The organism is Trichocoleus desertorum ATA4-8-CV12 (assembly GCA_019358975.1).
Lineage (GTDB): Bacteria > Cyanobacteriota > Cyanobacteriia > FACHB-46 > FACHB-46 > Trichocoleus > Trichocoleus desertorum_A.
This window is the reverse complement of sequence record JAHHIL010000035.1, coordinates 1-55,605: the sequence shown is the minus strand read 5'-3', so window position 1 is coordinate 55,605 and position 55,605 is coordinate 1. Positions and strand designations below refer to the sequence as shown.

The following is a 55,605-nucleotide window of genomic DNA, read 5'->3' as shown; positions in this document are numbered from 1 at the left end:
TGTTAGTCTGTGGAGCGACCATAAGACCTGAAGAGAGTAAATCTCGGAAGGCGGGTGCTATGAAGCAGAAACCTAAATCGTGAGGTTTGGGAATCCCACGCGCTTTAGCTGTGGGAGGATGTCAACTCTAACAATTGTGATTCTGTGAGCAGGGAAACTCCTAAGGTTTTGGCTTTTTCTAGTTTGGAGCCTGCATTTTCTCCCGCTACCAAATAGTTGGTTTTGGCACTGACGGAATCGGTGACTTTACCCCCTGCTTGTTGAATCAGGGCTTTGGCTTCATCGCGTTTCAGGGTGGGCAGAGTGCCTGTAATCACGAATATTTTGCCTGCTAAAGCTTGATTCTCGCGAGTGGGTTGGGTGGTGGCTGCGGCGGCAAACTGCAACCCTGCTGCTTGTAACCGCTCGATCAAGGTTTGGTTGGCGGGGATGCGGAACCATTGGTGCACGGCTTGGGCGATTTCGGAACCGATGCCGTAGACGCTGGCGATCGCACTTACCTCCGCACTCGCTAACTGTTCGACGCTGGGAAACTGAGCGGTGAGGGTTTGGGCATTGACGCTGCCGACATGACGAATTCCCAAGCCGTAGAGGACACGGGACCAAGGTTGGTCTTTGGAATGGGCGATCGCATTGACGAGTTTCTCAGCCGACTTTTGACCCATGCGCTCTAGAGTCATGAGGCGTTCTGTGGTGAGGTCGTAGAGGTCAGCAACAGACTGCACCAAGTCATGCTCGACAAATTGCTGCACCAGTTTCTCGCCTAAGCCGTTGATGTCTAAAGCGTCGCGGCTGGCCCAGTGGATCAAGGCTCCCCGAAGAATGGCGGGACAAGAGGCGTTGATGCAGCGGGTGACGGCTTCGGTTTCGGGTTTGACGACGGGTTGACCGCACTCTGGGCAGTGGGTGGGCATGGTGAAGGAGCGGGCATCAGCGGGGCGGAGTTCCTTCAGCACTCGCACCACTTCCGGGATGATTTCGCCCGCTTTACGGACGATCACGGTGTCGCCAATATGAATGTCGAGTTCGGCAATGCGATCGCGGTTGTGCAGGGTGGCGCGAGAAACGGTGGTGCCTGCGAGCTGCACAGGTTTGAGTTCGGCGACGGGGGTGATGGCTCCGGTGCGACCCACATTGACGCTAATGTTTTCTAGCAAGGTGGGGGCTTCTTCGGCGGGATACTTGAGCGCGATCGCCCAGCGGGGAAACTTTTGGGTAAAACCGAGCTGGGTTTGCAGGTCGAAGGAGTTGATTTTGATCACCACGCCGTCGGTCATGTAGGGCAACTCGACGCGCTCAGTAGACCAGCGATCGCAGTAGGCTTTGACGGCTTCTAGGTTGGGGCATCGCTCACGATTAGGGTTGACGCGGAATCCCACTTGTTGCAACCATGCCAAGGCTTCCCACTGGCTTTGAATTTGGAAGGGATGCTCGACTTCTCCTTGGGCCGAGGCATCGGGGATGTGCAAGGTGTAGGCAAAGAAGTCTAGGCGACGTTTGGCGACGATACGGGAGTCGAGCTGGCGCAGAGTTCCGGCGGCGGCGTTGCGGGGGTTGGCGAATGATGCTTCACCTGCCTGGGCGCGTTCTTGGTTGATTTGCTCGAACACGTCTAGCGGTAAAAAGGCTTCGCCTCGCACTTCTACTAAAGGCGGCGGGTTGTCGAGGTTGAGCCGGAGGGGAATGGAGCGGATGGTTTTGATGTTTTGGGTAATCTCTTCGCCAGAGATGCCATCGCCACGAGTCGCGCCTCGTACCAAAAGGCCATTTTCGTAGCTGAGGGCGATCGCGTTACCGTCGATTTTTAGTTCACACACATATTCGGCTGCACCTACATCCGGGGCAACTCTGCGCCAACGTTCCTGCCAAGTATTCAAATCGGCATTGCCAAAGGCATTTTCTAAGCTGTAGAGCGGTACGTTGTGGCGGACGGAGGTGAACTGGGAGGCAGGTCGTTCACCCACGCGCTGGGTGGGGCTGTCGGGGGTGATCAGCTCTGGATATTGGATTTCTAAGTCTTTGAGTTCCCGGTAGAGCTGGTCGTAAACCGCGTCGGGCATGGTTGGAGTATCGAGCACGTAGTACTCATAGCTAGCCTTTTGCACCAATTTCCGCAGTTCTAGCACTCGCGCTGCGATCGCAGGGGTTGGCTGTGCAGTTGGCTGTTCCACAAAGACGCTCCGTTGCCCATCAATCAACAAGTCCAGACGCTAGTTTAACGCTCTCGCTCCTCTGTGTGACGACGAAAGAAGACCAAAAGCGATCGCGGTTTAACCCACTCCTAAACTGCTATTAACTCAAAGCTGGACTCAAGCTTAATCTCAACCACGTATTTTCACTGGAGGGCCATTGATACGCTTGTATGAGGAGTGATGATATGTTTCATCTGTTCAAGTTAGGATTGCTAGCAAGTGCCGTATTAGCGGTGTTTCCCATTAATGAAGTGAAAGCTGCTACTTTAACAGGTCAACCTCCCATTGTGATTGGGCATCGAGGTGCGAGTGGTCTGCGGCCAGAGCATACCTTAGCGGCTTATGAGTTGGCGATCGCGCAGGGAGCCGATTATATTGAGCCTGACTTGGTTGCAACCAAAGATGGGGTGTTGGTGGCGCGTCACGAAAACGAGATTTCTGGCACCACGGATGTAGCTGAGCGGTCCGAATTTGCTGCCCGAAAAACCACCAAAGTCATCGATGGTACGACCTTCACCGGATGGTTCACCGAAGACTTTACTTTAGCCGAACTGAAGACGCTGCGGGCCAAGGAGCGGATTCCTGACGTACGTCCCGGAAATACGGCTTTTAATGGTCAATTTGAAATTCCGACGCTGCAAGAGGTGATTGACTTAGCGCAGCGCAAGAGTGCTGAACTAGGCCGCACCATTGGCATTTATCCCGAAACCAAGCACCCTAGCTACTTTGACTCGATTGGTCTGTCACTTGAAGAACCTTTGGTCGAAACTCTCAACCAGAATGGTTATATCGGCCTCAATGCTCCGGTATTTATTCAGTCTTTTGAAGTGGGCAACCTCCAGCAACTCAATCAACTGACGGATGTGCCTTTGGTGCAGCTATTTGGGGGTGCGACTGACCAACCCTACGACTTTGTGTTGAGCGGAGATACCCGCACCTATGGCGATTTGACCCAATCCAATGCTTTGGCTGCGATCACCTCCTACGCCAACGGCATTGGCCCTTCTAAGCGCTTGATTGTGCCTGCGACCACCGTTGACCAAAACCAAGACGGCAAGCCAGATGACTTGGATGGGGATGGAGTCATCACCGATGCCGATCGATTCTTGCGATCGCCTACTACTTTAGTGGCTGATGCTCATGCAGCTGGTCTGTTGGTGCATCCCTACACGTTCCGCAACGAAAACATCTTCTTGGCCCAAGATTACAGCGGCAATCCTGAACGTGAATACGAGCAGTTCTTCGCGCTGGGGGTAGATGGTGTTTTCAGCGATTTTCCTGGGACTGGGGTGCAAGTGAGGAATCGGGTTGCTGGTGATCCAAAGGACACCACAGAAGTCCCCGAACCTGGTGTGGCTTTAGCGCTAGGAGCGATTCCTGTCGCCGCGTTTCTCCGCCGTCGCCGTACTCAGTCCAAACTGTCTTAGGCTTTAAGGACGCGATCGCTAAGCTGCCCTTCATCGGATGGACAATTGAAGCGATCGCGCTTTTCCTTGATTAGTCTAAACTCCAGCCTTAAGCACAGCGACCCACGTTACAAAATAATTTGCCTTTATTCTCCAGTAATCGCTAAACTATCCACCCAAATTCGAGGACAGACTCCACCGGGAGTTACTTCGGCTTCTGGCTCCACGTAAACGATCGCCTTGAGTAGTGCCAAGAAATCTCCCGCGACCGTGGCCGACTCTACACTGACGCGATCGCCTTTGTTCACGACCCAACCATCGAATGGTAGTGAGAATGAGCCTTGCAAGGACTGTACTCCTGCATGGAGGGCTTGCAAATCGTCAATCAAGACCACATTTTCAGCGGTATCGAGACTGTAAGTTGTGTCTACTGCCTGACCTGGAGCAACGTGGTAGTAATGTGGCCCCACAGTAATTTTTGCGCCCATGTTGGCATTGCCTGTCGGCTGCGCGTTCATTCGCTTGGCAGTTCCCGCACTGTGGAGAAATCCGCTCAGCACACCCTCGGTAATCAATGGAGTCTTCCGAGTTGGGGTGCCTTCGCCATCAAACATTTCCGCACCGATATTACCGGGATGATGGGGGTCATCACAGACGGACAGTAGAGGCGAAGCGATCTGTGTCCCCAAGGATTCTGGAGTCGAGAGGCTTTGTCTGTCGAGGATACTTTGGGCGTTGTACAGATTGGAGAACGCTCCCAACAAGCTCAGGAAGGCTTCTGGAGAGAACACGACTAGATATTTGCCTGACTGAATTTTGTTGTAGTTCAGGTGGCTGATGGTTTTCTCCGCCGCTTCCTGGATACAAGCTTGCACGTCTAGCTCTGGAAATCCATAACCCACTCTGAACGCTCCAGCACTGCGAGGCTTTTTGCCCTCTTCTTCGGTTTTGCTATAGAGATACACCGAAGCATAGGAGCCACCTTCATACCGCTGTGCTCCTTCGCTGTTGAGATAGAAGCGATCGAAATCTCGCTGGGCCATACCGTTGTATGGAACTCCAGCGATCGCGGGATGCGCCTCTAGTAATTCTTTTTCAGCCTTTGCTAATGTCTCAATTAGTGTGGAAACTGGAGCTTGCGGAGTCTTCTCATGAGAAGTTGCGGAAATCGGAGCGGTCGCCTCTGGGCTGAAGTCAGGCACATGCTCTTTAGCGCCAAAGAAACTAGCTTCGTAAGCGGTTTTCAGCGCCAACTCCACACCCGCCGGATCAACATCCGTGGTGGAGGTAATCCCAACGCGGTGTTCTTCGTTCCACACTCGCACCGTTACACTGGAGCGATTCGACGCCTTAACCTGCTTCGGTTCTCCCTGGTCTACCTGAGCACTGGTTTCATCCACCGAGGAACCGTAAATATCAAATTTTTGGATACCCAGTTTTGTGGCGCTTGCTTGGGCGTAAGTCGCTAGTTCTTGAATATTTGGCATATTGCAGTCTTACTGGCTAACGTATGTCTTTGCAAAAATCTTGAATTAAGCCCTCAAACCTCTCCCCAAACCCCTCTCCTGCGAGGCGAGGGGCTTTGAATCTAGCTTCCCTTAGTAGAGCAGAAGCTGGGTTAGGTAGGCTTTGAATCTAACTCCCCTTCCCTAGTAGGGAAGGGGCTGGGGGTTAGGTCTCCCAAACTTAACGACCACCCACAGTGATCGAATCGACCTTGATGTGAGGCTGACCCACAGTGACGTAAATGCTGCCGCTGACCGAGCCGCAGAAACCTGCTGCCAAACCTAAATCTTGAGAGCACATGGAGATCTTGTTCATGATTTCCTTGGCTTCTCCGATTAAGGTTGCGCCTTTGAGCGGTTTGGTGACTTTGCCATTCTCAATCAAGTAGGCTTCATCCACAGCAAAGTTAAACTGTCCGGTAGGGCCAACACTGCCGCCACCCATCTTCTTGCAGTAAATACCTTTGTCGATCGAGGCAAATAGATCTTCAACGGAGTGTTCGCCGGGGGCAATGTAGGTATTTCGCATCCGGGATGCCGCCGCGTGAGTATAGCTTTGGCGACGACCACTGCCTGTGCGGGGATGTCCGGTGCGGATGGAACCCGTGCGATCGCTCAGAAAGTTCTTGAGGATGCCATTTTCAATCAACAGCGTCCGTTGAGCGGGCATGCCTTCGTCGTCCATGTCGATGGTGCCGAACTCATCGGTGGACAGACCCTCATCCCAAGCGGTTAAGCTTTCGTGGGCAATCTTTTCGCCTTTTTTGTCGATAAAGGGAGTAGTCTTGCGCTCGATTTGAGTGGTTTCGAGCAAGTGACCGCAAGCTTCGTGGAAAATTACGCCACCGAACTTGTTCGCCATGATGATCGGGTAGGTGCCCGATTCCACATAGTCGGCATAGAGCATCTTGCCTGCGGATTCGGCCACATCTGCGGCGGTAGCGGCGTAGTCCCAACCCCGGAGGAAATCAGGATTGCTCGTATCTCCAACTCGCTGGCTGATAGAAGAACGGTTAGCTCCATCAGCGCAGAGCAGGCTATAACCAACAGATTGAGTCAGGCGAATATCTCTGGCAAAAGTGCCGTCACTGGCTGCAACTAACACTTCTTGCCAATCGCGAAAATAAGCAGCCCGACGAGATTGGACGTGGGTGGCTTTGGTTTGCAGTTGAGCGTTAGCAGCTAAGAGAATGTCGCCCATTTCTCGCATGGAGCTGCAACCACTGAGCCAAGCTTCCTTACCTTTCTTGGTGGCGTAGTCGCGTAGCAGTTCCAGGTTAATTTCAGGGACAAAGGCGCTAGGGGCAGGCAGGTGCAAACCCAGAATAGATAAGCCTTTTTCCAGAGCAGCTTTCAGGCCCGAAAAGCTCAGATCGTTGGTGCTGACGTAACAGTCGGACTTACCCCGAAACACGCGCACGCCTGCACCTGTCGATAAGCGAGGCGCAATGCTGCTAATGCCATCATCTTCTGCCAGACAGCTGATGTAGTTGGTGCGCTCCAAGAAAAATTCGATAAAGTCAGCACCCGCTGCTCGTCCTAGACCTAACAGTGTGGAGAGGGGAGCTTGCCAGGTTTCATCAAAGCGATCGCGGGTGGAGTTGTATTGGAGAGTTGGTAATTCTTTAGAGAGCAACAAAGTCCTTGGAGGCATCGATAACGTCATCTGCTGGCGTCCTTACAGAAAGTTGACTGACAAAGCCTAGTACGCTCAGTCTAACAAATCGCCAAAAAGCCGATGACTGCTACCGTTTATCCCTCTTCCGCATCCCCAAAGCGGATAATGTCGTCTTCTCCCAAATATTCGCCATTCTGCACTTCAATCATCACCAGTGGAATCACTCCCGGATTCTCAACCCGGTGCGGCATACACATAGGCACATAGGTAGATTGCTTTTCGATCAGGATTTTCTCTTGACCGTCGCAAATTACCTTGGCGGTTCCAGAGACGACAATCCAGTGCTCGCTGCGGTGGTAGTGCATTTGAGTGCTGATGTGATGCCCCGGTTGCAGTTCAATGCGATTGATCCGGTAGCACTTGCCTTCTTCCAAGGCAGTCACTGTGCCCCAGTTTCGCATTCGGGTGGTGGCTGTCGTCGCCAACTGGGCGTTGGTGGGAGTTTGCTCGTTATTTTGGTTACCAATCATCGGCTGCCCTCCCTAGGTGAATAGTTGATCCGAATGGATGCCGCTGCTATTCAAAATTTACCCTACACCCTGAGCCTGTCCAACAATCTGATGAAGTACTTTATCAAACGGCTGATTTGAGCGTCATCACATTTTTATTAGATATTTATCACAGCTCCGCACGATTACGGTCACATATTTATCGAGATGTCATCACCCAGTCGCACGAAAAAATAGTCCAAAGTGAGAAAACGGTAAAAACACTGAAACTGAACGTAACCATTAGGTAGATCGACCAAGCCACGAGCTAAGGTACTGGCTTTGGCCTTGATATTGCTTTGGCCTTGATATTGCTTTGGCCTTGATATTGATGGCCTTGGTTTCAGAATTTATTGCATTTCTTCCAGGTAGCAACCAGGGCCCAGCTACCACACTTAACCCTGGCTGCTCTCCCAAGTCTGTATTCTCAGGAGTTACTTTTTATCATGACAAATAAACGGCGGGAGTTTTCAAAGGATCAGCCTTTTGTAACTCACCCTTCAGCTCCCCTTGGCACGCCGCTGACTCAAATCGTGTTGCCATGTGGCGGTGTGGTTGGTGAACCGATCGCGCCTTCTGAGTTACCGACTGCTGACAGTCCCGAAGCGGAAGACCCATTAGCAGCAGCTCAATTTGCTGCGATCGCCCGCCCAACTCTTCCTGCTACCCCGTCAGGATCTGGCCCAACCCAAACCTGTGAGCAAGCTGTGGGCTTTTGCGAAGTGGCGATCGCTTTTCTGATTTTCGGGACGATTCTAGGCTGGTTAACCACTGTCCCCCTGTGGCTCCCGCAATTTGCTCCCAAGCCCTACTCCGTGACTCCCTGGTGCGTACATTTCTACTCCAATTCTCAGCCGTTCGACCTGATTTCCTCAGCCCTCTTCAGCCCTAAAAAATCCCCTAGAACCATAGAGACGGCCTAGGGAATGGGTAGGAATAATAGAGAGCAAGGAGTCGAGTCAAGCGAGTCGGATTAAGCAGGATTAGCTTGGAGATTGCCCTGAAGCAGGCGTAGAATCGCTGCTTTTTCCAACAGACCTACAAGAACACCATTAGGCCGAACCACTGGTAACGCTGACAGTTGTTGTTGCTCTAGTAGACTCACCACTTCAATCAGGGGTTGGTCTGCTTGAATCGTTGTGTCGGGATTAATGGGTTGCATCACATCCCAGACTTGCGTTGTAGCCCAGCGCTCTACGGGTAGTTGCTGTAGGTCAGCCACCGCGATCGCCCCCATCAACTGTCCTGTAGTATCTGTGACCAAAAAGCGTTGCCAAGACATCTGGTGGAATAGTGACCAGTCGGCAAATTCTCGCAGCGTCCAGTCAGCTTGTACGACTGGGCCATTCGGTGTAACAGCATCAGATGCCGTAAATCCAGACAGTTTGGATTGCACCGTGGCGTACTGAGCAGATTGACCTGCATTTTTCAGCAAGAACCAGCCAATTAGTAGGTTCCAAAGGTTTGCAGCGCTGCCGAATACTAACAGAGGAATGAGACCAGAGGCGATCGCCACCCAACCAATCACCTGCCCGACGCGGCTGGCAAAGGCAACCCCTTTATAGGGATTTCCGGTAATTTTCCAAACCAAGGCCTTAAGGACGTTGCCACCATCCAAGGGCAAGCCAGGAATTAAGTTGAATAGGGCTAAGGCTAAGTTAATAGAAGCCACCAGTCCTAAGACTGCGGATACTGGACCCGAAATAGGACTGACGATCTGAACTAGGCTTAGCAAACCAAAGATAGCGAGACTGACAGCGGGACCCGCGATCGCTACCCAAAAAGCCTCGGTGGGGGTCTCGGATTCTTTTTCTAATTGTGCGAGACCGCCAAACAAAAATAGGGAGATTGACTTCACCCCAATACCTTGGCGGAGAGCAACAAAGCTATGGCCTAGTTCGTGAGCCAAAACCGAGGCAAACAGCAACAGCGCTGCAAATAAACCCAACAGTAAAGGGAATAAACCAACCAAACCAGGAAACTGAGCGGCCAAGCCACTGCCATAGCTCCAAGTGACAAGTCCTAAGACCAGAAACCAAGATGGATGGAGATAAAACGGAATGCCAAACAGGTTACCAACACGCAAAGTGCCGTTCATACGGGGCACCTCTAAAAATTGTTTACTTTCACTGTAAATAAATGTAAACAATTCTCTCAGCTTTCACTAGGGCGGAAGCCGCACTTTAGCGTTCGGTTATGAGAACCTTTACCCCAACTCCCCACTACGCTTGTAACGAATTTTGAGGCCCAAAATGATTGAGGACAGAATTAGGGTCACCACATTGGCGCAAATGACTGGAATATCGTGGACATAACTGCCGTAAACCAGCCACAGTACAATCCCGACGCAAAGCGTGATCAGCATGCTCCAAGAAAGGTCATCGGCTGACTTAGATTTCCAAGTTTTGATTAGTTGGGGCAAGTAGGCGATCGTGGTTAAACTGCCTGCAATTAGTCCTAGTGTGGTGGTAAATTCCATGCAACTCTACTCCAGCGAATTGAATTTCAGCGTCAACGGATTGAGCCGCGATCGCGCTCTAGCTTCTTGGTTGTAACTGGGAATCTTCAGAGATGCGATCGCAGGTTCACCCAGACTGCTAGAAATACCTACTGGCCTCTGCGTGGAATTTCGGATTTAGATTATTGAGATTTCGCTAGAAAGAGCAAATCTGCTGTTCACTTTAGAAATAAGTCGCGAATTCCCGAACTACTAATTTCGATCGCCAGCGCCGCTAATAGGAACCCTAAAAGTTGCGTGATGATGATCGCGCCTTCTGCCCCTAACCAGTGATCAATCCGGGAAGACTGCCGCACAATAAACCAAGTAACGAACATCGCACCAACAATACCGAGCGCGACGCTGAGATGACCGATCGCAGTGTCTGAATTAGACATCAACAGCATCACACTGGTTAACGTGCCAGGGCCAGCTAACAGCGGAAACGCTAACGGAGTAATCGCCACATCTCGCCCTTGCTCCACCAGCGGTGCTTCTATATGTCCTTCCAGCATTTTTAAGGCGATCATCAGCAACAATAAGCCGCCTGCGATCTCTAAAGAACCCATGCTGATGTGCAAGTAATCTAGAACGGTTTGCCCACCAAAGGCAAAAGCCAGGATCACTGCTGTTCCAGTCAAGCTGGCGCGATCGACCACACTATTTTTTTGCTCTATCTCCATGCCCTTGGTCAACACCAGGAAAATTGGGGCATTCCCTAAAGCATCAGCCAAGACAAAGACCGCCACAAACGTTTTGACGAGAACCGGAACATCGATAAATGTTTTGACCAGGCTGAGAATTTCCATGCCAGAAGGTAAAAGAATTTTTTCTCAACAGTAGCGCGATCGCCTGTAGCCTTACATTCTCTCCTTGATGGATTTATCGGTTCATTAGGGATATATAAATGCCCAATGACCTGATGAGCCTAACGAGTAGAACTCGCGGCTACAAGAGCGAAGCCTGCCTACGCAGGCTAAAATCTCTTCTTTCAGGCTGCGTAGGTAGCCTTTGTATCGATAGCCGCACCCTTTAGGGTGGCGGGCCATCACTGGAGGGGCCTTGAAATCAATCCTAATTTGCGCCGATTCAGTTAACCTCCCAGTTTGCGATAGTTGATTTCTGCTGGTGGTGGATAGCTTGATTCTTAATATAATTAGCGACTTGAGGCAGATCCTGGCGATTTACAGTAAACGCTCCATAGCCACCTTGCCATTTGAAAAAGCGATCGCAGGCAATCTCATGAGTGACAAGGTGAGAAGAGCTACCTTTTGCCTGACCGATCAGTGTTGCCACACTCAAAGTCGGAGGAAACACAGTCAGCAAATGGATATGATCTGCAATACCGCCTACTGCTAAAACTTTGCAGTTTAATTGCTGGCATTGCCTAGCGATCGCAGCCCACACAGCAGATTCAATATCAGGTGTTACCAAAGGCAACCGATCCCAAGTTCCCCAGACACAATGTAAATATAACTGCGTAAAATTCTGATGCATTTTTTTAGCCTACCTACGCAGGCTTTGTTCTTGTAGTCACAAGTTCACTCGTTCTCTTCAGTTAAAATGCCCAACGTTCATCGTCCGATTTATCTGGATTGTCAGGCCACTACTCCGGTAGACCCAAGGGTACTGGAGGCAATGCTGCCGTACTTTACAGAGTATTTTGGTAATCCAGCGAGTGTGTCTCATGTGTATGGTTGGGAGGCAGAAGCGGCTGTGAAGAAAGCGCGGGAGATTTTAGCCGCTGCGATCAACTGTGGCCCAGAGGAGATCGTCTTTACCAGTGGCGCTACAGAAGCGAATAATTTGGCGATCAAAGGAGTGGCGGAAGCCTATATCAGCAGGGGACGACACATTATCACGGTCAGTACCGAGCATAATGCTGTGCTTGATCCCTGCCGCTATTTAGAATCATTGGGCTTTGAAGTCACTTACTTATCGGTTCAATCGGATGGCTTGATCGACCTCAAAGAACTAGAGCAAGCATTTCGACCGGATACAGTTTTGGTTTCGGTGATGGCTGCGAATAATGAAATTGGAGTGTTGCAGCCAGTGGCTGCAATTGGAGCACTTTGTCACCAGCATCAAGTTCTCTTTCACACGGATGCGGCTCAAGCGATCGCCAAGATTCCTTTAGATGTGACAGCGATGCAGATTGATCTGATGTCGCTCACGGCTCACAAGGTATATGGGCCGAAGGGGATTGGCGCTTTGTATGTGCGGCGACGAAATCCTAGGGTACAGGTGGCACCTCAATCGCATGGCGGGGGGCATGAGCGAGGCATGCGATCGGGCACGCTTTACACACCGCAGATCGTCGGCTTTGCTCAAGCGGTAGAGTTGGCATTGGCAGAACAAGCAGCAGAAACTCAACGGCTCATGCAACTGCGCGATCGCCTATGGCAGCAACTCAGCACAGTCGGCAATATCTACCTGAATGGTCATCCCACGCAACGGCTTCCTGGCAATCTCAATGTCAGCGTGGCAGGGGTAGATGGACAAGCGTTGCTGTTGGGGCTGCAACCTGTGGTGGCGGTTTCTTCGGGTTCCGCTTGCACTTCAGCAGAAATCAAACCCTCTCATGTGCTAACTGCTTTAGGGCGATCGCCAGAATTGGCTTATGCTTCGCTGCGATTTGGCATTGGGCGTTTTAATACAGAAGCTGAGATCGATCGAGTGGTTCAACAGGCGATCGCGACGATTCAATCTTTGCGGGGTGCGACAGTTTCTAGTCACGCCTAGCGAGTGAAATCATTTTCTAGAGCAGTCCTAACGTTTCTAGGGCTTGTTTGGCGGCATTCTTTTCGGCATCTTGCTTTCTGCCCCCCTTGCCTTCTCCGTACTTGTGATCGGCAACTCGTACTTCAGCCGTAAACTCTCGCGCATGATCTGGGCCAGATTGAGCAATGATGGCGTACTTGGGGTTCTGACCTACTTCGGCTAAGGCCCAAGCTTGAAACCGACTTTTAAAGTTAATTTGGGTTGCGGTATCAACCAAAGTATCCGCGATCGCTTGAAACAGCGGTTTTACATAGTTTCGGACTGTCTCAATATTGGAATCTGTATCTAGGAAATAAGCCCCAATTACCGCCTCAAAGGTGCTGCTGAGTAAGTTGGGATTTTCTCGCCCACCATTAATTTCCGCCCCTCGACCCAAATGCATGAGGGAACCGAGGTTGAGGGCGATCGCAAATTTGGCGAGCTGTGACTCATCGACTAAGGCAGAGCGTAGCGGCGTTAATTCTCCTTCTGGTTTTTCAGGGTAGTGCTTGTAAAGAAATTCGCCACTGAGAAAGTTCAATATGGCATCGCCTAAAAACTCTAAGCGTTCGTTATCTTCCCCAAACGCCGGATGCTCGTTGGTGTAAGAACTGTGGGTCAGCGCTCGTTGTAACAAAGCGTTGTTTTGGAAGATGGGCAGTTTTTGCATCTCTACGTTGGTATGGCTCAAGCTCACCCACCTAGGTAAGCCAACTGGAGGGAGCAAAGAGGTCAATGATTCAGGGAATATACATATCAATAGAGCTTCTTCATGTGTTCCTTAAAGAATCGTCCTCATGAATACTGACAATAGCAGTCCTGGTTCTACGATTGGGCCAATTATTCGGCGCATTTTTACTTCTGGAAAAATTACCCAAGCGGATGAATGCGGATTTTTTATGGCGATCGCTTCAGACGCAGTGTTGAGTGCTGAGGAGTTGAGTCAAATTCGGCGGATTTCTGACCACTTGGATATGGGACTCCTGAAAGTAGTGGATTGAGTTCTAATTGCTAGAGCAGATAACCTGATCAACTGACGATCAACTTCCACAACAGCGAGCCAATGGCGAGCGTGGCTAGGTGTTGAGGGAGCAAACTGAGTAGGGGTTGGCGGGCAATTTTTTGGGTCAAAATCACACTTAACCAGACTGAAGCAATTAGCGTCACCGCTTGCAGGAATGCGATCACTGCGGGTTCAGCCACGGCGATCGGCACATTGACGCTGCTATAGCCAAAGGTTGCTAGTGTAATTGGCAGAACTCGACCTGCTTCGGTTAAGCCTAAGCGCAAGTAGTGGGCTAAGCTGCCACCCAGCACTAAAGGCAAATAGCCGTAAGCTAGTTCTAGGAAGGGGCGGGGCTTGAGGGTACGATTGATTGCCTGAATCAAGAACTGGGCCAAGAGAGCGATCGCGACGGGCAGCAATAGTGCCACCGCAGAAACGCCCGCATGCCAGCCAAAATTCTCTAGATGGAAATTCCAGCCCAACTGATTTTCAATTTCGGGAAGGCGATGCAGAAAAATGGCTCCGAACAAGAGAAACAGCAACGCAACTTCCGCGTAGGTGGGCTGATGCGTCGTCCAAAGCTCAATGCCGGGAGGTCGCAGATTCACCTCAACGGAGCGGTGGGGGCAAGCTTTGAGACAGGTCATACACAGCACGCAATCCCGATTGTCTTCCAGTTGGGCGGGGTGCGAATAGAGCGGGCAACCGAGGCTTTCTTGGCCTTCGCCTTTTTCAGGGCCGCCTTTGTAGCATTGGTAAGTGGTGCAAGTGGCAGAACAAATGCCTTGCTGCGCCCGCAATTCTGTCATAGAGAGCTTGGCAAATAAGCCATTCATCCCCCCAATCGGGCAGAGATAGCGACACCAGAAGCGACGCTCAAACAACAGCGAGAAAATGACTGCACCCGCCGTAATCAGGAGTAACAAGCAACCGGAAAGATAAGCCGTGTTTTCCAGATGCCAGAGTTCTTCCCAGAGCAAAATCAGCGTGAATAAGCCAAAGAGAAACCAACCGCCCCATTTCTCTGCTTGCTGGCGCGGCCAAGGCAATAATTCGCGAGGAAACAGCCGCAAGGAAAGCTTCTGAGCTAGCTCACCATAGATCATGAAAGGACAAACCGAGCACCACAACCGCCCGACAAACGGAAAGGCAACCAGCATCAACGGCCACCACCAAGCCCAAAATAGATTCAGGCCAATGTTGCTGTCGCGGGCTTGCGGTCCCAGCATCAGAATGCTGACGATGACGGCAAAAAAGCCCAAGGTGAAGCCAAAGTTGATGCGATCGGGCCACCAATCACTCCGCAGAAATTGTCGCAACTTGGGATAGGCATTCAGCAAGTTCACGCGGAAGCGTCTGGTTTTGTTGCTGACGGCCCAGAAGACTTCTTCGGTAAGTTCAGGTGCGCCATTTGACTGCGCGATCGCTCGTTCAATCAGTCCTTCTAGTTCAGCGAAGTTGCCCGGAAAGTCATAGCCCTGGAGACGGCGTAAAGCTTCTGGGGTGACGTGGGGGCGAGCGATATCTTTAGTTCGACAAGTCAAACTGATGTAGTACTCAGCTTGGGCAGCAATATCGGCCTTCCGCACACGCAATGGCGGCACCTTGATCACATGCTGGACGCAATGTTTTCGCTCTAGCTGCGGCAAACTTTTTTCCGACACCATCATGATCCGAGCGTGGCTTTGCTTGGGTTCTGGTGTGGGTTCCCCTTCGCGGCTAATTGGAGCATACGTTCCGGTTTCGAGTAAGAGCAGAATCTTTTCCAGCAGCGCAGGGAGCAATTCTTGAATATTGTTGAGGAGGAGCGTGCCCTGACCAATCCACTCTAGTAGCCCTGGCTTGCCTCCTACGCGACCAAACAATTCTGCACCACTGGCTTGCAGGGTATTGCAGTTGATTTTGATCATCGGTTGGTGGCGATCGCGAGAGCCAAAGTGAATCAGCGCTGCGGTATTGTCTTTGCCCAACCCTGGTTCACCGAATACCAATACCGATTTGCGATCGCTAGCCGCTTTTTTAATTTCCTGCCGTAACCGCACCGCATAGCGACTAGAGCCGACAATGCCTCGCCGCACTTTAGGGACTAAATAAGGCCGTAATGCCGTTTGACGCTCTTGCTCAAAGGCAAGTTGGGATGCTACTTGATCCAGTTGAACCGCAAGCTGTTGAGCCGACCGAAATAGATCGGCAGTCAGTTCAGCCGCTCCATTCGATTGGCTAATCGCTTGCTCCAACAGACTCTCTAGCTCTGGTAAATTTCCAGGGAAGTCATAACTGGCTAAAACTTCAGCAGCTTCCGGTGTGAGTTTGGGTCTCGAAATTCCTTCGCCACGAGCAAAACAAGTGATGTGATATTCAGCTTTGGCTTTAATATCGGCTTTGCGATCGCGCAGGGGTGGCACTTCAATCGCATGTCCCCACAAAGCTTGTCCAGGCTCAAGGCTCAGTTGCGCGTGGACTTGATCCAGCGATCGCTCTGCGGTCACGATGATGCGCGCTTGACACTGCTGTAATTCACCTATCGGCTCACCCTCTCGACTGATGGAGCGATACTCCCCGGTTTGGAGGAGCTGAATCACCTTAGCTTGCAGCTCTGGAAGGAGATCTTGCAGGTGATCCAGCACTAAAGTTCCGCTGCCTAGATAGGCCAGTAGACCCTGTTTGCCACTTGCACTTTGAGCCACCCGCCCAAACAGTTCTGCACCACTGCTAGAAAGAGTGCCACAGTTGAAACGAATTAGGGGTTCCCGTCGCGCCGCTGAGTTGAAGTGAATCAACGCCGCTAAGTTGACTTTACCAACTCCCGCTTCACCCGTCAGTAAAACGGGAGTGCGATCGCGGGCAGCATCTCGGACTTGTTTACGAAGTCTGACAGCCACTTCACTACTACCAATCACGCCTCGCCTGACTCTAGGAATCGCATAAGGCCGTAATGCTGTCTGTCGCTCTTGTTCGTAGGCGAGTTGAGAGGTTAACTGGTTTAGCTCCGCCGCAAGTTGGCGCGAGAAGGTACGGCTAATTTCTGGGTATTGCTGAGCCAAGGCCAGAAATGGCTCTTTGGCAATCTGCCATAACAAACCATCTCCCAGAGTGATCACAGTTTGCTCAGCCGCTTGGTCTAACAACAGTTCCTTGAGGTGGATGATGCTTCCTGGCAGTAGACCCACTGCTTTAGCAGGGCCATTGAGGCTGGTGTGATAACTCTCCAAGTGCCCAGCCTTGAGGATATACAGAGCTTCTGGAGGCGTTTCTTCCAAAACCAAACGGCGATTTTCTTGGAACGGCTCCTCAACAATAGCAGCGGCGATCGCCTCTAGGGTTTCATCCGAGAGCGATGCCAACTGAGTATGCTCTTTTAACCATTGAATCCGCTCAGCCCTATCCATGTGCTCGCCCCCTGAGTTTTTGGTTTGAACGCGATCTGCCTAACTTACTGTCTTAACCATCAACCTTACCAATCAACTTGCGATCGCTCTTGCACTACCCGTTTGTAAACCACTTCTGTTTGTTGGGCAATTTTGGCCCAACTGAAGCGCCGCTCTAGGTCTTCATAAGCATTGTCTGTGAGCCATTGAGCATAACCAGGGTTTTTGAGAACTTCTAAAATGCCCCAAGCTAAGGACTCGGAATTATTGGCCCAAGTCACAATGCCTGTTTTGGTATGATGTACTACTTCTGGAAAGCCACCCGTATCCGAAACCACCACGGGCACCCGCGCCGCAAAACTTTCTAAAGCCACGATACCAAAGGGTTCATAGAGGCTAGGGAAAACGGCGCAATTAGCAATCGTTTGAAACTTGTTCAAGTCTTCCTCAGACATAAACCCAGTGAAGTAGGTTTTGTGAGCGATACCGAGGTTCCAAGCCTGCTGCTTCAAGTGGTCGGTATTGCCGCCGCCGATGATCACCAGCTTGGCATAGCCACCCATCTCCCAAAGCACCTTGGGCATGGCATTGAGCAAAACCGCCACGCCTTTTTCGTGAGTCATGCGGCCCACGTAATAAACAATCTTTTCGCTATCCTCGGCAAACTGGCGGCGGAAACTGGCAAAGTCAAAATCTGGGTGCCGTTGTTTCTTTTCGGGGCGGATGCCGTTGTAGATGACATCCACTTTTGCTTCAGGACTACCCAATGCCCGCGCGGCTTCAGAACGCATGTAGTTGGTACAAACGATGACTCGCCAAGCATTGTAGGCTAAATGGGTTTCTTTGCTACTGATGTAGTGGTGGGTATCGGTATGAATGCCGTTATGGCGGCCATATTCAGTGGCGTGGATAGTCCCAATGAGCGGGGTTTTGAACGTGTGCTTGAGGGCGATCGCGGCATCTCCAACCAGCCAATCGTGGGCATGAATCAGGTCGAAGGGGCCATCCTCTAGAATCAACTTGCCACCATGACGGCCCATGCTCTCGTTCATATTCACAACCCAATGGAAAAAGTCGTGGCTATAGCCCACAGGCACCCGATGCACTTTGACCCCATCGACCACTTCATAACTTGGGGCTTGCCCAAACTCGACGGTAATTAGATGCACTTCATGGCCCAGCTTGACGAGTTCTGGGTATAGCTCGGCCACATGTCGGGCAATGCCGCCCACAATGCGAGGAGGAAATTCCCAAGCCAATACCAGAATTTTCATCAAACGCTACTCCCACACCTTCACATAAGTCCTAAGAACTTCACATATCAGTGTAGCGGCCACTGTAATTGCCGCGAAGGAATGCAGGCATGATTCCTAAATCTTCACAAAGCTTTGCTTGGCTACTCAGGCTGTCGCAGAATCGGTTCCAGCTCTTGCCGAAAGGTAGACCAAGCCGTTGCCGCAGTCGAGTCAGAGTTAGCACTACGCTGCATCAACAACACGCCATCCTGGACGCCAACTAAGCCGTAGGAGCGATCGCCCAAAAGCCGATCAACTACAGGCACCATTGTCTTCAAAAGTCTCCGGTCATCATCGAACACCACTTGGTACTGCCGTAATTGTTGGAAATCGAGAATGATATAGTCTACCGAAATCACGGCCCTGGCATCATTCCTTACCTGGAGGGCTGGAAAGCGGACAATTTCCCGCCGATTCGAGAGATGCGGCACGATATGAGTGGTCGCTGAAACGCTAGCATCCGGTGGAATTTGGCCCATCAAGCTACGAATTGCTGCCGCATGTTGCCATTGAGTTTGAGGAGCCGAGTAAACCCAAGGTTGGAAAGAATCGGGGATTAAAAAAGACAAAGCTCGATTGGGATTCGAGACAATCGTTAAAATCAGCGACACACTGAGGCAAAAAATCCAAAAGCGCCGAAACCGCCGAGTAAACGCCCCTGGATGCTTGGCCCACCAAATCACTGCCCCATAAAAGAACCCCGGAATCACTGTGAGGGCATAGCGCAGGTCAATCGAGAGCGCGGTCGGGTCTTGCCGCATAAAGTTTTGCAATAACGGAAAGCTAGCCACTAGCCAAGCCGTCGGAGCCACCGCAGGCACAAACGCCAAGGGTAGCCAATGGGCCAGTAAATAGCTGATCGTGCGATCGGCAGGTGTAACGATTTCCTGAATTAACCGCAGCGGCTGAGTGGCGATCGCCCCAATCACCTGTAATGAAGACGCTTCCCGGTTGCCCACAAAGTGCCCAAACTGCTCCACCATAAACCGCCGAGAAATATCAGGCGAGAACAGCGGCATAGCCCAGTTTGTCACCAGCAGTATGTAAACCACACTCAGCGCACACACTCCCAACCCAGCCCGGAGATGCCGCCGACTCACAGCGAGATAAAACCCCACACTAAATAAGACGACTCCCGCATCTTCTCGTACCAGCAGCGTCAGCCCTGCCAGCACCCAGAACAGCCACCACCAGCGTTTTTCCATTGCTAGCAGCAGCCCCAAGATAAACAGGGGAATCTGGCACAAATCATGGAAATTAGCTACGGTTGGCCCAATCACCGCTGCTGCCCCATAGAAACTGGCCGCAATCATCACGGCTAGCGGTGGGTTGTGATAGTGTCGCGCCAAGGCATACAGCACCAAACCAGCCGCCGTCATCAACGCCACTTGCAGTATTGACAGTAGTGCAGGCGAGGGAAACAGGGCATAGATTGGCAACCAGAGCAGCAAAGCAGGCGTGAAGTGCTGGCCCAAGCGGTGGTAAAACACTTCCGGCACTTGGCCGTCTTGAGTCACTGCTGCCGAGAGCGTGGAAGAGAGTGAGCTTTGGAAGAAACGACCGTGCAAGCCATTCCAAAACACTTGATTAAAAATGCCTTGGTCGAAGGCGACATAGGTCGGATAGAAGTTGTAATACCGATGCAGCGCGATCGCGGACAGCACGACAAAAAAAGCGATCGCCATGCCCAGCACCCACCGCAACTCCGGCTGTTTCTGCCACTGCTGCAACATTATTAGATGACTCTCTTCGCTACAGTCTTAACGTCTCATGTTGTCGGCGCTGGCTCAACCCATTCCAGCAAATTTCCGCGATCGCCTAGAGTTTCATGAATATTTCCCGCCAAGAACCCAATTTTTGTCCGTGTTTTGCCTATGTTAGGGTAAGCAATGCCCTAGAGCCAATTGCTGAGCAGGCTTCAGAGATTGAACGCATTTTAGATGTGTGTTGCAATGTAGCGTGAGGGTGCATCAATGTTCCGAATGCGGATCGGTTAAACCGAGGGATATTGCCACAGCTCAAGTCATATCTGCCCGTGGGCAACGGGTAGTTGAAACTGCCTGTGGAGCCGATGCAGCGGGGACTGGGGTCACTCAGTCTAGCTGGCTGGCTGTGAAGCAGGAAATCTGGGGCAACTCAAGGAATCTTTTTGCATACCCGTTAGGGTTGCTGGGAGAGGATGTCAAAATGTCAGTACGAAGAGGCGACCTTTATCATTGATAAGCTGTGAAGAAACGGGTAACCCTGACTTTCCCTAAACGTTCTATCCAAATGCCAGTGACGTATCGACTGGCCAAAGACTTTAATGTTGCTGCTAACATTATTCGTGCCCAAGTTGCCCCGAATCAGATTGGTACGTTGGTTGTGGAGCTTTCTGGCGATATCGATCAGCTAGACGCAGCTGTGGACTGGATGCGATCGCAAGACATCGGTGTCTCCTTGGCGAGCCGAGAACTTCTAATTGACGAAGAGGTCTGTGTCCATTGTGGCCTCTGTACTGGAGTCTGCCCGACGGAAGCCCTGACCCTAGACCCACAATCTTTTCGGCTCACCTTCACGCGATCGCGCTGTATTGTCTGCGAACAGTGCATTCCCACTTGCCCAGTTCAAGCCATCTCAACAAATCTGTAGACTGAATAAACGGCAAGTCAATTACAGGAATGTCATTTCTTAAAAAACTTCCTTGGCTATCTCTGGCCTTTCTGGTAGCTGCCTATTGTACCTTCGGCTGGTTTCTCTACGCCCCTGAGGACTCTGGGTTGAGCTTGCTATTTGCCGCCGTCTTTGCGTTGACTGTAGCAGGACTTCTTACAGCACCCGAACGCAGTTTGAGAGTGCGATTTTTCACTTGGTCTGTCTCCAGTGTGGGCAGATTTGTTTTAGTACTTTGCAGCGCTTCTCTAACCGCTATAGTTCTCTACATGGCTCATGTTTTTATTCACATTCTGGTCACAATCTCCGCATGCATGTTGGTCAGACTAGACATGCAGACAGCTGGACTGCAACAATGGCAAGCTTTTTGGGTCTTGTCAACGGTTTCGCTAATTGGTTTGGAATTAGGCTGGATTCTCAACCATTACATCTAGGGGCATCATACCTAGGAGCTTGTAAATGATAGAACCCATTGCACACGTAAGCTACAGTCTAATTTCAGTGAAGCCAGGTGAGCGCAGCAGCTCTGCCCCCACGCTCTCGGAGCCTATCCACCTAAAAAACTGCAAGAAAAAAGCAGCCTGAGAGGGCTGCTAGTGTGGTGCGTGAGGATTTGTTATCTCTAGACTAAAGCAGTTTTATAGCCATTACGATTCAGTTACAGTTTTTGATACGATCGCTCCAAGGGCACGCTGGGCAAGGTTTCTATGCTTCCTATTCTCAAAACCATCTAAAGCCACCGGATGGACACTGCAAAAAGCGTCACACGGTTGCATAAGATTGTGAGGGAATTTAAGGACACTATGAAAAGCGCTTAACTGTCCTCTTGCCCTACAGCACTACAATGCAGTGGGGCAATTTTGTTTTTTATCTTCCTCTCAGGCGATCTTTAGCCTCAGGCGATCTTCAGCGCTACAGCTAAATCAGATTGGACATGAGATAAACTCAGGGGAGTTTGGCCTGCGATCGCAGGTGACTGAGTTGACAGAGGATTGAGGTCTATGCAAAGTAGCCCAGATCAAGGTTTAGCCGCTCCCCACATCATGCGCAGCCAGATTATTCGCTGGAATACCATCAGCTTGTTAACGGCTAGTTTACTCAGCCTCCTTATTTCAGCTAGCGAAGCAGAAAAAACCTTTGCCCAAGGGCTAAGCTCAAGCTCCTCAGAAAGTACATTAATTAAAACGCCAGGTAGCCTGCTCAACCGAGCAAATTTGCGGCTGGGTAGTCGAGGCCGAGATGTTTCAGAATTGCAAGCCACTTTGAAGCTATTAGGCTTTTATGCTGGAGTGGTAGATGGCTTTTATGGCGAAAGTACTGCGATCGCCGTCTCTCAGTTTCAAACGGCGGCGGGGCTATCGGTGGATGGCATTGTAGGAACTGCTACCTGGAACCAACTTTTTCCACCCCCTGCCTCCAACGTTATTTCATCTACCACCAGACCTACAGCCCGATCCGTCGATACTGCTGCTACCACCAATAGCCCAGCTCCTGCCACTGCTCTATCCACTGCGGATACTTCTGCCGCTGCCTTCCCAGTTCCCCAAATTGCTGCAAGCAACACGAACTCTAGCCGCCCAACCGCTCTCACTGCGACTAGTGCTAGTTCAGGTTCCAATAACAACTCTGTGAAGCCCAGTGATTCTTTGAGCTCTACTGATATTGCTGCCTCTAGCGTAGAGCTACCAGTGCTGAGATTGGGCATGCAGGGTTCTGCCGTTTCCAGATTACAAGAGCGCTTGCAAGCAGCAGGATTTTTCCAAGGTGTGGTAGACGGTGCTTTTGGATCTGAAACTCAAACAGCCGTGAAAGCTGCTCAGCGTCAGTATCAATTAGAAGCAGACGGTATTGTTGGGCCTGCTACGTGGAGCGCTTTGCTGCGTTAATTCGTACTTCCTCAGGGCAAAATTTAGGTTCAAATGACATGGAGGCAACGTTTGCCTTCACTTTTTTATGACCTCAAACTATAAACAAGCAGATGTAGAAGATTAAAATTTTTCTAAGAAATAAGATCTAAAAAATAGAGTGTCTAGATCTACCCAGAGGCAGAGTAAATAATCCACTCCTCAGGTAGAACTGTTTATCTCTTTCAACCAAGTATCTTTTGTATACAGAGTTCACGTAGAGCTGGTAAAAAATTAGACTCAAAACTTCAGAAGTCACTATTTGAATCTACTGATTTTAGAGTTCATCTGTTAGTTTCTAGCGATTCCAAAATCTCTTTTTTCTTTTTCTAAAATCCTTTTGTTTTGAAAGCGTTCTGGCAATAAAAATGTACAACCGAGACGACCGTGAAACCCGCAACTCAGAAGTGAATCAAGAGACGTATCAAGACGCTCAAGGAAACACTCATACTCGCGTGACTCGCACTGCCGATACCGTTCACACTCAGAGACCGACAGTAGATGACCCTACTGCTTATCGCGATGGTTATGTGAGTGGTCAAGTTACCGAACGAGAGCTTCGCGAAGAAAATCAGATTGTTCGTGACAATGATAATGCAGCTCGTGGACTGTTGATTGGGGTCATCGCGACCTCGGTATTGGGTTTAATTCTTGGCACCCTGTTTTTTCTAAACCAGCGAGAAGACCCCGCCCCTGTAGCACCTATTATTGTTCCCAACCGCTCAGTCGCTCCTGCTGCCTCACCCTCTCCTAGCCCAACTACGAGAACGGAGACTCAAATCATTGAGCGAGAGAGATTGGTGCCCGTTCCCCAAACTCAAGCTCCAGCGCCTCAGGCACCCGCTCCTGCACCTACGGTGAATGTAGCACCTGCACCCGCTCCTGATGTCAACGTTACAGTGCCCAGCAATCCTGCGCCTACGTCTACTCAGCCTCAAACGGGGAATGACGCAACTTCTACCCAAGACACTCCAAGTACTACCACTAATACTGCACCTGCAACCAGCAATTTCAACACGGGCAACCAGTCTGGTAATGCACCTGCTACAACGGGTACCGATACCACGGGTACAGGCACAACTGGAGCAGGCACAACGGGTACTGATACTACGGGCACAGGCACAACGGGTACTGATACCACGGGTACAGGCACAACTGGAGCAGGTACAAATAACCCTTAACTCCATCGAAGCTGACATGCAACTGTTGACTTAACCCAACGCCAACTCTGTAATGCAAAGCCCTTAAACACACTACAAGTGCAAAGCATTTAGGAGCATTACAAGTGCTTTAATTTCTCGTGGGTCTAGTAATTGCAACTAGACCCATTGATGCTTTAAAGGGTGGTTGTTCAGAAGGTCATTCGGAATGAGACACCACAGCTTCAGCTTGGTAACGGATGTTAGCTTGCTTCAATCGTTGTAAAGCTTCTCCAAGGCGATCGCAGTCGGCAATCAAGCTAATGCGAACGTAGCCTTCGCCTCCTGGTCCAAAAGCATTACCTGGAGTCACAACGACACCTGTTTGTTGCAGTACCGACAGAGCAAAGTCAGTCGAGTTTTGCCCCGGCGGGCAAGGCACCCAGAGATACATAGTGGCGCGGGTTTTAGGAATGCTCCAACCCAGCTCTTCTAATCCTTGAATCAGGAAATCTCGACGGGTGCGGTAGCGAGCTTGAACTTCATGCAAATAAACATCGGGCAGTTGCAAGGCAGTTTCAGCCGCAGATTGTAAGGCCGCAAAAATCCCATAGTCCAAGTTGGTTTTTAAGGTTCGCAATCCTTGAATAATGTGACGATTGCCAACGACGAAGCCCACACGCCAACCCGCCATGTTATAGGTTTTGGACATGGTGTGAAACTCTACTCCAATGTCCTTCGCGCCTGGGATTTCTAGCAAACTTGTGGGTTGGTAGCCATCAAAGGCGAGTTCCGCGTAGCAAAGATCGTGCACCAGCAAAATTTCATGCTTGCGGGCAAAAGCCACAATATCTTCAAAAAATTCGCGTGGAGCTGTAGCTGCCGTTGGATTGCTGGGGTAGTTGAAATAGAGTATCTTGGCTTGCTTAGCCACATCATCTGGAATGGCTGCCAAGTCAATTAGCCAATCATTTTCTGGCTTCAGGATCAGGTTGTGAATTTTGCCACCTGCAATGAGTGGCCCCCGGAAATGAGCTGGGTAAGCGGGGCTGGGAACGAGAACCACATCACCGGGATTGACGTAGGCGATCGCTAAGTGAGCCAAGCCTTCTTTGGAACCCAGCAACGGCAAAGCTTCTCCGTCAGGATCAAGGCTGACCCCATAACGACGGTGATACCAACTGGTGATGGCGCGGCGGAAACTTGCAGTGCCTTCAAAAGGTGGATAACCATGATTGGCGGGGTTCTGCAAAGCCGCGATCGCTGCATCTACGACAGGCTGAGGTGTGGGGCCATCTGGGTTACCCATTCCTAGGTCAATCAAGTCTAGACCCTGGGCGCGAGCGTGAGCTTTTAACTCATCTAAGCGCGCGAATACATAGGGGGGGAGTGCCCGCAGGCGTTCGGCAGGGGTAATCCAATCCAGTTCCATTCCTTACACCTCGTTGCTGGTTGCCTGAGTCAGAGTGGTACGGCTGACTTCAACCGGAGCCGTGGTCGAAACCATAGCTGCCATGAGTTGTGAAGGCACAACTGGGAATGGCAAACGGTGAATATCGGAGCCTTTAGCGCAAGCCACTTCGCTAGCATGTTGTAAATCTGCCAGCGAAATCTGTCCTAAACCCAAATCCCCTAAGGTTTGGGGCAAGCCGATTTCCGCATAAAACCTTAGGAGCTGCTGTCGTGCTGTCGCTGCTAGTTGATTTCCTTGCAGCATTTCCTCTAGGCGCAGTTGCACCAAAATGCCATAAGCCACCTTCTCTCCGTGTAAGGCATCATGGCTCGCCAACAAGTGGGTAAGGCCATTGTGTACTGCATGGGCAGCTACAGTACGGCATTGGGCCCCGCCCAGACCACCAATCACCCCCGCCAATAACACAGCAGCATCTACCACCTCTCGCCAAGCAGCGCCTCCTGGCTCTTGCAAAGCAGCAACGGATTTTTGAAAGAGAATATCGCGCAAGACGCGGGCCTGCTGAACTGCGGCAATCAACAAAGTTTGGTCTGAGTGACCGCTGCTGACGGACGCTTCGTACCACTTGGCTAGAGCATCCCCAATCCCTGCCACCAAAGTCCGCTGCTCAGCCGTCTGAATCAGGCTGTAGTCAAGCACCAACAAATCGGGACAGCGGGGTAAACCTACGTCGTACAAAAAGGCACCTTGATCGGAATAGACGTTGGAGAGGGCAGTCCAAGCCGCACAGGTTGCCGCCGAAGTGGGCACAGTCACAATCGGTAATTGGCATTGATAGGCAATCAATTTAGCCGCATCTAGGGCTTTGCCGCCACCAACGCCAATAATGACGTCAGCTTGGTGAGTCGCGACTGCTTCTCGGAGCGCTGCCAGTCCTGACTCACTGCAATCTAAACCATAGGCAGCCTGAGCAAAGAGCAGTTTTTCTTGCTGCAAGACGGGTTGTAGCCAAGGTTGCACCGCTGCCAAGGTGCGATCGCCCCCTATAATTAAAGGCCGTTGTCCTAAGCGACCAATTGCCTCCCCCACTTGAGCCAACGCTTGCTCGCCTCGAATCACTTGAGCGGGCGCAACCATGAGCGAGAGCAGTACAGGAGCTGTTTTAGTTGGGGTTGACGATGAATCCGGTAAAGAGGAATGAGGCATAGGGCACGATCGCAGAGTCGTTGAGATTTACGTAGGGTAAGGACAACTTTACTACTATTTCTAGGTTAGTTTGCACTGAAAGCGAGGTGTAAAGATCACTCAGTTGGCAACTCACTACCTAGGTTTTACTGGGGGGTTAAGACGAGCTAGATGCTGTCTGTACCTGAGGCAAACGAGCAAAATTTTGGTCATAGATCGTCACCGCCAAATTGCTGTCGTCTCGCGATGCCAGCGATCGCTTGACCTCACCTAAATAGAGGGGTACCGATTGCCCTGGTTCTGGGTGAATAACGCTCCGAGCCCGAATCGTGAGTTTCTCGTCCGCGTCCCCTAAGCGACCAAAGGAGAACAAATCGGAAGCTGCTTGGCGCAGAGTGGCATCTAACTCAGATTGCTTGATCTTGGGTGAAACCGAAATAACAGCCTGACTGGCTCCAGAGTCATAGATGAGTGAGAAAGGAGCGGCACCCGGAATGATGGTATGGGTCAGAGGCACCAAACCAAGAGCAAAGAAGCCAACGGTTAGAACCCCCATAAAGCCTGTGACTCCTACAAATCGGAACCGCACGCCCCACTGGAGCACAAACATTAAAACTGTTAAAGCAGCACAAACTAAGGTCAGAATGCCCGACCACTTAGTAGCAATTAAAAAATCAGCAGTTGTAGGCATGACGGTGGCAAACTAAGACTAACGAGAGATCAATAAGGCTGAGGGAAAGGTGGGAATTTCCTCGGTTATTCGTTGCTCACAAAGCCCGCAGGCTGAGACGCTTCAGAGAGCTCTAAGGCTGCCTTTAAGGTATGCCAAGAAAGATTGGCACATTTAATTCGCACAGGAAACTGAGAAACCCCTTGCATTACGTTTAACTTCCGCAATTCTTGGGGGAACTCTGCGTCCCCTTTCATCATGGTTTGGAAGCGCTGCACCATTTCTAGGGCCTCGGCAACGGTGCGACCTCGTAAAGCCTCAGCCATTAGATCTGTAGAGGCGATCGCGATCGCGCAGCCTTCCCCTTCAAATTTGACATCCTCAATCCGATCGCTGCTCTCGTTGAGTTGCAAGGTCAGTTCGATCGTGTCCCCACAGGAGGGATTATGGCCTTTTTGATAGCGATGGACTGGAGAGGTTGTACCCTTGTTACGAGGTTTTTTATAACGCTCCAGAATCACTTGTTGATATAGATCACGTAAGTTGCCCAGAGTCATGATGGGTTAATGATGTGTGTCTCCGTCTATTCTCGATCCTATCAGGGTCTTCTGGCTTGATAGGATGCGATCGCATTATTACCTAGAGTTCCAGCATATCAACTGCTAGCTCGATCCGCGATCGGTTTGCCGTAGCGCTCAGACCAAAACTTCTGAATCAGTTTCCAGGTAAGACCTTGCCAGCTTTTGATGATTGGCGCTGATGCTGCGGCTGAGGACTGAGCTGGAGAGCGCGGCAATGATATTGCTGAGTTAGCAGGGTGGTGATGACAGCAGCGGACACAGGTTTAGAGAATAGGTAACCCTGCCCGTACTCACATCCCATCTGGTTTAGTTGAGTATGTTGAACTGCCGTTTCTACGCCCTCGGCAATGACTTGCATCCCCAAGTTGTGGGCTAGCGTGATGATCGTCTGGACAATTTCTGAATTCTTATTATTCGTGTCTATTGTGGTGATAAAAGAGCGATCGATTTTGAGGACATCAATCGGAAAGCGGTGCAAATAGCTCAAAGACGAATACCCAGTACCAAAATCATCCATGTATAGCTGAATGTTCATCGCTTTCAGGGCTAGTAGCATGGCGATCGCGAGTTCCGAATTTTCCATCAGCACAGTTTCAGTAATTTCCAGTTTCAGGCTCCCAGGCGCTAGCTGAGTGGTCTGCAAAATTTGACTGACTTGGGTCATCAAACTCGTCTGGGAGAACTGCCGCCCCGAAATATTGACACTGATCGTCAGGGGTTGGCAGAAAGGAAACCGTACTTGCCAGTTCGCTACCTGTTGGCAAGCTTCCTGCAACACCCAATGCCCCAGTGGCACAATCAAGCCTGTTTCTTCAGCAACGGCAATAAATTCCGTCGGAGCAACCAAGCCGCGCTGAGGATGGTGCCAACGCACTAAAGCTTCAAACCCCACAATTGCACCTGTGGCTAAGGCCACAATGGGTTGATAGCGAACCTGAAACTCTTGACGATCAATCGCTCGCCGCAGATCCGTCTCCAGTTGCAATCGCTCCACCGCATGAGCATGCATACTCAGGTTGAAGACTTCATAACGAGCTTTACCTAGGGCTTTGGCGCGATACAGGGCGATATCAGCATCTCGCAACAAATTCTCTGATTGAACGTAGCTGCGGGTATATAGCGCAATCCCAATGCTGGCAGTCGTAAAGACTTCGTAGCCGTTGAGGTTGAAGGGTAGGGTCAGAGCCTGCTTAATCCGCTCGGCAATTTGAGTGGCATAGCCTAAGTCTGGAATGTCTTCTAGTAAAACGGCAAACTCATCACCGCCTAGCCGTGCCCCTGTATCACCTAGTTGTAAGCAGGCTTCTAATCGGCGGGCGATCGCAACTAGCAGTTGATCTCCAACTAAATGCCCCAAACTGTCATTGATCAGTTTGAAGCGATCTAAATCTATGAATAAAACTGCAAATAAATGCCCTGTAGACCGCTTCGCTCGTTGCATGGCATGCTCTAAGCGGTCCATAAACAAAGCTCGATTGGGTAGATGCGTCAGCGCATCATGGAGCGCACTATGCAGCAACTGCTCTTCTGCCCACTTTCGCTCCGTTACATCCTGAGCCAACGAGGCAATACCAATCAGGTTCCCGTTTTGATCAACTAGAGGTGTGTTGTACCACTCACAGAAAATAGTTCTACCATCTTTCGTCCGGTTAGTATTGGTACTACGCGTGCCTCCCCTCTGAGCCAAGAGTTCCACCCAAACCTGCTTGACCTGATCTCTAGCAGCAACTGGCACAATCAAATCTAAAGCGTGACAGCCTAGCACCTCTTTTTGGGAATAACCAAAAATCTTTTCTGCGGCTGGGTTCCAGTCCACCACTTCAAAATCTAGGTTCCACTCAATTACGGCTAGGGGAGTTTGCTGCACATGGAGTGAGAGCTTTTGCTTGGATTGCTTCAGTTCTGCATCTAGGCGATCGCGCTCTGTTAGGTCTCGAATTGCTAAGACAGCACTGGTTCCCTGACCCTTAAATTGGATACAGGTGGCATAAATTTCTAGAACTTGCCTAGTTTCAGCCTGTTGAAATTCGTAAACGCCAGTCACATTCAGTCGTTCGTGTAACACTCGATTGACTGGGTGTTCCTCAGGCGTAAGTGGTTGATTCTGCTGCTCCAGACGCAACAAATCTAGAAGCGGCGTACCCAACACTTCAAAACGTTGCCGATTCACTAAACGGTCGAACGTAGTATTAGACCATTGAATTCTGCCATCCTCGTCCGTCCAAACAATGGAATCGACAATGGCCCCTAAAGCCACTTCCATCTTCCCTAATGTGGAGCGCAGTTGATTGAGCAGGATGGTGGGATCACCTAGCATTGGGGCTTTTGCTCCGTGAGGGGTAGTTAGGGCTCCAAAGGCCGTAAGACAGCACCAAACATCCATTGGCCAAGCTGCTGCTCTGCGGTAATAAAATGCTCGGATAGAATTTCTCTGCCATCCTGGGTGATTGCCATCAATCGCAGGGGATGGTTCATCACAGTAGGTTGCTCAGTCAGGGCAAAGCGAGCAAATCCGAGGTGATGGGCGTCATGGTAACTGGTCGGAATAACTACTGTGAGCGGTTGGCCCAGAATCTCCTCAGTCTGCCAGCCAAAAGTCGCTTGAAAAGCACTATTTACGAAGGTAATGAAGCCTTGATGATCCGTGATTAGCACAGGTACGTCAGTTTTGGACTTCAGCTCCTGGAGCGTCATCATATCGTTGGATTTCCTGTATGCGGATAGGCGATCGCAGCCATAACTAAAAGGTTGGCTTCTGCCTAGCAAAAACCAACTTTCAAAACTTCAGTAAGGTTTGAATAAGTCTAGTTTGACAGCAAAAAATGCTGCTGAAATCCGCCTGTTTAGCTAAAAAGATCCGCCACTTCGGATCAAACGGGCAAGTCAGCGCGGGGATGGAAACTTTCAATCTGACGCAGCTTTTCGTAGAGATCACGTTCTTCGGCAGTCAGGTCTCTCGGCACTGCAATCTGGATTTCCACAATCTGGTCTCCCCGCACCCCCTGATCATTGGGATACCCTTTACTTGCTAACCGGAGGCGCTGACCGGGACGCACTGCTGGGGGAATTCGCATTTTCACCAGTCCATCTAGAGTTGGCACCTCAATGTGCCCCCCTAAAACCGCCTCTACTGGGGTGATCGGGAGATGGCATAGAATATCAGTCCCTTCTAACTTGAAGTAAGGGTGAGAGGTGACTTCGATCTTCAGGTACAGGTCGCCCCCATTAACGCCTTGACCCTTGAGCCGAATTCGCTGCCCAGAAAACATCCCACCGGGCATGTTCACTTCTAGCGATCGCCCATCTTCGAGCCGCACTCGTTCGCGCCCACCTGTATAAGCTTTATCGAGCGGCACGCTTAGTTTGGCTTCGGCATCCCGGCGACCTGTCCGCACTGTATAAGTGGTCTTGGTGGTGCCTGGGCGGTAATATTCTTGGGTGGCAGTGGTAGTGCGGGAATTTGTGCCAGTGGTCGCCGTTTTAGCGGTGGTGCGCCGATTGAGCAACTGATCTACAAAGCTGTTGAAATCTGGAAAGGAGCCAAAATCTAGGTCATCGTTGGAGCGACCATTGTTGCGATCGCTCCATGCCGCTGTCCCCCGCGCCGCATTTCCCCCTTGAAAGCCTTTCTGCTTCCAAAAAAGACTGAACTGGTCGTACTGCGCTCTCTTGGTCGTGTCGGAAAGCACTTCATACGCTTCTCCGACATCTTTGAATTTTTCCTCAGCTTCTTTATTCCCCGGATTCAGATCGGGGTGATATTGCCTTGCTAGCCGCCGATAAACTTTTTTGATTTCTTCTATAGAAGCATCTCTGGAAACTCCCAGAATTTCGTAGTAGTTCCGAAAGTTTTGCATAAGGAAATTAACACTCAATGATTAATCGTCCGTTGTTGACTGTAAGGAGCTAGCAGTCGGCGTTCAAACCTAGCTCCCCACACCCAAAAACTGTTTAGAGCCAGTCATCGTCATCCTCGTCCCAATTGTCATTCTGGTAATTAGGCCCAGAACGGCCTGCACCCACACCATAACTAGAACTAGGTCTGCGATAGGGCGTATCAAAGCTATCATCGTAATCTCGGCGGGGTGAGTCACCCGTAATCGTCCGGCGAATCGACCCGAAGAAGTCGTCCTCTTCCTCCTCGGTCTGGGCGTATTGATACGCTTCTCGCTTGAGATTGTACAGCGCATCTTGCAGATTCGCCTGAGCTAGATCCACGCTGCGTTCGTCATTAGATTCCAGCGCTTCCCGTAGTTCTTGGATCAAGACTTCGATCCGGCGGCGCTTGTCGCTGGCAAAGTACATGCCATAGTCGAGTGCTACTTGTCGTAGTTCTCGCTCTGCTTCATAGGTCAGCGCTTCTGAGCGGGTGCGCTTCTCCACGCGATCGCGGCGTTGGCGATCGGCATCGGCAAATTGCTCCGCTTCTTGAATCATCTGCTGCACTTCTGCTTCGCTGAGATTCGAGGCTTCTTGGATCACGATGGTTTGCTCGCGGCCTGTGGTGCGATCGAGCGCGGTCACTTGCAAAATCCCGTTGGCATCAATATCAAAAGATACCTGCACTTGGGGCAGTCCTCTAGGAGCTGGGGGAATGCCATTCAGCTTGAACCGCCCTAGAGATTTGTTATCCGAGGCCATCTCGCGCTCACCTTGCAGCACATGGATTTCCACCACGGTTTGATTGTTCTCGGCAGTGGAGAAAATGTCAGACTTGCGGACGGGAATCGTGGTGTTACGCGGAATTAGCTTCTTCATCGCTCCAGAAATGGTTTCCAGACCGAGGGAGAGCGGGGTTACATCCAGTAGCAAAATATCTTTGACTTCCCCTGCCAAAATGCCTGCTTGAATCGCCGCTCCAACCGCCACGACTTCATCCGGGTTGACGTTCTGGTTTGGCTCGCGATCGATCAACCCACGCACCAGTTGTTGCACCATTGGGATGCGAGTGGAGCCACCCACTAAAATCACTTCATCAATCTCTGCCGGAGACATACTGGCATCGGAAAGCGCCCGCTTTACGGGAATCCGCAGACGACTGACCAAATCGCCACACAGTCCCTCAAACAGCGATCGCGTCAGTTTGGTTTCTAGGTGCTTCGGGCCATCAGCGGTAGCAGTGATGAAAGGTAGGTTGATTTCGGTGACGGTGACACCAGACAGCTCAATCTTGGCTTTCTCGGCTGCTTCAGTGAGACGTTGCAGGGCTTGGCGATCGCGACGTAAATCTACGCCTTCCTCTTCTAAAAACTGCTCGGCTAGCCAATCGACAATCTTTTTATCAAAGTCGTTACCGCCCAGTTGGGTATCACCACTAGTGGATTTGACTTCAAACACACCCTCCCCAACTTCCAAGATGGAGACATCAAACGTGCCGCCACCCAAGTCAAACACTAGTACCGTTTGGCTTTGTTGACGATCTAAACCGTAGGCGAGGGATGCCGCAGTGGGTTCGTTGAGAATCCGCAGCACTTCCAAACCCGCAATCCGTCCCGCATCACGAGTGGCTTGGCGTTGGGAGTCATTGAAGTAGGCAGGAACCGTAATCACCGCTCCTGTCACAGACTCACCCAAGTAGCGCCCCGCATCATCGGCTAATTTCCGCAGAACCTTCGCTGAAATTTCTTCAGCTGCAAAGTCTTTATCCAGCCGGGGACATTTAATTTTGACGTTGCCGCGATCGTCTTTGCGAATGGTGTAGGGAACTCGCTTCGACTCTGGGCTCAACTCAGCATATTGCCGTCCAATGAACCGCTTTGCTCCATAAAAGGTGTTTTGTGGGTTCAACACGGCTTGCCGCCGAGCCATTTGCCCGACCAGCAATTCGCCTTCTTTGCTAAAGCCAACCACTGAGGGGGTAGTCCGCATGCCTTCGGCATTGGCAATGACCACTGGCTTCCCGCCCTCCATGACGGCGACCACTGAGTTTGTCGTACCCAGGTCAATGCCGACTACTTTACCCATGCGTTGAAATTCTCCCCGCGTATCTTAACTATTGTTGAGATCATTTGCTGGATTCATTCTATCTTGCTAGCGAGGCTGCTCAGTGCTAGGGTACCCATCAATCCATCGATAGGCTAGGTTCGGGTTTCCGCCCTATTTCTCCCCCTTCAGGATCGGCCATTTGCGATCGCGCTAGCTGCCAATCTAAATACAACACGACAATCTGAAGTTTCAGGACACTATATAGCCGCTTCAGGTTGCAAGGTTGCCTAACCCCAAGCTGACACGTTAATTATTAACCTGTCTTGGATCATTGGGTGGTGGGTGGCGACCTATTTCTTGATCGGCTGCCCGAATATTAATAACGCGATCGCGGTTGAGATCTAACGCTGCCACAGTGGCTCGACCTGTGGGTGTGAGGCTAAGAATCAACAGGCCACTTGCAGACCAAATAAAGTGATGGCTCCAAACGTCTTGTCGAGGATTGAATAATAGGACTTCAAGATTAGAGTCAGGATCAATGGCAGTTGTTTTAGCAGCTTTGCGGCGATTGCAGTGGAAGCAGGCTAAAGCTAAGTTATCAAGGCTATCTGCTCCACTTTTGGCCAAAGGAATTACATGATCAACTGTAAAACGCACATACTGCCACTGCTCTGAGGCGTGGCAATACTCACATAAACCACTTGCTCGTTGACGTACCTGTTCCTGGACAGCCTCAGGTATTTTGTTGCGAGACACGCTTACAGACCTTACTGATTTTGAGTAAGGAAAAGATTGCGAACGGTGCGGTTCACCAAACTCAAATAGTCATCAATTTCCTCGTAGCAGTCTAGCTCCTGATCTTCTTCTTCACTGAGTGAAGATTGTTGCTGCTTCACCAACAATTCTTCAATCCGAGTTTGGACGGTGGCAGTCGCTCGAAAGATCGGAATCCCTTCTTCTAACTCAATCCGCACAGCTCCTTCTATCGGGAGGCTCGCAGGTAGGCGATCGAGTTTTGGCAATAAGGGTATAGTCACGGAACTAGACACGCGTGTTGTAGAACGATTATATCGTTAGCACTTTGTTGAGATAGACATCTGCCCTCCAACTCCAGTCAGCTAGAGGGCGATCGCCTGAATCGATTTATTCGTCGCCTTCTTCGGTTTGGAACAGATCGGTTGCCTTACTGCCCAGCAATCCGAAGATTGCCCCAATTCCCATACTCCAAGTAGTGTTACAGGTTTCAAATACACGAGCTTGTTGAGGTGATAGGTGTTCGTTAGCTGCTAACCAGAATGAAGCGCTACCGGACAGTAGGGTGAGAGAAACGACGGTGAAGAAAATTTGCTGGAAGGCAGGGGTGATTTTGAAGCTGTTCATGATTTTTTGCGGTGAACATTTACCCTTTCAGCATCTCCAAAGTGGCTTAGAGTATGGTCAGACCTGGTGTTCGGCTTGTTGTCAAAGTTGTCAGATTTGTCAGAATTGAGTGAACGATTTGGGTTTCGCAATGGGACGGCGATCGCTCCAAGCCTCTAAGCAAGGCATTCAAGCTATCAAAAAAGCACTGAAAGGCAAGAAATGGTCACAAACTTACCTTGCTGGGGCTGCTGGTTGCTCTCGCCAAACAATTTGGAGCTTGCTACAAGGCAATCCAACCGATTGCGATGTGTTTATGGAAGTCTGCAATCAGTTAGGGATGAAGCAGGAAGAAATTGCAGAACCAGAAATAACTGAGCCAGAACAAGATAACGGCGAACAAATCGACGCTCTCGTTCAAGCAATACGCGAAAGCATCAGACCGTACATCCAAGAGAGATGCGGCATGATGAGGGTGCTGGATATGGAGCAGCCGATCGGGTTGGGTGACATTTACACCAGCGTCAACATTCTGGAGAGAATTACCGGACGTAGAGGGCTAGATATATCTGAGCTAATGCAGAATGCCGACCCAGAACAGTTCGATCGCTTTTGTTTAGGAAAGGTGCGAGAAAAGCGGGTTCCAGGTTTAGAAGCGGTTGAGAAGTTTTCCAAGTTGATGATTTTGGGCAAACCTGGGGCGGGAAAAACTACCTTCCTCAAACATTTGGCGATGCAGTGCATTGGTGGCAAATTCCAGCGCGATCGCGTTCCAATTTTCATTACCCTGAAGGATTTTGCTGAAGCAGACGAAAAGCCTAATCTACTCACCTACATCGAGCGTTTACTTTTACCAGATTTAGGAGGCGATCGCCCAAATGCTGCGCCCCTACACAACATTCTGCGTGCAGGCAAGGCATTGATTTTATTAGATGGGCTGGATGAGGTTAGAGAAGCGGATAACAATCGAGTTTTACGACAGATTAGAGAATTTTCTGAACAATTTCCTCAAAATCAATTTGTCATTACCTGCCGTATCGCTGCACAAGAATACACTTTTGAACGGTTCACAGAAGTTGAAATTGCTGATTTTAATGACGAGCAAATTTATCATTTTGCAAGCAGATGGTTTTATAAGAAAAGCAATTCAATCAAAGTAAATCAATTTTTACAGAAACTGAGAAGGAATGCACCGATTCGAGAACTAGCGAATAGCCCATTACTATTGGCACTTTTATGTCTAGTTTTTGAAGACTCTAGCAGCTTTCCTGATAATCGCACAAGATTGTACGAACGGGGCATCGACAGGCTACTTAGAAAGTGGAATCTACAAGAACGAGAATATGATCCTATCTATAAAAAGCTTTCATCGGATTATCGCGAAGATCTACTCGGCTATATTGCATGGAGAACATTTGAGAATGGAACCTATTTTTTTAGACAAAGAGAAATAGGCAAACTAATTCGAGAATACTTTGAGAGTTTGTCAGGTATTCCCCCAGAGGATTTACTAAAATTGGACTCCAAGACTGTTTTGAGTTCTATTGAAGTGCAACATGGATTATTGATCGAAAGGGCACAAGGTATTTGGTCTTTTTCTCATCTCACTTTTCAAGAATATTTTGTTGCAAGGCAAATTCATGAGAGTGGGGATTGGAAAATTTTACTTAAGCAAATTAATGAAAAGTACTGGCGAGAGATATTTTTATTGGTAGCTGAAATGGTAGATGCGGACGAAGTGAGTAAATTCTTCAAGGCAATAAAGAGTGAAGTTGATAAAATCCTAGCTTTAGAAAGAAATCCGGAGATATACGAATTTATGACATGGGTGAAAGAAAAAGCAAGTCAGTTGTCAACTTCTTATAAATCTGCTGCCATCCGTGCTCTATATTTCGATTTCACTTTTCAAGATGATCACTTGGTTTCTGGAATTCCAAGAGATTTTGCTTTCAAGCTTGATCCAGCTCTCGCTTCTGATTGTGTTTCTTTTGAGGGTATGGGTCGCCATATAAATCTTGGAAATGCTCGCTCTCCCGAACTTGCAACCGATAATGCCCTCATATCAATTTTTGAGGATTTTGCGTATCCTATTCCTATGAGTTTTTCTAGAAGTTTTGTCTATAAAATTGACTTGTGTCCAATCCTTGATGATGCTATTAGCCAAACTAAAGTTTCTGTATTTCAGGAAGAACTAAAACAACTAAGAGAACAACTACCAAAATCAGACATTGTAGAAGATACGTTTGAACAATGGTGGTTTGGCAAGGGGCAGAGTTGGATAAATCAGTTCAGAAATATAATGATTAAATGCCGTAAAGTAGGATATACTTGGCGCTTTACAGGCGAACAAAAGAGATTGCTTGGAAACTACTACGATGCAAACAAATTGTTAATAGATTGTTTAGCAGTAAGTAACGCCAGCCAAGCAGTAAGACAAGAAATAGAAGGCACCCTGCTCCTACCGATCGCGGAAATTGAAAAGCGAAAGCAGCAACATAATCCTTAAGATTAAGCAGTGGAGGAATGACTCCCAATGGAAGAATTAGTAACTCTAAAAGAACTACTTTATCAAGGCAAAATTCCTGAAGCCTTGGAACTAGTTGAAGAACTAGAAGAAATGAGTAAATCGGATAAATTAAATAAAATTTTTAGTTATGGCATCATCTTGCTTTTACATTTAATTAAAAAGTCTGCTGATCAACACACCACTCGCTCTTGGGAAACCTCTATCTTCAACGCAGTCAAGCAAATCCAACGTGTAAACAAGCGCCATAAAACAAAAGGCACTTATTTAACAGAAGATGAACTGCTAGAAACTTTGCAAGATGCTTATGAATCTGCACTACGGCAGGCAGCGCTAGAAGCATTTGAAGGGCGTTACGAAACAGAAGAGATTGCTGCACTAGTGGATCAACAAGCGATCGTGGATGAAGCGATCGCCCTTATTCTAGACAAGCCCAAGAGCGAGAACCCTGAAGGCTCTGAGGCTGAATGAGATGGCGATCGCCCCTAATGCAAGCGATCCCCCCTACCGGGATAGTGATCAACGACCAGAGGATAGAAAACGGCGATTTGAGCGATTAACTTTACTAAGACTTCAATATGTAACGGTTTGCAACGTATAATGAGGAGCGGGAAACCGTTAAAAAATTCTGAAGAGCGGTAGGTTACATGCGAGTTGCGATCGCTGGAGCAGGCTTAGCAGGGCTTTCCTGCGCCAAATATTTAGTGGATGCGGGGCACACCCCCATCGTCTTGGAGAGCCGAGACGTATTGGGTGGCAAGGTAGCCGCGTGGAAAGACGAAGATGGCGACTGGTACGAAACAGGGTTGCACATCTTCTTTGGTGCCTACCCCAACATGCTGCAACTGTTCAAAGAATTGAACATTGAAGATCGGTTGCAGTGGAAAGAGCACACCATGATCTTCAACCAGCCCAGCGCTCCGGGCACCTACTCGCGGTTTGACTTTCCCGACATTCCCGCTCCCCTCAATGGTGTCACCGCCATTCTGAGTAACAACGACATGCTGACCTGGGGAGAAAAGATCCGCTTCGGCTTGGGTCTGATTCCCGCCATGATCAAGGGTCAGAATTATGTCGAAGAGATGGACAAATACTCTTTCTCCGAGTGGCTGAAGAAGCAAAACGTGCCCCTTCGCGTTGAGAAAGAAGTATTTATCGCGATGGCGAAAGCCTTGAACTTCATCGACCCCGACGAAATTTCCGCCACAGTCGTACTCACAGCCCTCAACCGCTTCTTGCAAGAACGTTACGGCTCCAAAATGGCCTTCTTGGATGGCGCACCCCCAGAACGGCTCTGTCAGCCAATGGTGGATCACGTCACTGAGCGCGGCGGTCAAGTACGGCTAAAAGCGCCACTGAAAGAAATTGTGCTGAATGAAGACAATACGGTAAAGCACTTTGTCATTCGTGGGCTGGATGGTGCTCCCGACGAAGTTTTGACCGCTGATCTGTATGTCTCCGCCATGCCTGTCGATCCGCTGAAGATCATGCTGCCTCAGCCTTGGCAGCAGATGGACTACTTCAAAAAGCTCGACGGCTTGGAAGGCGTACCTGTGATTAACCTACACATGTGGTTCGATCGCAAACTGACCGATGTCGATCATCTCCTGTTCTCGCGATCGCCCCTGCTCAGCGTCTATGCGGACATGAGCAACACCTGCCGCGAATACGAAAACCCCGATCGCTCCATGCTAGAGCTAGTTTTGGCTCCTGCTAAAGATTGGATTACCAAATCTGATGAAGAGATTATCGCCGCCACAATGGTGGAGCTAGAAAAACTCTTCCCTGATCACTTTGTTGGTGACAATCCAGCCAAGCTACTGAAATCCAAAGTCGTGAAGACTCCTCGATCCGTGTATAAAGCAGTACCAGGCTGTCAAGCTTGCCGTCCCACACAAACCACTCCCATTAGCAATTTCTATCTAACGGGAGACTATACAATGCAACGCTATCTAGCCAGTATGGAGGGGGCCGTACTTTCTGGTAAGCTGACAGCGCAGGCGATCGCCTCTGCTCATCCCAACTCAGCTACTCCAGCTCCAGGGCAGAAGTCCCTGCAAACCACTACTGCCTAGCCTGCGACGTTAGCGAAGCGCCCTGAAGGACATGCTGCAACTGCCTGATTCCCCTCGCGTGAGAACTCTGGCCTCTTTAGAGGAGTCCTACGAATTTTGCCGCCAAATTACGGCAAAGTATTCCAAAACCTTTTACCTCGGCACGCTCTTGATGCCAGAGGCAAAGCGTCGTGCAATCTGGGCAATTTATGTCTGGTGCCGTCGCACTGACGAGTTAGTCGATGGGCCACAGGCAGCACAGACGACGCCAGAAACGCTCGATCGCTGGGAGCAGCAACTAGAGTCGGTTTTCGCCGGACATCCACTGGAAGACCCAGATGTCGCCTTAGTGGATACTTTAGAGCGGTTTCCCCAGGATATTCAGCCGTTCCGCGACATGATTGCGGGGCAGCAGATGGATTTGTATCGCAGCCGCTATCAGACGTTTGAAGAGCTAAATCTCTATTGCTATCGAGTTGCAGGTACCGTGGGGCTGATGTCTACAGCGGTGATGGGCATAGATACCACCTATCGCACCGCCCCTTGGGACCGCAGCACGCCTCCAGGACCGATTGAAGAAGCGATCGCGCTGGGGGTGGCAAACCAGCTCACTAATATTTTGCGCGACGTGGGTGAAGATGCCCGTCGCGGCAGAATCTACTTGCCCCTAGAAGACTTAGCTTTATTCAACTACACCGAGCAAGATCTATTTAATGGGGTGGTAGACGAGCGCTGGCGAGAATTGATGCGCTTCCAAATTCAGCGGGCTCGCAAGTTTTATACCCAAGCCGAGCGCGGCATTAGTCGGCTCAGTCCTGATGCTCGTTGGCCTGTTTGGGCAGCAACCGGACTGTATAGCCAGATTCTTAACGCGATTGAGAGCAACCAGTACGACGTATTTCGACAGCGAGCCTATGTCAAAGGCCCTCGTAAACTAATGTGTCTACCCGTGGCTTGGCTGCGCTCTAAAGCACTCTAAATTATTCTTTTTGTGTGCTCTAGATCACAGCATAGTTGTGATCTAATTTCGACTTTACGGTTTACAGGCTCGTGATTCTGGGTATGATGAGGGTGCCTCTGCTGGAGGTAGAACTAGCAATGGCAGGCTAGAGCGTTCTGGAAGTAGGGTTATTGGTGATTTCTGCCATTTTCTTGAAAAATCACTTTTATTATTTGTTAATTGTGTTTTCTAACACTCTTCAGAAGCAATCGATTCGCTTACGTTAAAGGACGATTGTTGCCTCCTCCAAGGATAGTGCGTAAAGCAAGGGAAGATCTGAGTAGTGCGTGATACCAGCCTACTAACTGAAGTACTCCACCTGGTGGTTCAGCCCAGCGATATAGAAGCGCATGCTTTCTTCTGCAAGCTAGGGTTACACCCGATTCCTGATGTCCCAGAACTGCTCTGTTTGGTGCTCGATGAAAGCCATCTGCCAGAGGTGTTTTGCCAAATTAGTCAGCAACTCTCGGAAACGGGACAGATGGATTCGCGCTTTATCCTAACGCGATCGCCGCTCCACTCCAAAGCCTTGTTGATTGAGTTTCTAAACGCTCAACCCCTGAGCCAGGTTACAGTTCCCATTAAGCATCAGTGGTTTTTTCAGGCATTGGCCGATCGCGCTTTTGTCTTCAAGTATCAGCCTATATACAATCTGGCTTCCGGTGACGTGATGGGTTACGAGTGCTTGGCTCGGACGGCTCAGGGCCAAGACCAATACTTCAATGGCAAACAAATTTTAGATGCAGCGCTCTTAACTCATTGCACTCATGAATTTGATGAGCTAGCCCGTGAAACTTGCATCAATGCGATCGCCCAAGTGAGCAATGGCCAAACCTTCTTTATCAACGTTCTGCCGAATGCACTTCTGCAAGGGCCACAATCCTTAGAGCGCAACTTGGAGCAAGTACTCAATCTGGGTCTACAGCCACAGCAAATTGTTTTTGAGCTAACCGAAGTCGAAGCTCTGATGCAACATCCAGAACTTGTGCATTTAATCCAGCAAATACGGGAGTACGGATTTGGTGTGGCGATCGATGATTTGGGCGGTCAAGTGGCGATCGATCACTATTTCATGGCTCTGCGCCCCGATGTGATTAAGCTAGATCGACAACTGATCCAAGGTTGTAGCCGTCATCCTCTGCAACAAATTCTGCTCAAAAGCCTGCTTTATTCCGCTCACGAAATGGATGTTTTAGTGGTGGCAGAAGGCTTAGAAACTCTGGAGGACATTGCTTTCTGTCGAGACTTAGGGGTTGATTTAGGCCAAGGCTTTGGGCTAGCCAAACCAGAAGTAACGCTGCAACAGCACAGCTTAGATATTCTTAATTTCCGCTCCCCTCCGATCAATCGCCGACCTGCGATCGCGCCTTTGTTTCCTGCCAAGTCAGCCAGCTTTGACAGCCGCAAGCCTCGCCTGACCCATGCCATTAGCTAGCTTGTAGCTGACCTTTTTAGCTGGCGTTTTTGGCTTGCATTAAGACCCCTCAGCTTGCATAGTAGATGGAGTCCAAGCCCTGCGACGATCCATGCAACTCGAATTTGTGCCTGTTGAAGATTTCTATTTCGCTCTGACCTTAGCGGTTCGTACCCTCGAAGATATCCCCGATGCAGAGCTAATAGAGCAAATGCGATCGCGTCTCAAGGACAAGTTTGGTCAGCCTTCCACCGTGGCCGCAGCCAAGCAAAATACGTTTAACTACGTGTTTCGCGTGCATGACTATGACAACAGCCCCGCGAATCAGTTGGTTGTGTCAGTGGCAGATTGGCAAGACAAATTGCGCCTCAGTAGCGACTACGGTTGGATCTTAGATACCGAGCGCAAACCTGTCCGTACCGAACGCTTTGAGCGCCGTCCAGAATTTTGCCAAAAACTGCGATCGCACCTGCAAGAGTGGTTAGAGGTGCCCATCGGCTAGAAATCACTCGCCTCCTCAACCATAAAAAATGCCCCTCACCAGAGAGTAGAACTGGGAGGGGCATCTTGTTAAGCAGGGACAGAGAGGCTATCCCTAACTAGGACTCTTTAGCGGGCAGGAGGCTGACCAGGGGTGCGGCCACCTTCGTCATTACTGCCACCACGGGGGCTAGAGTTGCCTGGGTCGCAACCTTCAGCGCCGTTTCCGATGCCTTGGTTACAGTTCTGCTTGCCACTGTTCTCGTCGTCTTGTTCCTCAGTTTGAGTCTCTTGCTCAGTTTGAGTTTCTTGTTCAGTTTGCTGTTCAGTTTGCTGTTCAGTTTGGGTCGTGCCACCCTGCTGAATCACATAGGGAGACGAGAAGCTCTGCGCTCTACCTGTGCTCACCAAAGCTTGGTACAAGAAAGAACAGACTTCTGCACGGGTTGCAACGCGGTTGAGTTCCAAGCGATTGGTGTTGGGATAGTTCACCACGATTCCTCGTTGTGCCAAAGCTGCAATCAGCGTCCGGACATCAGCAGGAATTGTCGCCGCATCGCTATAGCCTTGCAGAATCGTATCAACTGAGGTGGTGCTGGTGACCGAGGTGTAGTTTAAGCCTCTGGCTAAGGCTACTAACACATCCAAACGAGTCAGGCGAGCCGTGGGGTTGAAGAGGCGATCGCTATCAGCGCCAAAGAAGCCCATTGTGTAAGCTTCGCGAATCGCGGTGTAAGCCCAGTAGCCACTGGAGACATCGCGGAAATCGAGCGCTTCTCGAACGGTTGTCTGGTTAAAGGCTTTGCGGAGCACTGCAGCAAATTGAGCCTTGGTTACTGCTTCGCTAGGACGGAATGTATTGTCGGGGAAGCCCTCAACAATATTTTGTTGCGCTAAGCGAGAGATGAATTCATACGCCCAGTAGCTACGGGAAACATCCGTAAAGCTAACCTGAGTGGTGCTGGTGGTGGTTTGCTGACCAGTGGTTTGCTGACCAGTGGTTTGCTGGCCACCGGAGGTAGTGCCTTGACTAGTGGTAGATTGGCTAGTTATACGAGCCATCAAGGTTTGGGTAGCAGTTTCATCAAACGCTACCACTGAGCCAGTCGCATTGGTGCGATAAACCCAAACTTCATCGGTGCTAGCAACAACCACTCGGAAACCTGGGACATCACCAGCGGTACAAGTGGATGCAGTACCAGGGACACCTAAGCAGCTATCAGACCAAGTTTCCTGCTGGACAGAAACTACCCGCAGTTGAGTAGCTTGGACTTGGCTGCGAGTGGTGATTGCTTGGTATACAGAAGTGGCGATCGCTTGAGTAAATCTAACTTGGCTACTGCTAGATTGACTGGTTGTGGTGGTCTGACTAGTTTGAGTTTGGGTGGTCTGACTGGAGCCACTGGTTTGAGTGGAGCCTGTAGTCTGGCTGACGATTTGCTGCGTCGCGGTCTCGTCGTACACGACTTGAGAGCCAGTCGCATTGGTACGGAACACCCAGGTTTTGTTATCACCTTCTACAAAAACTCGGTAACCTGGAACGATCGCCTGTGTGCAAGCCACACCAGGACCACCTAGACCCAAGCAACCATTGGACCACTCTACTCGTTCTGCTCTAGCGATTCGCAGGCTAGCAAGTGATAAATTCTGGCTGGTAGAGATTTGCTGGAGGATAGTTCTAGAAACGCCTGTAGATAGTTCAGCTTCCCCACCATCATCGTCCCCACCATCATCGTCCCTACCATCATCATCGTCGTCCCCACCATCATCGCCATCATCGTCGTCGCTGTCGTCATCTGACTGACTGATGATCAACTCGCCAGATTGCTCCCCAGATTGCTCTGTAGAAAGTTGCTGGCTAGAAACAGGTGAATTCGTTGCATCGGCTTCTGCATTGAGAGCATTGGCTGGAGCAAAGGCAGTCATCGACAAAATCGTGGCAGCTAGAAACAGCTTGCCCAACGAAGCCAAAACGCCTTGATTCATAGATCCTCACACTCACGTAAACGGTTAAAGTGACAGTTTTTAACTGGTATATGTTCCCTGATTGATGCCTTAGAGGTCTTTTCGCTGAGCGTAGGTCAAAAAATATATGATGAAAAAGACTATTTACAAATCTTAAGAAGATAGCGGGAATGACCCAGCAGTTAACAAAGACCAGCACTTTTGAGAAACTGACTTGGACTTGGCGCGGCTACCCTATTCAATACACCGTGATGGGCACTGGACAACCCCTAGTGCTCATCCACGGTTTTGGAGCTTCCATTGGCCACTGGCGCAACAATATTCCAGTTTTGGCAGCGGGTGGCTACCGAGTGTTTGCCTTGGATCTACTGGGGTTTGGTAGCTCAGCCAAGCCGGATATTGAGTACAACTTAGAACTTTGGCAAGCGCTGCTCAAAGACTTTTGGGAAGAGCAGATACAGCAGCCTGCCGTATTTGTCGGTAACTCCATTGGTGGTTTGCTGAGTTTGATGGTGCTAGCCAACCATCCAGAAATTGCCGCTGGAGGTGTGTTGCTCAACTGTGCGGGGGGACTCAACCATCGCCCAGATGAATTGGTGCTACCTCTACGACTCGTGATGGCCACTTTCACCAAACTCGTCAGTTCGCCACGGTTCGGCCCTTTAGTGTTTAATCGCATTCGCCAAAAGCATCGGATTCGGAATACGCTGCGCCAGGTTTATCGCAATGCTGAAGCTGTCACGGATGAACTCGTAGACTTGCTTTACACTCCCTCTTGCGATGAAGGAGCCCAGCGGGTATTTGCGTCTATTCTCACGGCTCCTCCTGGTCCCACTCCAGCGGAATTGTTGCCTCAAGTCCAGTGTCCTTTGCTGGTGCTCTGGGGAGAGCGTGACCCTTGGACTCCGATCAGAGGAGCCGAGGTTTACCGGAAGCTGAGCGATCGCGAACCGGGAGAAGATGTGCCTCCGGTGCGTTTTGTCGCCATTCCTGACACGGGTCACTGTCCTCACGATGAGCGGCCTGAGGTGGTGAATGCTCTGATGCTAGACTGGCTCGCTCAGATGTCCCTCTAGGCTCATGTCCTCAACTCATGCCCTAAACTCATGACGGTTTTTGAAACGCCACGTCTGCTTTTGCAGCAATTCACCCTGGATGATGTGGATGGTTTGGCTGCGATGTATGCCGATCCTGCTGTAATGACCTTTTTAGGCGGTCCTCGCTCTTATGAGATGACACAGCAGCATATTGAGCGCATTATTCAAAACTATCAGGACTACGGTTTTGGGCTTTGGGCTGTGATCCATAAGGGCGATCGCCGATTAATGGGACGCTGTGGATTGATTCCGCAAACGATCGAGGGACAAGCGGAGGTTGAGATTGGCTATTTACTTGCCCACGCTTATTGGGGGCAGGGATTAGCGACGGAGGCAGCTACGGCGATTCGAGATTATGGGTTCAATACGGTGGGGTGCGATCGCTTGATTTCTTTGATCGATCCTCACAATTTGGCTTCGCAGAAGGTGGCGCTGCGGGTGGGGTTAACTTATGAAAAAGATGTGATTTTGTCGGACAAGCCGATTCGAGTTTATGCCATTTATAAGCCTGTGAGCTTTTAGCGGTATTTTAGGTGCGAAAACCGAGCCCTTGGGGGCGCTTGCCCCCAAACCCCCGCTGAGGGACGGTTGCGTCCCCCAGACCCCCTCCAAAAGTGAGATTAGGTTTGTTGCAGTTTTCTCTGGTTTTGTTGCGATCCTCGTCTGTGGTGTGAGTTTACCAATCGCTATTTGCTTGTGTAATGTGGGCAGTGCTGATGGATGGCAATAGGAGGGGTTTATGGCTAGCGATCGCAAAATTGCCGTGGTGACGGGTGCAAATCGAGGTTTGGGTTTGGAAACGTCGCGGCAATTAGCGAAGGAAGGTGTTTATGTGATTCTCACGAGTCGTGATCAGCGCAAAGGGCAAGTTGTTGTCGAGCGGTTGCAGTCTGAGGGTTTGGAGGTTGGGTATCATTCCTTAGATGTGACTGATGCGGCCAGTGTGCAACAACTCGCCCAGTTTGTTCGTGATCAGTTTGGTCATCTAGAAATTCTGGTCAATAATGCTGGCATTGGCGTTGATTTTGACAATGGCAGTCTCTTTAATCTGCAAATCGAGACACTGACACAAACCTTACAGACTAATCTTTATGGCCCGATTCTGCTTTCCCAAGCATTAATTCCGCTGATGCAGGTGCAGGGATATGGCCGTGTTGTGAATGTGGCTTCTGGAGCAGGGCAGTTGAGCGAGATGAACAGTGGCTATCCCAGTTATCGGATGTCGAAAACGGCTCTCAATGCTTTAACCCGCATTCTGGCGGATGAGTTGCAAGGGAGCAATATCTTAGTGAATTCGGTGTGCCCCGGTTGGGTAAGAACAGATATGGGTGGCCCTGATGCCCCTCGTACGCCAGAGCAAGGAGCAGACACGATCGCCTGGTTAGCCACTCTACCAGATGGTGCTCCTACAGGCGGATTCTTTCGCGATCGCCAACCCATTCCCTGGTAAGGCATCTTGCAGATGAGATTTAGCCATTTCTGTGCTCACCCATGATCGCTGGGGCAAACTTAGGACATGGCTGCTTAATGACACTAAGGCGATCGCGGGTTTGGGAGATAGCAATCTAGCATGTTTAATGCCACAGAACTTTTAATTGAGAACTTTTTAGAACAACTCAGAAGCGCCTACCAACGCACCTATGGCAGTTGGAAATCTGAATACCAGGAGATCATTGCCTGGGTGGGCAGTATGGCGCTGGAGAATATTGCCAACAGCGATGCGCTCTATCACAATGTGGAGCACACGATTCTGGTTACGTTGGTAGGGCAAGAAATTCTCCGGGGCAAGCATATCCGGGATGGTGGTGTTTCTTGCGACGATTGGCTGCACTGCATGGTCTCCCTGCTCTGCCACGACATTGGCTATATCAAAGGGGTTTGCCGTCGCGATCGCCCAGGTCTCTACGCTACAGGCATCGGAGATACGATGATTGCTCTACCACCCGGAGCCACGGATGCCAGTCTCACGCCTTACCACATCGATCGCGGCAAGCTATTTATTGAGGAGCGGTTCGGCGGACACCCACTAATTGACGCTGAAGAAATTAAGCGCAATATCGAACTTACCCGGTTCCCGGTGCCAAACGATAGCGACCATCAAGATACAATTAACTACCCTGGTTTGCTCAGAGCCGCAGATTTAATTGGTCAACTGAGTGATGTTCGTTATTTGCAAAAAATCAATGCGCTGTTTTACGAATTTGAAGAAAACGGCACCAACAAACACTTGGGTTATCACCATCCTGGCGACTTGCGGCAAGGCTACCCAAAGTTCTTCTGGAATGTGGTCTACCGCTACGTAGAAAACGCCCTCACGTATCTGCGATTAACGCAACAAGGCCAACAAATTATCGCCAATCTTTACGCTAATGTTTTTGTTGTAGAACATGGCCCAGCAGCAATTTAAGGAAGGAGTTTAGAAGAGGAGCGATCGCCCCCCTCCATCAAGCTCAAAAGTAATTACCCCAAATGAGGGGTTGACGATGCTGGTTTTTCTCTGTTAGCGTCATGGCATAAAGCTTAAAAACTAGCAAAAAATTTTTTCGCAGATGCTATCTCTTCGCAGCAGCTACTTTTATTTTTGGTTTATGGAGGTTCACTTGGAGTGAATCCAGCTTCGGCTGATTCTCCAGGTGGACCGCAGACAAGAGGCTCTGCGGTCTTTTGCTTTTTAAGGACAGATTTCACTCACATAAGATACAGACAGCACCCAGACTCATGACGACTCCCCGCACCCAAGCAATTTCTCAAGTGGCCGCAGCTAGCCTGTGTGTCAGCAGCTTTGGTGACTCCTTGAAGACGCAGCGTATTTCCTACCTGCGTCTTTCTTTTTGGGGTAGCTGGTTTTATAGCTTTTACTTTTGGACCAGGAGTTCCGGGTAAAGTGGCTATGCTGCTCACTGCACGACCCGGAACTTCCACAAGGTTCCGGGTTTTTTGTTATCCACCCATCCTTACTCTCTCGGAGACCCACCATGTTAAATGCCAAACTCGCTAGCAAAGCCCACGCCAACCACAAAAGCGTGATTCAACTATCTGATCACGTGACCGTTGGAGGTAAGGATCTGCTGATTGTCGGTGGTCCTTGCACTGTGGAAAACCTAGCCCAGATGGAAGCTGTGGCTAGCCGCCTACTCACAGCTCCGATTCAAGCGCTACGGGGTGGGGTTTACAAGCCTCGTACCTCTCCCTACGCTTTCCAAGGCATGGGAGCGGAAGGGTTGGAGATTCTGAAGGCAGTGCGGCAACGCTACCACTTGCCCGTCGTGACTGAAGTAATGGCCATTTCTCAGATCGAGGAAATTGCGGCTCATGCCGATATGTTGCAGATTGGTAGCCGCAACATGCAGAACTACGACTTGCTCAAAGCACTGGGTCAAGCAGGCAAACCGATTTTGCTGAAGCGGGGTCTCTCCGCCACGATTGAGGAATTTGTTCTGGCAGCAGAATACATCCTGGCTCACGGCAATCCCGATGTCGTGTTGTGCGAACGCGGGATTCGCAGCTTCGACCCCTACACCCGTAACGTTCTCGACTTGGGTGCGGTTGCTGCCCTAAGGCAAATCACCCATCTGCCGATCATTGTTGACCCCAGCCATGCCGCTGGAAAGCGAGAACTAGTGGCAGATCTAGCGAGAGCTGCGATCGCCTGTGGTGCTGATGGCCTGATCATTGAATGCCACCCAGAACCAGAGCAATCAGTCTCAGATGCTCGCCAAGCCCTCTCCTTAGAAGAGATAGCGGAACTAGTAGCGAGCTTGAAACCGATCGCGACTGCGGTTGGGCGAAGCATTGCAGAAATGAATACCCGTCCTCTAGTTCCGGTTTTGGCGGGAATGGTGGGCGTTAAGTAACAAAACAGATTCCAAACACTTACTTCAAAGACTTGCCCTAAAGACTTGCCTCATGATCAGCATATGGAGGAATATGCCTTTATTCTCCTGAAATGAGACTTCAGCTTTATGCCTGCCCTCAGTCAAGCAGCTAGTCTGCCGCTGCTTCCAGAACTGATTGATGGATTGCCCAATATTTCTGGCTGGGAGGCAGAAGTGCGATCGGTGGTGAAGCACGATCGCCCAATTTTTCTACCTACAACCAATATTCGCCTTCAGGATGTCTCCGCTGCTTTTGCGATCGCCCTCCACATGCACCAGCCCATGATTCCGGCAGGCCGAGAGGGAGAACTGATCAGCAATTTGCAGTATATGTTTGAGCATCCTTATGAAGGAGATAACCACAATGCTGGTCCCTTTGCCTACTGCTACAGCCGCATTGCCGACTTCATGATTGATCTGGTGCGTCAAGGTTGCAATCCTCGCATCATGCTGGATTACTCTGGCACTCTTTTGTGGGGGTTGCGGCAGATGGGTCGGGGAGACATTTTAGAAAACCTCAAGCGCATCACTTGCGATCGCACTTACCACCCTTATGTGGAGTGGCTCGGCACTTTCTGGGGACATGCGCTAGCCTCGACTACCCCAATTCCTGATTTGAAGCTGCATATTCAAGCTTGGCAACATCACTTTGCGGCTATTTTTGGCTGGGATGCTTTAGCGCGAGTGAAGGGATTTTCTCTACCAGAAATGCACCTCCCCAATCATCCTGACACGCTATTTGAACTAGTAAAAGCTCTAAAGGAAGCGGGTTATCGCTGGCTCCTCGTCCAAGCAGATACCGTAGAAACCACCACAGGCCAACCGCTATCGCAGCCCCATCTCCCCCATCAACTGGTAGCCCGCAGCGCTGAGGGAGAAACGGTCAGCATCACAGCCCTGATTAAAGCTCAAGGTGCTGACAATCAGTTAGTCGGGCAGATGCAGCCCTACCAAGAAGCTAGAACTCTCAACCCGCAACTCGTGGGTCAAGTCATGATCCCGCCATTGGTTGCTCAAATGGGTGATGGCGAAAATAGCGGCATGATGATGAATGAGTTTCCCAGTACTTTCAGAAATGCCTGGTATGACATGAGCGCCCAAAACCAAGGTCACTTTGGTGTCGTCGGCCTCACGGGCACCGAATATCTAGAACTCATAGAGGCGGCAGGTTGCAGCCCAGAGAATTACCCAGTTTGTCAGGCCAAGGGTCAGTACCAAATTTGGCAACGAGTCTCCGAAACTGCGACTCCCAAGGCGATCGCGCGAGCCATTACCGAACTCAAGCGAGAAAATCCTAGTTTTCAGGTAAAGGGGATTTCCTCGGCTCATGCCCTGCGCTGGGGCCAAGGCAACGAGCCTGTTTCGGCTTCCATGCAGAAACTCAGTGCATTGTTTCATCAAACCCTTGATCCTCTCCTGGAAGCTCAATCAAGCAATGGCGAAGCTAACCCTCACCCTAGTGCGTTAAGCTCTGCCTTAACTCAGCAGCCCCGTTACCGCCAAGCTCTCCTTTACAACCTGTTAGTCCAAACCAGTTGTTTTCATTATTGGGGTCAGGGAATGTGGACTGAATATGCCCGTACGCTCTACAGTCGAGGTAAAGAAAGTATCTCTAATAATTTCTAAAGAGTAGCTTGATTGTGGCGAATGCCATAAAGCGATCAGGGCGATCGCCCTACCTTTCCCCGACACAACTCCTGCTTTAATAGATAAAAAACTACAAGGTTAGCCGTTTAGCACTTTGTTAAGCTAATTTTTTTAGAAACAATTTAATTGGAATTAGTGCGTAGGTTAGAAAAACTATCTCTTCAAGCTTGCTTTAAGAATTGATTTCCTAGTCGATCAAAATTTCAGTAACATTGCATTTTTTGGTATTAATTGCAACAGGATTATTGGATCTATGCAGAGACATTTGAGCCGCTCAAAGTCCTGTTAAATCGAACAGTGGTATGGTAAGCTGGACTCGAAGAGTTTTATTCGGCTGTAGGGTTTGTTTTCTCATTTCGACAGGCATCTCTCCGAATTTAAATCTCTGCAATTTCTTTGATTCTGGAGAGTTTCATGTCCATTTACGTCGGTAATCTGTCTTACGATGTCACGCAAGACGATTTAAATGCCGTTTTTGCAGAGTACGGCACTGTTAAGCGAGTTCAACTTCCCTTAGACCGGGAAACGGGACGCCCCCGTGGTTTTGGCTTTGTCGAAATGTCCACAGAAGCAGAAGAAACAGCAGCAATCGAGGCTCTTGATGGCGCTGAGTGGATGGGTCGGGATCTAAGAGTTAATAAAGCTAAGCCCCGTGAAGAGCGTAGCGGCAGCGGTGGTGGTAGAGGTCGTGACGATCGCAATAGCTGGGGTAACAGCGGCGGTGGCGGCGGTGGCGGCAGAGGCTACTCCCGCTATTAATCATTTCCTAGAGACTGAAGCATTGGCTTAAGTGGATTGAATTTGCGGTAATCCTGGTAAACAATACTCATCACAATTCAGAGGCAAGCTGAGGGATATACAGAATGACCCAAATTGTTCTGGGCGAAAACGAAGGAATTGAGTCAGCGCTACGTCGCTTCAAACGTCAAGTTTCTAAAGCTGGAATTCTCGCTGACGTGAAGCGTCAACGCTTCTTTGAAACTCCTCAGGACAAGGAGAAGCGTAAAGCGCTAGCCAGACGTCGCAAACATCGCTTTCACTAAACTAGGGCTAGATTAGGCGAAGAGTTGTCAGTTGGCACTCTTCGCTTTTAGTTTGAGGCGGGCGATCGCAGAGCTACGGCCTGTGGTTGGCTAGCCGCTTGGACAAATGCCTTAAAAATCCTCTGTTGTCCGGGATCTTCTGGTGCGAGTTCTGGATGCCACTGCACTGCGATCGCCCAAGGATGATGCTGATGTTCTAACGCTTCAATCACACCATCTGGGGCTTGAGCGGCAATCCGCCAACCAGGAGCTGCACTTCGGGCTGCTTGGTGATGCCAAGACACTACATTAATTTCTGTTTCCCGATGGAACAAAGTCGCAAGCCGCGTTCTAGGCACAAGTTGCACGGGGTGCTCAGCGCAGTGAGACTGATCGGCTCGGTGAATAACTGTGTCACCAAACTCATCGGGAATGTGAGGAATCAACTGGCCACCACTCACAACCATAAAAATCTCTAGCCCTCGGCAAATTCCTAGCATTGGGATGGATGTTTTCAAGGCCAGGTTAGCGAGTCCGAGTTCAAAGGCATCTCGCTCGGCATTAACACGGTAGATGCTGGGATGGGACGAACCGTCGTATTCGGCTGGGTCAATATCACCACCCCCCGAAAAGAGCAAGCCATCAACAAAATCGAGGATTCGAGCCTGATGCATTTCACCAGGAGTGAGTAATATAGGCGCCCCTCCAGCCCGTCTGACTGCATCTATGTAGTTGCTGAATAGAGAATAGTGCCCTGTTTCATTTTTGCAGGAAGTCGTGATGCCAATAATTGGCGGCTTCGTGATGGAGTTGGGGGATGGAAGAGGAAACAACATGCTGCACAATCATCCTAAGCAAGACAACCAGGAGAGCGCAGTCTTAAGCCAGAGTGCGATCGCCCGCTGATGATCAACCACAATGGGATCATTCACTATATACTAAATTTCCCTAATTCGTTCTAGGAGTTGGCACGATCCCAAACTGAATCTAGGGTCGAAGTTTAGGATACTTTAGTTGCATTCGTTCTAACTGTGTTCAAACTGTCAGACTTGACTCCAAACTCGCTCTAGTTTTCAAGACTCTCGTTTGGGTGAGGCGGTTGTAGCGGTATAGCGATCGCAGGTGTCATCGCAAACAGTCATCGCAAACAGGATAGACAGAATGGTAAACAGCTGTACGCTGACCAAAGAGGGTATAGCGGTTGTCACGCACTTGTTCGTAAATGCGATCGCCACTCCATTTTAGGCCAGGGAGGGTACGATAAGCGGCGACAAATACACTGCCCAGGGGAAACAGTTGACCAATTTCTTCAGCGGCATCACTCCCCTGCCACCGTTGTTGTGGGTTTTCTGCGTCAATTAAGATCATGCCTAGTTCGCAGTCTTGAGGGGTGACGTTCCAGTGTTGCAAGCTTTCTGGGTCTTGCATTGGGATGTACTGGAAGCGATCGCCTTGATCGAGGCTTTCTAGAAGTTGGACTAGGGTGACGCAGAGGTTGCATTTGCCGTCGTAGATTACGGTGTAGGGCATAGGATATTTTAAGGTTGCTTTTTCTATTCTGAATCAATTATTTGGTGAGAATCCGAGCCTTGGGGGCGCTTGCCCCCAAACCCCCGCTGAGAGACGGTTGCGTCCCTCAGACTCCCTCCAAACGAGTTAAGGTGTGAGTGCTTCGAGTCTTGGTTGCGTTAGCGATTGGTTTTGAGCTGTTAGGTCTTAGCTCCTACTCCCTGTTTCCTAAGGTCTGTCTCCTCATCCCTCATCCTTCATCCCTCATTCCTCCTCACTTCTCCCTCATCCCTCATCCCTCATCCCTCATCCCTCCTCACTTCTCCCTCCTCACTTCTCCCTCCTCACTGCTCCCGCTTCACTTCTAAAATACCGAGTAGATGCTATGAGAGGTGTGGGTGTGGATATTGCATGTTGGCGATCGGTAGGATTGGGGGTAGGTACGATCGCGCTGTTGGGTGGAATGCCTGCTGCGATCGCCCAAACGCCTCAGTTTAGTGATGTCCCGCAAAACTATTGGGCTGGCTCTTGCATTGGCGAACTGGCGCAACGGCAGATTATCAAGGGGTATCCGGATGGTCGGTTTCGTCCAGCTGATCCAGTGACGCGGGCGGAGTATGCAGCGCTGTTGCGGCAGGCGTTTTCTAATCAAGCTCCGGTGCGGGAAGCAACAACTTTTACGGATGTGCCGAGTAACTATTGGGCGGCAACGGCCATTCAGGAAGCTTATCGTCGGGGATTTCTTTCTGGGTATCCCGATCGCAAGTTTATGCCAAATCAGTCGATTCCTCGTGTGCAGGCGGTGGTGGCGCTAGCCAGTGGTTTGAGCTACAGCCCGACCCAGCCAACCACACAGGTTTTGAATGGGGCTTATGCAGATGCGGGAGCCATACCAGACTATGGGCGCAATGCTGTGGCTGCGGCAACGGAGAAAAGTTTGGTCGTGAACTATCCTAAAATTCAGCAGTTGGAGCCTGCCCGCGTGGCGAGTCGAGCAGAGATTGCGACGTTTTTATGTCAAGCGATTCAGCCCGGATTGGTGTCAACGCAATATATTGCTAATACTCAGCAATTCTCAACGGAGACACAAACGGCTGAAGCAGGAAATGTGCAAGCTCAGCTCACTTACCGACCGCGTGAAAGTTTGGCTGATAATTTCCGGATTCAGATTAGTCGTGCGGGTCAGGCAGTTTTAGCAGCGGCGGTACCTGCGGAGGAAGGATTGCAGCGCTTTTCTAATCTAGAAGTACGAGATCTCGATGGAGATCAGGAACCGGAGGTCATTCTGGATTTGTTCAGTGGTGGGGCTTACTGCTGCACGTCTTCTTACATCTATGGCTACAACGCCGCCCAACGTACCTACCAGCCCATTCAGCAGTTTTGGGGCAGTCCTAGCTACAAATTGGAAGATTTAGACCAGGATAATTTGCCTGAATTTGTCAGTGGTGATTACCGCTTTGATGCTCAATTTACGGCACATGCAGCTTCTGGATTGCCCATCCAAATTTGGCAATATCGGCGATCGCAAATGCAGAATGTGACGCGCAACTATCCTCAATTGATCTATGAAAATGCCGTTCAACAGTGGCAAAACTACACCTACAGTAAAGACTCAGGAGCCAGTGCTGTTCGTGGGTTTTTAGCTGCTTATTTAGCGGACAAGTACTTGATTGGTCAGGGCCAAGAGGGTTGGCAGTTGGTGCAGCAGGCTTATCAGTACAGCGATCGCCGCCAGTACTTCATTGACCTCAATGATTTTCTGCGGAAAACTGGCTATATTACTGGGCCATAACTGGGTTGCAATTTTTAGCTAGGGACGGAAGCCCCGCGTTCTACCCGCCAGTGTGAACGTCGGGATAGGGAGTCCGTGATGGAGTGAAACGGAATCGCTAATCAGGAGTATTTTGCCCCTGTACATACTGCTTCAATTGGGAAACTGTTACTCCACCACAGCTAGCAATGAAGTAGGCTTCATTCCACAACACAGACTTTTT

Annotated in this window: 50 protein-coding genes; 23 read left to right on the top strand and 27 right to left on the bottom strand. The window is 50.1% G+C overall.

The window, feature by feature from the left end; all coding sequences use genetic code 11:
- Positions 1-104: 104 nt before the first annotated feature.
- Positions 105-2,138: an NAD-dependent DNA ligase LigA gene (gene ligA / locus KME12_19990; protein MBW4490069.1), complete on the bottom strand. Its 2,034-nt coding sequence runs from the start codon at positions 2,136-2,138 to the stop codon at positions 105-107.
- 239 nt (positions 2,139-2,377) lie between these two features.
- Between ligA and KME12_19985 the strand changes: the two genes are divergently transcribed.
- The gene (locus KME12_19985) at positions 2,378-3,619 is read left to right on the top strand and encodes a glycerophosphodiester phosphodiesterase (GenBank protein MBW4490068.1); all 1,242 of its coding nucleotides are present in this window, start codon (positions 2,378-2,380) and stop codon (positions 3,617-3,619) included.
- Between the two features lie 125 nt (positions 3,620-3,744).
- Here the strand turns inward: KME12_19985 and KME12_19980 are convergent, their stop codons facing one another.
- The 3 genes from KME12_19980 to KME12_19970 all read right to left on the bottom strand — a co-directional run bounded on the left by KME12_19980 (position 3,745) and on the right by KME12_19970 (position 7,251).
- Complete coding sequence (locus tag KME12_19980) at positions 3,745-5,085, bottom strand: TldD/PmbA family protein (protein MBW4490067.1); 1,341 nt, start codon at positions 5,083-5,085, stop codon at positions 3,745-3,747.
- A gap of 199 nt (positions 5,086-5,284) precedes the next feature.
- Entirely contained in the window at positions 5,285-6,757 is a 1,473-nt protein-coding gene (locus KME12_19975; protein MBW4490066.1) for a TldD/PmbA family protein, read from the bottom strand.
- Between the two features lie 98 nt (positions 6,758-6,855).
- On the bottom strand, positions 6,856-7,251 hold the full coding sequence (locus KME12_19970; protein MBW4490065.1) for a phosphomannose isomerase type II C-terminal cupin domain: 396 nt from the start codon (positions 7,249-7,251) through the stop codon (positions 6,856-6,858).
- Positions 7,252-7,715: 464 nt separating this feature from the next.
- Here KME12_19970 and KME12_19965 point away from each other — a divergent pair, with 464 nt between their 5' ends.
- Positions 7,716-8,192: a hypothetical protein gene (locus tag KME12_19965; GenBank protein MBW4490064.1), complete on the top strand. Its 477-nt coding sequence runs from the start codon at positions 7,716-7,718 to the stop codon at positions 8,190-8,192.
- Between the two features lie 50 nt (positions 8,193-8,242).
- Here KME12_19965 and KME12_19960 read toward each other — a convergent pair whose 3' ends face one another.
- From KME12_19960 to tnpA, 4 genes are all read right to left on the bottom strand, one after another.
- A complete protein-coding gene (locus tag KME12_19960; GenBank protein MBW4490063.1) occupies positions 8,243-9,367 on the bottom strand; it encodes a site-2 protease family protein in 1,125 nt (374 codons plus the stop codon).
- 108 nt (positions 9,368-9,475) lie between these two features.
- Positions 9,476-9,748, bottom strand: a complete 273-nt coding sequence (locus KME12_19955; GenBank protein ID MBW4490062.1) for a SemiSWEET transporter — start codon at positions 9,746-9,748, stop codon at positions 9,476-9,478.
- A gap of 197 nt (positions 9,749-9,945) precedes the next feature.
- On the bottom strand, positions 9,946-10,545 hold the full coding sequence (locus tag KME12_19950) for a MarC family protein (GenBank protein ID MBW4490061.1): 600 nt from the start codon (positions 10,543-10,545) through the stop codon (positions 9,946-9,948).
- A gap of 310 nt (positions 10,546-10,855) precedes the next feature.
- Positions 10,856-11,263: an IS200/IS605 family transposase gene (tnpA, locus tag KME12_19945; protein ID MBW4490060.1), complete on the bottom strand. Its 408-nt coding sequence runs from the start codon at positions 11,261-11,263 to the stop codon at positions 10,856-10,858.
- Positions 11,264-11,329: 66 nt separating this feature from the next.
- On the opposite strand from tnpA, the gene KME12_19940 reads away from it, so the two are divergent.
- Positions 11,330-12,508 carry an IscS subfamily cysteine desulfurase gene (locus KME12_19940; GenBank protein ID MBW4490059.1) on the top strand — a complete coding sequence of 393 codons (1,179 nt, stop codon included), beginning with the start codon at positions 11,330-11,332 and terminating at the stop codon, positions 12,506-12,508.
- Positions 12,509-12,524: 16 nt separating this feature from the next.
- Here the strand turns inward: KME12_19940 and rnc are convergent, their stop codons facing one another.
- On the bottom strand, positions 12,525-13,196 hold the full coding sequence (rnc, locus tag KME12_19935; GenBank protein MBW4490058.1) for a ribonuclease III: 672 nt from the start codon (positions 13,194-13,196) through the stop codon (positions 12,525-12,527).
- Between the two features lie 127 nt (positions 13,197-13,323).
- Between rnc and KME12_19930 the strand changes: the two genes are divergently transcribed.
- Positions 13,324-13,527 carry a hypothetical protein gene (locus KME12_19930; protein MBW4490057.1) on the top strand — a complete coding sequence of 68 codons (204 nt, stop codon included), beginning with the start codon at positions 13,324-13,326 and terminating at the stop codon, positions 13,525-13,527.
- 28 nt (positions 13,528-13,555) lie between these two features.
- On the opposite strand, the gene KME12_19925 is transcribed toward KME12_19930, so the two are convergent.
- From KME12_19925 to KME12_19915, 3 genes are all read right to left on the bottom strand, one after another.
- The gene (locus tag KME12_19925) at positions 13,556-16,921 is read right to left on the bottom strand and encodes a sigma 54-interacting transcriptional regulator (GenBank protein MBW4490056.1); all 3,366 of its coding nucleotides are present in this window, start codon (positions 16,919-16,921) and stop codon (positions 13,556-13,558) included.
- A gap of 65 nt (positions 16,922-16,986) precedes the next feature.
- Complete coding sequence (locus KME12_19920) at positions 16,987-18,174, bottom strand: glycosyltransferase family 4 protein (protein MBW4490055.1); 1,188 nt, start codon at positions 18,172-18,174, stop codon at positions 16,987-16,989.
- Positions 18,175-18,296: 122 nt separating this feature from the next.
- The gene (locus KME12_19915) at positions 18,297-19,928 is read right to left on the bottom strand and encodes a DUF2079 domain-containing protein (protein MBW4490054.1); all 1,632 of its coding nucleotides are present in this window, start codon (positions 19,926-19,928) and stop codon (positions 18,297-18,299) included.
- Positions 19,929-20,421: 493 nt separating this feature from the next.
- Between KME12_19915 and KME12_19910 the strand changes: the two genes are divergently transcribed.
- From KME12_19910 to KME12_19895, 4 genes are all read left to right on the top strand, one after another.
- Complete coding sequence (locus tag KME12_19910; protein MBW4490053.1) at positions 20,422-20,826, top strand: 4Fe-4S binding protein; 405 nt, start codon at positions 20,422-20,424, stop codon at positions 20,824-20,826.
- A 29-nt stretch (positions 20,827-20,855) separates the two neighbouring features.
- Complete coding sequence (locus KME12_19905; GenBank protein ID MBW4490052.1) at positions 20,856-21,281, top strand: hypothetical protein; 426 nt, start codon at positions 20,856-20,858, stop codon at positions 21,279-21,281.
- Between the two features lie 567 nt (positions 21,282-21,848).
- The gene (locus KME12_19900; protein MBW4490051.1) at positions 21,849-22,733 is read left to right on the top strand and encodes a peptidoglycan-binding protein; all 885 of its coding nucleotides are present in this window, start codon (positions 21,849-21,851) and stop codon (positions 22,731-22,733) included.
- A gap of 386 nt (positions 22,734-23,119) precedes the next feature.
- Positions 23,120-23,932: a hypothetical protein gene (locus KME12_19895; protein ID MBW4490050.1), complete on the top strand. Its 813-nt coding sequence runs from the start codon at positions 23,120-23,122 to the stop codon at positions 23,930-23,932.
- Between the two features lie 178 nt (positions 23,933-24,110).
- Here KME12_19895 and KME12_19890 read toward each other — a convergent pair whose 3' ends face one another.
- The 11 genes from KME12_19890 to KME12_19840 form a co-directional block, all read right to left on the bottom strand.
- A complete protein-coding gene (locus KME12_19890; protein ID MBW4490049.1) occupies positions 24,111-25,322 on the bottom strand; it encodes an aspartate aminotransferase in 1,212 nt (403 codons plus the stop codon).
- Between the two features lie 3 nt (positions 25,323-25,325).
- Positions 25,326-26,510, bottom strand: coding sequence for an iron-containing alcohol dehydrogenase family protein (locus KME12_19885; protein ID MBW4490048.1), 1,185 nt, complete (start codon positions 26,508-26,510; stop codon positions 25,326-25,328).
- A 136-nt stretch (positions 26,511-26,646) separates the two neighbouring features.
- The gene (locus KME12_19880; GenBank protein ID MBW4490047.1) at positions 26,647-27,180 is read right to left on the bottom strand and encodes a Ycf51 family protein; all 534 of its coding nucleotides are present in this window, start codon (positions 27,178-27,180) and stop codon (positions 26,647-26,649) included.
- A gap of 65 nt (positions 27,181-27,245) precedes the next feature.
- Entirely contained in the window at positions 27,246-27,716 is a 471-nt protein-coding gene (locus KME12_19875; protein MBW4490046.1) for an SUF system NifU family Fe-S cluster assembly protein, read from the bottom strand.
- A gap of 157 nt (positions 27,717-27,873) precedes the next feature.
- A complete protein-coding gene (locus KME12_19870; GenBank protein ID MBW4490045.1) occupies positions 27,874-30,057 on the bottom strand; it encodes an EAL domain-containing protein in 2,184 nt (727 codons plus the stop codon).
- 26 nt (positions 30,058-30,083) lie between these two features.
- On the bottom strand, positions 30,084-30,437 hold the full coding sequence (locus KME12_19865; GenBank protein ID MBW4490044.1) for a PAS domain-containing protein: 354 nt from the start codon (positions 30,435-30,437) through the stop codon (positions 30,084-30,086).
- Between the two features lie 173 nt (positions 30,438-30,610).
- On the bottom strand, positions 30,611-31,597 hold the full coding sequence (locus KME12_19860) for a J domain-containing protein (protein MBW4490043.1): 987 nt from the start codon (positions 31,595-31,597) through the stop codon (positions 30,611-30,613).
- A gap of 94 nt (positions 31,598-31,691) precedes the next feature.
- On the bottom strand, positions 31,692-33,704 hold the full coding sequence (dnaK, locus tag KME12_19855) for a molecular chaperone DnaK (GenBank protein MBW4490042.1): 2,013 nt from the start codon (positions 33,702-33,704) through the stop codon (positions 31,692-31,694).
- 267 nt (positions 33,705-33,971) lie between these two features.
- On the bottom strand, positions 33,972-34,421 hold the full coding sequence (locus KME12_19850; GenBank protein ID MBW4490041.1) for an HNH endonuclease: 450 nt from the start codon (positions 34,419-34,421) through the stop codon (positions 33,972-33,974).
- A gap of 11 nt (positions 34,422-34,432) precedes the next feature.
- Positions 34,433-34,702, bottom strand: a complete 270-nt coding sequence (locus KME12_19845; protein ID MBW4490040.1) for a hypothetical protein — start codon at positions 34,700-34,702, stop codon at positions 34,433-34,435.
- A gap of 106 nt (positions 34,703-34,808) precedes the next feature.
- Positions 34,809-35,045, bottom strand: coding sequence for a hypothetical protein (locus KME12_19840; GenBank protein MBW4490039.1), 237 nt, complete (start codon positions 35,043-35,045; stop codon positions 34,809-34,811).
- A 109-nt stretch (positions 35,046-35,154) separates the two neighbouring features.
- Between KME12_19840 and KME12_19835 the strand changes: the two genes are divergently transcribed.
- The 6 genes from KME12_19835 to KME12_19810 all read left to right on the top strand — a co-directional run bounded on the left by KME12_19835 (position 35,155) and on the right by KME12_19810 (position 42,518).
- Positions 35,155-37,530 (top strand): NACHT domain-containing NTPase, encoded by a 2,376-nt coding sequence (locus tag KME12_19835; GenBank protein MBW4490038.1) that lies wholly within the window; start codon positions 35,155-35,157, stop codon positions 37,528-37,530.
- Positions 37,531-37,557: 27 nt separating this feature from the next.
- Entirely contained in the window at positions 37,558-38,019 is a 462-nt protein-coding gene (locus KME12_19830) for a DUF29 domain-containing protein (GenBank protein MBW4490037.1), read from the top strand.
- A 176-nt stretch (positions 38,020-38,195) separates the two neighbouring features.
- Positions 38,196-39,623, top strand: coding sequence for a 15-cis-phytoene desaturase (pds, locus tag KME12_19825; GenBank protein MBW4490036.1), 1,428 nt, complete (start codon positions 38,196-38,198; stop codon positions 39,621-39,623).
- Positions 39,624-39,654: 31 nt separating this feature from the next.
- The gene (locus tag KME12_19820) at positions 39,655-40,581 is read left to right on the top strand and encodes a phytoene synthase (protein ID MBW4490035.1); all 927 of its coding nucleotides are present in this window, start codon (positions 39,655-39,657) and stop codon (positions 40,579-40,581) included.
- A 304-nt stretch (positions 40,582-40,885) separates the two neighbouring features.
- Positions 40,886-42,037, top strand: coding sequence for an EAL domain-containing protein (locus KME12_19815; GenBank protein ID MBW4490034.1), 1,152 nt, complete (start codon positions 40,886-40,888; stop codon positions 42,035-42,037).
- 91 nt (positions 42,038-42,128) lie between these two features.
- Entirely contained in the window at positions 42,129-42,518 is a 390-nt protein-coding gene (locus KME12_19810) for a hypothetical protein (protein ID MBW4490033.1), read from the top strand.
- Positions 42,519-42,625: 107 nt separating this feature from the next.
- Here KME12_19810 and KME12_19805 read toward each other — a convergent pair whose 3' ends face one another.
- Entirely contained in the window at positions 42,626-44,482 is a 1,857-nt protein-coding gene (locus KME12_19805; protein ID MBW4490032.1) for an S-layer homology domain-containing protein, read from the bottom strand.
- Between the two features lie 149 nt (positions 44,483-44,631).
- Between KME12_19805 and KME12_19800 the strand changes: the two genes are divergently transcribed.
- The 8 genes from KME12_19800 (at position 44,632) to rpsU (ending at position 52,123) form a co-directional block, all read left to right on the top strand.
- Positions 44,632-45,537, top strand: a complete 906-nt coding sequence (locus tag KME12_19800; GenBank protein MBW4490031.1) for an alpha/beta fold hydrolase — start codon at positions 44,632-44,634, stop codon at positions 45,535-45,537.
- 30 nt (positions 45,538-45,567) lie between these two features.
- Complete coding sequence (locus KME12_19795; GenBank protein ID MBW4490030.1) at positions 45,568-46,080, top strand: GNAT family N-acetyltransferase; 513 nt, start codon at positions 45,568-45,570, stop codon at positions 46,078-46,080.
- 217 nt (positions 46,081-46,297) lie between these two features.
- Complete coding sequence (locus tag KME12_19790) at positions 46,298-47,008, top strand: SDR family oxidoreductase (protein MBW4490029.1); 711 nt, start codon at positions 46,298-46,300, stop codon at positions 47,006-47,008.
- Positions 47,009-47,128: 120 nt separating this feature from the next.
- Entirely contained in the window at positions 47,129-47,965 is an 837-nt protein-coding gene (locus KME12_19785; protein ID MBW4490028.1) for a metal-dependent phosphohydrolase, read from the top strand.
- A 568-nt stretch (positions 47,966-48,533) separates the two neighbouring features.
- The gene (gene aroF / locus KME12_19780) at positions 48,534-49,412 is read left to right on the top strand and encodes a 3-deoxy-7-phosphoheptulonate synthase (protein MBW4490027.1); all 879 of its coding nucleotides are present in this window, start codon (positions 48,534-48,536) and stop codon (positions 49,410-49,412) included.
- A gap of 108 nt (positions 49,413-49,520) precedes the next feature.
- Positions 49,521-51,059, top strand: a complete 1,539-nt coding sequence (locus tag KME12_19775) for a glycosyl hydrolase family 57 (GenBank protein ID MBW4490026.1) — start codon at positions 49,521-49,523, stop codon at positions 51,057-51,059.
- 435 nt (positions 51,060-51,494) lie between these two features.
- A complete protein-coding gene (locus tag KME12_19770) occupies positions 51,495-51,839 on the top strand; it encodes an RNA-binding protein (protein ID MBW4490025.1) in 345 nt (114 codons plus the stop codon).
- A 104-nt stretch (positions 51,840-51,943) separates the two neighbouring features.
- Complete coding sequence (gene rpsU, locus KME12_19765) at positions 51,944-52,123, top strand: 30S ribosomal protein S21 (protein MBW4490024.1); 180 nt, start codon at positions 51,944-51,946, stop codon at positions 52,121-52,123.
- A gap of 47 nt (positions 52,124-52,170) precedes the next feature.
- Here the strand turns inward: rpsU and KME12_19760 are convergent, their stop codons facing one another.
- Together KME12_19760 and KME12_19755 are read right to left on the bottom strand one after the other, a co-directional pair.
- Positions 52,171-52,938 carry a gamma-glutamyl-gamma-aminobutyrate hydrolase family protein gene (locus KME12_19760; protein ID MBW4490023.1) on the bottom strand — a complete coding sequence of 256 codons (768 nt, stop codon included), beginning with the start codon at positions 52,936-52,938 and terminating at the stop codon, positions 52,171-52,173.
- 289 nt (positions 52,939-53,227) lie between these two features.
- A complete protein-coding gene (locus KME12_19755) occupies positions 53,228-53,632 on the bottom strand; it encodes a DUF393 domain-containing protein (GenBank protein MBW4490022.1) in 405 nt (134 codons plus the stop codon).
- A gap of 364 nt (positions 53,633-53,996) precedes the next feature.
- Here KME12_19755 and KME12_19750 point away from each other — a divergent pair, with 364 nt between their 5' ends.
- Positions 53,997-55,403, top strand: coding sequence for an S-layer homology domain-containing protein (locus KME12_19750; GenBank protein ID MBW4490021.1), 1,407 nt, complete (start codon positions 53,997-53,999; stop codon positions 55,401-55,403).
- Between the two features lie 97 nt (positions 55,404-55,500).
- Here the strand turns inward: KME12_19750 and KME12_19745 are convergent.
- A partial coding sequence (locus tag KME12_19745; protein ID MBW4490020.1) for a transposase occupies positions 55,501-55,605 on the bottom strand: 105 nt, incomplete at its 5' end.

What these genes read in the sequence shown, in the direction of transcription:
- KME12_19760 (MBW4490023.1), bottom strand. Translation starts at nt 52,938, where the DNA reads ATGTTGTTTCCTCTTCCATCCCCCAACTCCATCACGAAGCCGCCAATT.
- KME12_19805 (MBW4490032.1), bottom strand. Translation starts at nt 44,482, where the DNA reads ATGAATCAAGGCGTTTTGGCTTCGTTGGGCAAGCTGTTTCTAGCTGCC.
- KME12_19970 (MBW4490065.1), bottom strand. Translation starts at nt 7,251, where the DNA reads ATGATTGGTAACCAAAATAACGAGCAAACTCCCACCAACGCCCAGTTG.
- KME12_19865 (MBW4490044.1), bottom strand. Translation starts at nt 30,437, where the DNA reads ATGATGACGCTCCAGGAGCTGAAGTCCAAAACTGACGTACCTGTGCTA.
- KME12_19755 (MBW4490022.1), bottom strand. Translation starts at nt 53,632, where the DNA reads ATGCCCTACACCGTAATCTACGACGGCAAATGCAACCTCTGCGTCACC.
- KME12_19750 (MBW4490021.1), top strand. Translation starts at nt 53,997, where the DNA reads ATGAGAGGTGTGGGTGTGGATATTGCATGTTGGCGATCGGTAGGATTG.
- KME12_19985 (MBW4490068.1), top strand. Translation starts at nt 2,378, where the DNA reads ATGTTTCATCTGTTCAAGTTAGGATTGCTAGCAAGTGCCGTATTAGCG.
- KME12_19795 (MBW4490030.1), top strand. Translation starts at nt 45,568, where the DNA reads ATGACGGTTTTTGAAACGCCACGTCTGCTTTTGCAGCAATTCACCCTG.
- KME12_19895 (MBW4490050.1), top strand. Translation starts at nt 23,120, where the DNA reads ATGTACAACCGAGACGACCGTGAAACCCGCAACTCAGAAGTGAATCAA.
- KME12_19770 (MBW4490025.1), top strand. Translation starts at nt 51,495, where the DNA reads ATGTCCATTTACGTCGGTAATCTGTCTTACGATGTCACGCAAGACGAT.
- KME12_19925 (MBW4490056.1), bottom strand. Translation starts at nt 16,921, where the DNA reads ATGGATAGGGCTGAGCGGATTCAATGGTTAAAAGAGCATACTCAGTTG.
- KME12_19920 (MBW4490055.1), bottom strand. Translation starts at nt 18,174, where the DNA reads ATGAAAATTCTGGTATTGGCTTGGGAATTTCCTCCTCGCATTGTGGGC.
- KME12_19860 (MBW4490043.1), bottom strand. Translation starts at nt 31,597, where the DNA reads ATGCAAAACTTTCGGAACTACTACGAAATTCTGGGAGTTTCCAGAGAT.
- KME12_19790 (MBW4490029.1), top strand. Translation starts at nt 46,298, where the DNA reads ATGGCTAGCGATCGCAAAATTGCCGTGGTGACGGGTGCAAATCGAGGT.
- rnc (MBW4490058.1), bottom strand. Translation starts at nt 13,196, where the DNA reads ATGCAAAAACTGCCCATCTTCCAAAACAACGCTTTGTTACAACGAGCG.
- KME12_19955 (MBW4490062.1), bottom strand. Translation starts at nt 9,748, where the DNA reads ATGGAATTTACCACCACACTAGGACTAATTGCAGGCAGTTTAACCACG.
- KME12_19885 (MBW4490048.1), bottom strand. Translation starts at nt 26,510, where the DNA reads ATGCCTCATTCCTCTTTACCGGATTCATCGTCAACCCCAACTAAAACA.
- KME12_19840 (MBW4490039.1), bottom strand. Translation starts at nt 35,045, where the DNA reads ATGAACAGCTTCAAAATCACCCCTGCCTTCCAGCAAATTTTCTTCACC.
- KME12_19975 (MBW4490066.1), bottom strand. Translation starts at nt 6,757, where the DNA reads ATGCCTCCAAGGACTTTGTTGCTCTCTAAAGAATTACCAACTCTCCAA.
- rpsU (MBW4490024.1), top strand. Translation starts at nt 51,944, where the DNA reads ATGACCCAAATTGTTCTGGGCGAAAACGAAGGAATTGAGTCAGCGCTA.
- KME12_19870 (MBW4490045.1), bottom strand. Translation starts at nt 30,057, where the DNA reads ATGCTAGGTGATCCCACCATCCTGCTCAATCAACTGCGCTCCACATTA.
- KME12_19905 (MBW4490052.1), top strand. Translation starts at nt 20,856, where the DNA reads ATGTCATTTCTTAAAAAACTTCCTTGGCTATCTCTGGCCTTTCTGGTA.
- KME12_19875 (MBW4490046.1), bottom strand. Translation starts at nt 27,716, where the DNA reads ATGACTCTGGGCAACTTACGTGATCTATATCAACAAGTGATTCTGGAG.
- KME12_19880 (MBW4490047.1), bottom strand. Translation starts at nt 27,180, where the DNA reads ATGCCTACAACTGCTGATTTTTTAATTGCTACTAAGTGGTCGGGCATT.
- KME12_19980 (MBW4490067.1), bottom strand. Translation starts at nt 5,085, where the DNA reads ATGCCAAATATTCAAGAACTAGCGACTTACGCCCAAGCAAGCGCCACA.
- pds (MBW4490036.1), top strand. Translation starts at nt 38,196, where the DNA reads ATGCGAGTTGCGATCGCTGGAGCAGGCTTAGCAGGGCTTTCCTGCGCC.
- KME12_19775 (MBW4490026.1), top strand. Translation starts at nt 49,521, where the DNA reads ATGCCTGCCCTCAGTCAAGCAGCTAGTCTGCCGCTGCTTCCAGAACTG.
- KME12_19820 (MBW4490035.1), top strand. Translation starts at nt 39,655, where the DNA reads ATGCTGCAACTGCCTGATTCCCCTCGCGTGAGAACTCTGGCCTCTTTA.
- KME12_19960 (MBW4490063.1), bottom strand. Translation starts at nt 9,367, where the DNA reads ATGAACGGCACTTTGCGTGTTGGTAACCTGTTTGGCATTCCGTTTTAT.
- KME12_19890 (MBW4490049.1), bottom strand. Translation starts at nt 25,322, where the DNA reads ATGGAACTGGATTGGATTACCCCTGCCGAACGCCTGCGGGCACTCCCC.
- aroF (MBW4490027.1), top strand. Translation starts at nt 48,534, where the DNA reads ATGTTAAATGCCAAACTCGCTAGCAAAGCCCACGCCAACCACAAAAGC.
- KME12_19900 (MBW4490051.1), top strand. Translation starts at nt 21,849, where the DNA reads ATGCAAAGTAGCCCAGATCAAGGTTTAGCCGCTCCCCACATCATGCGC.
- KME12_19810 (MBW4490033.1), top strand. Translation starts at nt 42,129, where the DNA reads ATGCAACTCGAATTTGTGCCTGTTGAAGATTTCTATTTCGCTCTGACC.
- KME12_19800 (MBW4490031.1), top strand. Translation starts at nt 44,632, where the DNA reads ATGACCCAGCAGTTAACAAAGACCAGCACTTTTGAGAAACTGACTTGG.
- KME12_19930 (MBW4490057.1), top strand. Translation starts at nt 13,324, where the DNA reads ATGAATACTGACAATAGCAGTCCTGGTTCTACGATTGGGCCAATTATT.
- KME12_19785 (MBW4490028.1), top strand. Translation starts at nt 47,129, where the DNA reads ATGTTTAATGCCACAGAACTTTTAATTGAGAACTTTTTAGAACAACTC.
- dnaK (MBW4490042.1), bottom strand. Translation starts at nt 33,704, where the DNA reads ATGGGTAAAGTAGTCGGCATTGACCTGGGTACGACAAACTCAGTGGTC.
- KME12_19940 (MBW4490059.1), top strand. Translation starts at nt 11,330, where the DNA reads ATGCCCAACGTTCATCGTCCGATTTATCTGGATTGTCAGGCCACTACT.
- KME12_19915 (MBW4490054.1), bottom strand. Translation starts at nt 19,928, where the DNA reads ATGTTGCAGCAGTGGCAGAAACAGCCGGAGTTGCGGTGGGTGCTGGGC.
- KME12_19965 (MBW4490064.1), top strand. Translation starts at nt 7,716, where the DNA reads ATGACAAATAAACGGCGGGAGTTTTCAAAGGATCAGCCTTTTGTAACT.
- tnpA (MBW4490060.1), bottom strand. Translation starts at nt 11,263, where the DNA reads ATGCATCAGAATTTTACGCAGTTATATTTACATTGTGTCTGGGGAACT.
- KME12_19830 (MBW4490037.1), top strand. Translation starts at nt 37,558, where the DNA reads ATGGAAGAATTAGTAACTCTAAAAGAACTACTTTATCAAGGCAAAATT.